Consider the following 54,571-nt stretch of genomic DNA (forward strand, 5'->3'; position numbering starts at 1 on the left):
CGACGGCCGTCTGCTGGTGGTCTCCGGCCAGGAAGGCCTGCTGCTGCGCCAAGAGCCGTCCGGCGAACTCACCGTGCACGCGGACCTCTCGTCGTACGGCGGTCTGAACGAGCTCGTGGTCGACGGCCGCGGCAACGTCTATGTGAACGGCGGCTGCTCGTTCACCCCAGCCGAGGGCGAGCGCCCCGGGTTCATCCTGCTGATCACCCCGGACGGCACCGTACGTCGGGTCGCCGACGAACTCGCGTTCCCCAACGGCATGGTCATCACGCCCGACAACGGAACACTGGTGATCGCCGAGTCGTTCGCCCGCACCTTGACGGCGTACGACGTCCTTCCCGACGGCGGGCTGATCAACCGGCGCGTCTGGGCGGCGCACTCCGGCGACGGCATGTGCATGGACGCCGACGGCGCCATCTGGACGCCGGGATTCACCGAAGCCGGTCCCAGCTGCCTCCGAATCGCCGAGGGCGGCGAAGTCCTCGAAACCGTCCCCCTCGAACACTTCGGCTTCGCCTGCGCCCTAGGCTCCCGGACCCTCTACATCCTCACGGCCGACTGGCACCTCGACGAATCCTTCGAAGCCAACCTCGCCCGCCTCCTCGCCACCCCCACCGGCCGCATCCTCACGCACCAAGCCCCGGCCACGTCGGCCGGTTACCCGTTCAGTAGTGCCAGTAGTAGCGGTCGTCGGCGTTCCAGTTGACGGGGAAGGTGGTGCGGTTGGTGAAGGCCATGCCTTTGCCCTTGGCGAGTTCCAGGGTGCGGGTGAGTTGGAGGGAGTAGGGATGGTTGTTGTCGTCCCACCACTGCTCGAACTGGGTGATGCAGGTCTGGGCTTTGAAGTACGGGTTGGAGCAGGCGTGCGGAGGTGACCACTTCTGCAGGTGGCGGAAGTTGACGGTGGTGGAGCCGTTCGGGGGTTTGATGGTGCCGGTCGCGTCGAGGCAGTAGCCGGTGGCCGGGATGTTCCACTTCACGTAGTGCTGGCGGCCGCCCGCGGAGGGGATCGGCGTGAGGTTGTTGCAGTCAGCGTCGCCGAGCTGCTCGGACGTCACGCGCTGGACCTGCGTGAGCGGCCGGCCGGGACCGTCGTTATAGCCGTCGACGAGAACCCAGTCGCCGTCACGAATGAAGTGCTCGGCGTACTTCGGCGGCCAAGCCGCAGGGTCGCCCCACGAGATATCGGACTCGGTCGCACTCAACGGCGACCACGCCCACTGCCCGGCCGCGGTCTGACCAGCCCAGTACTGGCCGGCGGCCTTCTCGAACATCAGCGAGTACTCGCCGTAGTTCGGTCCGACGGCATACGCCGTACCGGAGCCGGCCACGGTCAGCGCGACCGCCGCGAACGTCGCAAGAAGTTTTCTCCGCATGGCCTTCGAGGGTAGTCCCGAGGCCGGTTCGTCAAGGGCTCTCACCCTGAGCCGGTACGACGTTGGGCACGGGTCAACCACCTTCGCGGCCGGAAAGTGGTTGAGGGGTGCTCAAGGTGCGGTGGCCGGGGCGACGTTGAGCACGGTTCAACCGTTTCGGTGGGCGCCGGATGGTTGGTGGAGTCTCAAGGTGATTGCTGGCCCGCGTTCTCGGGGTCCCGGGGGTGTCTGGCGCGTTAGTCGGAAGAAATTCGGCGCGGGGACCCGAAAACTTACCGACTAACGCACGACCTCGAGCGTCACGCACCTCAGCCACAGCCCGTCAGCCCCAGGGCGACGTAGAGCCGTGGTCGCCGGGCCTCGCCAACCAGCCCAGCCACCTGCATGGCACACCCTCTGGTTTCTGTCGGCCGTTGGCGGTCGAGTCGGGGTGCAGGCGCGAAAGGACTCGGCCGGGGACGTGCGCTGTGGTTGATCGCGGCTTCCTGCCGACTACAAAGACAGCGTGGCTGGGCGCCGCGGTGGCTAAGGTGGATGGTGCAGCCGGTGACTGCGGCTTCAGGCCGCTTGGGGTTGCCGGGTTGTGGTTGGCGTGCGGGAAAGAGGCCTGCTGGCAGCTGACCCACCGCGCACCTCACCAAAGCCGAGCAACGCGACCTCTGCGGCTAATGTCCGATGATGCGGAGACCACGCTTGCGGGTTCTTCGGACGTTGTGGCAGCGGGGGCTCCGGATGTCGCGGAGGAGAGCCTTGGCTAGCCGGCATGGGGGGTAGTCCCGCAAAGGCTGAAGGTGAGAGGCTCGGCTCATGACGGAACCGGTCACGAGCACGATCAACATCCCTCACGTCACCCTCACGTACGACGTTCGTGGAAGTCTTACCGATCGCGACCAGCCGGTGTTGCTGCTGATTGGTTGCCCGATGGGCGCGAGCGGCTTCCCGAGCCTGGCGTCGCATTTCACCGACCGGACCGTGGTCACCTACGATCCGCGGGGCGTCGAGCGCAGCGTGCGCACGGACAGCGGCGAGCTGAACCCGATGATCCATGCCGGCGACCTCGCCGTACTGATCGAGACGTTGGACGTCGGACCGGTCGACATCTTCGCCAGCAGCGGTGGCGCGGTGAACGCGCTCGCGCTCCTGACCAACCGCCCTGACCTCGTCCGCACGGTGGTCGCGCACGAGCCGCCGCTGGTCAAGCTGGTCCCGGACACCGAGGCCGCGCAGGCCGCCAACGCCGATGTCTACGAGACCTACCAGCGGGACGGGCATGGCGCTGGGATGGCGAAGTTCATCGCGCTGGTCAGCTTCGAGGGTGAGTTCCCGGCCGACTACACCGACCGGCCCGCGCCGGATCCCGCGATGTTCGGCCTGTCCGCCGAGGACGACGGCAGCCGTGACGACATCCTGATGGGCCAGAACATCCGCGGCACCACGTCGTACGAGCCCGACTTCGACCGCCTCGCGAAGGTCAAGGACCAGCTCATCATCGGCAGCGGCGAGGAGTCCGCGAACCAGCTCGCCGCGCGTGGCGGCCAGGCGCTCGCCGAGCGTCTTGGTCTCACCCCGGTCGTCTTCCCGAGCAACCACGGCGGTTTCCTCGGCGACGAGTACGGGATGCCCGGCAAACCGACCGAGTTCGCCGCCAAACTCCGCGAGGTCCTCGCCGCCCGCTGACATGCCGGTCCCCAGTACGGCGTTCGCGGCCGGCCAGCCCGCGCTCGACAACCTCCGGCCGTGGCGCGATACCGACGTACCGGCGGTGATCGAGGCGTTCACCAACGCCGAGATCGAGCGCTGGCACGTCCTGCGCATCGAGACCGCACCGGCGGCCGAGGCCTGGCTGGCTCAGTGGCGCGAGCGCTGGTCAGCGGCCGAGGCTGCCTCGTGGGCCATCACCACCGGCGACGCGGTGGTCGGCCAGATCGGGCTGCGGGAGATCAACCTGGAGATGGCGACCGTCAGCCTGTCGTACTGGATGCTCCCAGCGGCCCGCGGTCAAGGACTGGCCGCGCAGGCGATCGCGACGCTCGAGCGTTGGTGCTTCGACCTCGGCTTCCAGCGCATCGCTCTGCAGCACTCGACCCGCAACCACCAGTCCTGCCGAGTCGCGGAGAAGGCCGGCTACCTCCTGGAAGGAACCCTCCGCAGCGCCTGGCAGCTGGACGACGGCCGCCACGACGCTCACCTGCACGCCCGCGTCAATCCCTAAGGCAGCTTGGCGTAAGCGCGGACGGGGAAGGTCCCGAGCCCTTCGATGCGCGGAGCGGTCGCAGTGAAGAGTGCACCAGTCGGCGGTACGGCGCTCAGGTTGGTCATGTGCTCGACAATCGCGACTCCCGCGCCAAGCAGCAGGGTGTGCGCGGGACGGGTCCCGTCGGTCATGTCGTCGATGTTGGCGGCATCGATCCCGACCAGCACCGCTCCGCGATCGATCAGCCACTCAGCGCCGTCCCGCGTGAGGAAATGCGGCTCCTCGACGTACTCCGGCGTACCGAACCGTGCGTCGTCACCGGTGTGCAGCAGGACCGCCTTGCCCTGTACGTCGTACGTCGCCAACGCGGCCGCGTCGATCCCGAGCCGCCCACTGTCCTCCACCCGGACGACAACCGTCGGCAGGTCGACCGTCCGCTCGAGGCTGAACCCGGTCAGGTCGTGCCCGTCCGGGTAGCGGTGATACGGGCTGTCCATGTAGGTCCCCGTATTCGTCACCATCGTCAGCAACCCGATCTCGAACTCGGTGCCCGGCGCGTAGATCTCCCGCGACGCCTCCCGCGTCAACTGCTGGCTGAAGCTCGGCCCCGGCAGGTTCGGCAGCGTCACCATCCCGTCACGGATGACGTGACTGAGCTCGACGTACGCCGCCCCCTCGCCGCGCGACACCCCGTCGGCGGCGGGCCCACCGCGAGTGCCTTTGTGCGCAGCCTCAACGACCTCCACGTTGCTGAGCTGCACCTCGCCCGCCATCAACAACCCCAGCGAGTCGAGGAAGAGCTCACCGATCTCACCCGACGTGACGTCGGCTGACGGAACGTCGACCAGGAACCCCTGCACCTGCAGCCCGCCTCCGTTCGTGAACGCAACAGTGGCATCGAAACGCGCGCGATAGGTCGGCATACCGTCATTCTGCCCCTCGGTCGGGGGTGGTCCGGGCGTCTGGTTATCGTGGTGGCATGACTGACAAGCCAGAGATCGACTTTCCCGACGGGCCGCCGCCGGCGGATCTCGAGATCACCGAAATCACCGTGGGTGACGGCGCCGAGGCCGTGGCCGGCTCGCGGGTGAACGTGCACTACGTGGGCGTCGCGCACTCGACCGGCGAGGAGTTCGACGCGTCGTACAACCGGGGCGCGCCGCTGGGCTTCCAGCTCGGCGTCGGCCAGGTCATCCAGGGCTGGGACACCGGCGTCCAGGGCATGAAGGTGGGCGGCCGCCGCAAGCTGGTCATCCCGCCGCACCTGGGCTACGGCGACCGCGGCGCGGGCAACGCGATCAAGCCCGGCGAGACCCTGATCTTCGTCGTCGACCTGCTGAGCGTCGGCTGACAGCTACTCCCTAGGACCCTCGCGATCCGTCACAATGACGGTCATCGCGGGGGTTCTTCGCGTAGATGTACTCATCCGCCTCGCCCAGCGGTCGGTTTGACTGAGAGGCATGACGACGATGGTTGCCACTACGACAGCCCCGGCCAGGCACAGCAACCGGGTCCGGTACGCCGCCCTGATCGCGAAGGTGCTGCTGTTCGCATTGTTGCTGACGGCCCTCATCTGGCCGGATCTGAGCGGGATCAAGGGCAAAGCCTCCACCGCCCGCCTGATCGTCTACCCGATCGGCGCGATGGTGCTTCCGCTCTGGTGGTGGGCCTACGGCCGCACCCGCAGCAAACTGCACCGGACCTTCCCTTGGCCCGCTGACCTGTTGCTGACACTGCCCTGGCTGATCGATCTGATCGGCAACCGCCTCAACCTGTTCGACAGCGTCACCTGGTGGGACGACGCCATGCACTTCGTGCTCTGGGGCTTCCTCACCGCCGGCGCCCTGCTCGCCTTTGCCCCGCGCAACCTCTCCCGCGCCGTCACTGCCTTTGTGGCCTTGGGTTTCGGCGCCACCGCGGCCGTCATCTGGGAGCTCGGCGAGTACGTCGCCTTCGTCCGCAAGTCCCCCGAACTCCAAACCGCCTACACCGACACCCTCGGCGACCTAGCCCTAGGCACCCTGGGCGCCCTCCTAGCCGGCCTCCTCCTCCACCATCTAACCTCCCGCCCCCACCGCTAACCGCTAGCCGCTAACCCCCGCCCCCGCACCACGCGCCCCCGCACCAGGCGCAAATGGGTCCAGTGGGTCAGCGGTCGGTGGGGCGGCAGACGCCGTTGGCGGCGGCGGAGGCGGCCAGGGCGGCGGCTGCCGGGTTACCGGTGGTGGTGGCGGGGGTGCGGGCGGCTGGCGGGTCTGCGGGTACGTCGGTGGGCGGGTCTGCGGGTACGTCGGTGGGGCGGTCGGTGCGGGTGGTGTGACGGCCTAGCGGGACGACCATCGGCGTACCGGCGACCGGGTCGGGGATGATCTTGACGTGCAGCCCGAAGACGTCGTGCACGACCTCCTCGGTGATCACCTCACCGGGGCTGCCCTTGGCAACGATCGCGCCGTCCTTCATCGCAATCAGGTGATCCCCGAAACGGCAGGCCTGGTTCAGGTCGTGCAAAACCAACACGATGGTGCGGGCGTCGCGCTTGTTCAGGTCGACGAGCAGGTCGAGGACCTCGAACTGATGGGTGAGGTCGAGGAACGTCGTCGGCTCGTCGAGGAGCAGGATGTCGGTCTCCTGGGCGAGCGCCATCGCGATCCAGACCCGCTGCCGCTGACCGCCGGACAGTTCGTCGATCGGCCGGTCCGCGATCTCCAGTACGTCGGTCGACGTCATCGCCTGAGCGACCGCCTCGTCGTCGGTCTTGGTCCACTGGCGGATCCAGCGGGTCCGCGGGTAGCGGCCGCGGCCGACCAGGTCGGCGACCGTGATGCCTTCCGGAGCGGTCGGTGATTGCGGCAGCAGGCCGAGTTTGGTGGCGACCTCGCGGGTCGGGATCGACTGGATGCTCTTGCCGTCCAGCAGCACCGTGCCCTTCGACGGCTTGAGCAGTCGGGCCAGGGTCTTCAGCAGCGTGGACTTGCCGCAGGCGTTGGCACCGACGATGACGGTGATCTTGCCGGTGGGGATCTCGACCGACAGGTCGTCGATGATCTGCCGCTGATCGTAGCCAACGGCGAGTCCCTCGGCTGCCAGACTGTGCTTCTCCACGGGGTTCTCCATCTCAGCCACCACTCCCCACCCGGTTCGTCCGGGCCAGCAGATACATCAGGTACGGCGCACCCACCACGCCGGTCACGACACCGACCGGCAACTGGGTCTCGCCGAACGCGTGCTGGGCAATCAAGTCGGACAAGGCCACCACCAACGCGCCGATCAAGGCGGACGAGATCATCGCCGGTCCCGGCGACCGGGTGAGCCGGCGCGCGATCGGCGGACCGACGAACGCAACGAACCCGATCGGCCCGGCCGCCGCCGTCGCCACCGCAGCCAGGAAGACGCCGATCACGATCAGCCCGAGCCGCGAGCTCTCCACCCGCAACCCCAGCCCGTACGCCGTCTCGTCGCCGAGCTGGAGAATCCGCAGCCGGTGCACGAGCCAGACGGACAGCGGCGCGGCGATCACCAGCGTGGCCGTCATCGCCTGCACGTTCGACCAGTCCCGCCCGTTCAGCGAACCGGTCAGCCAGATCAGCGCCTGCTGGGCAATCTCGACGCGGGCCTTGGTCAGCAGGTACGACGTGATGCTGGTGGCGATCGCGCCGATGCCAATCCCGATCAGGATCAGCCGGTAGCTCGACACCCCGTGCCGCCAGGCCAGCACGTACATGATGAACGCGGTCAGGATCGCGCCGACGATCGCGAACCCGGACACCGCCAGCCCGGTCATCCCGAGGGTGACGATCGCGAACACGGCGAACGCACTCGCGCCGTACGTGACACCGATGATGTCGGGGCTGGCCAGGGGGTTGCGGGCGATGCTCTGGAAGATCGCGCCCGACATACCGAGCGCGGCCCCGACCATCAGGCCGGTGAGGGCACGCGGCAGCCGCAACCGGTTCACGATGAACTCAGTGGCCCGATCGCCGCCACCGAACAGCGTCTTCACCACGTCAATCACCGGGATCTTGAAGTCACCCAGTGACAACGAGACACAGAACGTGGCGAAGACGAGAACAGCCAGTACGGCGACCACTGCGACCGTGCGGGCCTGTCGTACCGCTCGGGCCCGGCTGACGATGTGGATGGCTTCTTCGGCTGTGGTCACAGGTCTGCCAGCTTCCGCCGGCGAACCAGCATGATGAAGAACGGGGCGCCGATGACCGCGGTCACGATGCCGACCTGCAGCTCACCGGGCAGTGCGACGACCCGGCCGATCACGTCGGAACCGAGCAGCAGGATCGGCGACAGCACCATCGAGTACGGCAGGATCCACCGGTAGTCGGGCCCGGTGATCAGCCGCGCGATGTGCGGGATGGTCAGCCCGACGAACCCGATCGGCCCCGCGGCTGCGGTGGCGGCACCACAGAGCAGGACGACGACGACCGCGACGAACAACCGGGCCAGCCCAACGCGCTGACCGAGCGACTTCGCGACCTCGTCGCCGAGGGACATCGCGTTCAACACCCGGCCGCAGACGAGCGACAGCGCGATCCCGATCAGGATGAACGGCGCGACCTGGCCGGCGATGTCCGACCCACGGCCGGCCAACGAACCGACCGACCAGAACCGGAACTGATCGAAAGTATCGACATCACTGATCAGCAAGGCAGTCGTCAGCGATCCGAGCATCGCGGTCAGGGCCGCACCGGCGAGCGCGAGCTTGACCGGCGTCGCGCCTTCGCGGCCGAGAGATCCGAGGAAGTAGACCGCCACCGAGGCCGCGGCCGCACCGGCGAAGGCGAGCCAGACGTACGCCGTCAGACTCGCCAGCCCGAACCAATAGATGCCACCGACAACAAACAGTGCGGCGCCGCCGTTCACTCCGAGAATGCCGGGGTCGGCGAGCGGGTTTCGGGTGACGCCCTGCATCAACGCACCGGACAATCCCAGCGCCGCACCGACCAAAAGACCGATGAGCGTTCTGGGCACACGCAGTGAGTGAATGATCACGTGATCGGTGTTCGCCTCGTCGTAATGCCGCAAGGCGTCGATCACCGTGGACAACGGAATCTGCTTCGAGCCGACCGCGATACTCAGCAGCACCACCAGCGCGAGCAGGGCGATGGAGCCGATCAGCCCGAGGACAAGCGTGGTACGCCGGGTCCGACGCGGGCGTGCCGACACAGCAGTGGTCGCACCGGCGGAGTCGACAACCGTACTAGGCGGTGGCATCAGGCTTTCGGAATCCTCTTAGGTAAGGCTAACCTCTAGGTGCCTCAGAATAACCCGAGCCCTCCCGCCTGTGCATCCGAGGCTGACTTGGAGAACCCGATGACCGCAGTCGCCACCCGGCCCATCGTCTTCGATTCGCTGTTCGTGACCGTCCGGTCCGTCGAGGATCTGAGCCCGCACCTGCGCCGCGTGACGTTCACCGCACCGCGGATCGCCGACGCGGTCGTCGCCGGTCCTGACCAGCGGATCAAGGTCCTGCTGCCGCCTCCGAACGGCGGCGCCCTCAAGCTCCTGAGCGGCGAGGACTGGTATGCCGATTGGTGCGCCCAGCCGGAGGACGAGCGCGTCATCATGCGCACGTACACGATCCGCGAACTCCGGGCCGACCAGTCCGAGCTCGACATCGAGTTCGTGCTCCACGGTGTCAACGGACCCGCCTCGGCGTGGGCGACGAACGTCGTACCGGGTGCGGAGATCGCGTTGTTCCTCCCGTTCGCGGTCGACACCACCAGCGCCAAGGGGATGCTGAACTCCGGTGTCGACTACGTCCCGCCGAGCACGAGCGTGCATCGCGTCCTGATCGCCGACGAGACCGCGCTGCCTGCTTTGACCGGCATTCTCGAGCAGCTGGAACCTGGTGTGCACGCGACGGTCTTCGCCCAGGTCCCGGACGACCGCGACATCCGCCCGCTGCCGACACCTGGTACGGCGGACGTCACCTGGATCACCGCGACACCGGAATCGGATGCCGAGATTCCGTTGCTCGAGGCCCTCAAATCCGCTGATCTTCCGGCGAGCGTCGACTTCGCCTGGGTCGCAGGCGAGTCGGCGATGATCAAGGCGGTACGACGCCATCTGGTCAACGTCGTCGGACTGCCGAAGCCCGCGATCTCCTTCCAGGGTTACTGGAAACGCGGCGAGGCGATCGGCTGAGACGGCAATCCGGAAGCGCCGGGTCCAGGCGCTTCCGGATCACCTCGGAAGCCTGAGTCTGCTACCTCAGGCGGGGTTCTCCGCGTGGGTCAAGGTCTCCCACGCCAGGAACAGAGCGTTCGTACCGGCCGGGCGGTTGGCCTCGGTGAGCGCCTGGGTGTTCGCCATCGCGATCCCGAGCCGGGTGTGCAGGGCGTTGTAGCCGACCTCGGTGATCGGACCGAGACCGCGCTGCACGCTCCCGCCACACAGCCAGGACGGGACCGGTTCGGCCTGCCGCTCGTACTTGGCCTGGAAGCCGAGGGCCTGCCGCAGCCGCTCGCCGTACTGCGGATACATGTCGATGCCCTGGATCCGGGCCGTCTCGAGGACGTGCGAGATCGCGGAGATGCCGTAGCCGGTGTGGACGAAGTCGCGACAGGTCTCCTGAGTCAGACCGGTAACGAACGTGCCCTGTCCCTGCCAGTAGCCGACGATCTTGTCGCGGGTGTTCAGGTTCTGACTCGGCACCGTCTTCGGCAGCGAGCCGTCGGACGCCAGGTACACGTACGCCGGGGCCCGGTAGCTGAACAGCGAGATCGCCTTGTCATAGATCGCCTTGTCCTCGAGGAACACCCCGATGCCCTGGAGGGCCTCGATGATGGTCAGCTCCCAGTTGCCGTTGGAGTTCGAGCCGTTGATGATCTCGGGGACGTAGACGTTGCGCAGCATGGTCGCGAACCGGCCGGAGTTCGGCCAGTTTCCGTAGGCATGCTTGATGATCTCGGCCGCCTTCGGCCACGACGACGCGGCCCAGCCGGTCTGCAGCGGTGCGTTGCTGTTGGTGTGATCGCGGATCGTCGCCGACCAGGCGTCCATCAGCTGGATGGACTTCTGCGCGTACCGCACGTCACCGGTGATGTACCAGATCAAGGCATCCGTGTACGCCGCGATCGCGTCCTGCCGCTCATCGGTACAACCGTTGTTCGGCTGCGAGTACGGACCGCACTCGACGACAGCACGCGGTTTCGCCGTCCGCGACAACGAGCCGTACGCACTGTTCTTCGCCTGGTTGAACGCGTTGGTCCACGGCTGCGCACCGGCCGCGACCTTCGCCTTCACGAAGTCCAGTTGGGCCCGGCTGACGCCGACCCCGGGGTGCGCGAAGACAGCCGGTGCCTCGGCCGGCGCGGGAGTTGCGGGTTGTGCTGCGGTTGCTGGGCTGCTCAGCGCGCCGGCCACCAGACCGGCGGCTGCTGCAGCCACGAGAAATGCCTTCACTCTCATGGGCGGATTTCCTTGCTGCTTCGGGGGCGGAAAGGCTCTGCGGCTCCCCCCAGAATCCGCAGAGTCTTTTCGGAAGTTTGACGACGGACGGTAAGGGCGTCAACATCTCAGCAGGCATTACTTCACGCTGGAACCAATACCGGTTTCTTCCCAGCTCAGTGGAACAAAGTGAGGATTTGTCCCATGAAAAGACGCCAGTTCCTGACCGTCGGAACCGCAGTCATGGCCGCCCCGGCACTACCCTCTGTAACCGCCACTACCGCCCAGGCGGCACCACCGGCGAGCAGCCTGCCGCGGCGGGCCGACATCATCGCCGTGGTCCGCCGCGTCGCCGACCAGTGGATCGCCACGCACAGCAACTCCGGCGACAACGGCTGGGCCCGCGCGACGTTCTTCAGCGGCCTGATGGCCGCCCACAAGCTGACCGGTGAGGTGCGCTACCTGAACTACGCGCGCGCCTGGGCCGAGCGGCACAACTACGGCATCCCGGGCGGCGTCACCACCCGGCACGCCGACAACCACAACTGCATCCAGACCTACCTCGACCTCTACGACCTGGAGCCGAGCGCCGACAAGCTGACCGCGGCGACCGACACCCTGAGCCGGATGGTGAACAGCACCAAGATCGACGACTGGTGGTGGTGCGACGCACTGCACATGGCGATGCCGCCGTTCGCGCGAATCGGCCGGCTGCGCGCAGATCCGGCGTACTGGACGAAGGTCTATCAGCTCTACAACCACACCAAGCGGACACGGAAGCTGTGGATCCCGTCGAACGGACTCTGGTACCGCGACGAGCGGTTCCTGCCGACCGGAATCCTTTCTCCCAATGGGAAACCGGTGGTCTGGTCACGAGGTGACGGCTGGGTTGCGGCCGGTCACGTCAAAACATTGAAGGCACTTCCGGCCGACCAGGCGAACGTCGCGGAGTACAAGACCGGCCTGACGCAGCTGGTGGGTTCGTTGCGGTCGATCCAGCGCTCGGACGGCTTCTGGAACGTCAACCTGGCTGACCCGCAGCACCTGCCCGGCCCGGAGACCAGCGGTACGGCGTTCTTCGCGTACTCGGCCGCGTACGCCGTCCGGACCGGATTGTTGCCTTCGGTCACCTATCTGCCGATGGCGGCACGCGCTTGGAACGGGATGGTTCAGACTGCCGTGCACCCGGACGGCTTCCTCGGTTACGTGCAGAAGGTCGGCGACCGGCCGGAGTCGAGCCAGCCGGTCAACTACCAGTCGACCGCCGACTTCGGCGTCGGCGCCTTCCTGCTGGCCGGTGCTGAGCTCGCTCTGCTGACGAACTGATCGCAGGCACCCCTGACGACAATGACCTTTTCTTGGGGGGGTCGTCAGGGGTGACCGAGCTGGCTGGTGATGCGCTCGACGACGACGCTCGCGGCGAACCGCGGCGTACCGGGTGGTTCCACATCGGACCACTCGCCGACGTACTTGCGGGCGATCGCCTGCTCGAGATCGGACTCGGGATCGGGAACGAGCTCGTCGATCCGGCCACGCAGCTCGAGATAGTACGTCGGCTGTGCCGGGTCGACGATCATCACCGAGATCGCCGGGTTCCGGCGGAGGTTGCGCAGCTTCTGCCGGCCCTCCACCAGACTGATCCGGACCTGCTCACCGTCCCAGAGGAACCACTGCGGGGTGACCTGCGGCTCGCCCTTCTTGCCGATCGTGCCCACGATCGCGATCGCCGTCGACGACAGCAGATCCTTGAACTCGGCGGGAATCTCCATCCTCGGACAGTAACCCGCGATCAGTTCAGCTGACCGGCCAGTTCCGGAGCGTGGATACCGGCCGCATCGAGCAGCGCGCCGGCGGTCAGCACGCCGATGCCGCCGAGCTCCTGGGCGCGGACGACGGCGCGCGCGGCGCCGCCGTCGTAGATCAGCGTCAACTGGATCGCGAGGGTGCCGGGATCCTCGGCACCGGCCTTCGCCAGCTCGCGATGGAAGTAGTCGGTCAGCTGCTGCTTGAAGTGCCGGGCGACCACCGACCCCGGGTGCTCCGGATCCTTCAGCTCGACCGCCGTCGCGACGTACGGGCAGCCCAGAAAATTGCCTTCGGCAACGATATCGTCCTGGCGCTCGAAGACCGCGAGGATCCGGTCCCGCGGCGGCCGCTCGTCGTCGGGCCCCGGCCGCAGCAGCAACTCGTACTGCGGGCCGCGGTTGGCCAGGCTCTCCGCGATCAGCTCGTCCTTGGAACGGAACAGCTGGTACATCGACTTCTTCGACACCCCGGCGGCCTTGCAGAGCGCATCGACTCCGATGTTGACGCCGTCGCTGTAGAAGAGATCGCCCGCGGCCTCGAGGAGACGTTCGCGGGGTGTTGCGGAGGTGCTCATGCAACGAGGGTACCGGCTCGATTTGAATTCGGAAACTGATCGGTTTACTGTTCTGGAAACAGATCAGTTTCCTACTGCTTGGAGCATTTCATGACCTCACTCGACGGTGCTGTCGTCCTCGTCACCGGCGGCCAGCGTGGTATCGGCAAGGCCCTCGTCGACGACCTGCTCACCCGCGGCGCCGCCAAGGTCTACGCGACCGCGCGGACACCGAAGCCGAGCTCCGACCCCCGCGTCGTACCGCTGCCGCTGGAGGTCACCGACCCGGCCTCGATCGCGGCCCTGGCCGCCGCGGCGCCTGATGTGACCGTGCTGATCAACAACGCCGGCGCGGGTTCGCCCGACAACTATCTGAACGCGCCGACCGACGAGCTGCGCGCGGTCTTCGAGGCGAACTTCTTCGGCCCGCTCGAGGTCACCAAGGCTTTCGTCCCGATCATCGAGCGCAACGGCGGCGGGCACATCCTGAACGCGCACTCGGCGCTGTCCTGGATCGCCCGGCACGGCGCCTACTCCGCGACCAAGGCGGCGTTCTGGCACCAGTCCAACTCGTTGCGGATCGAGCTCCTCGACCGTGGCATCGATGTCACCGGACTGCACATGGGGTACGTCGACACGGACATGACGAGCGGAGTCCCCGGCCCGAAGACGCAGCCGGCGGACGTGGCCAAGCAGGCCCTCGACGGGATCGAGTCCGGCGCTTACGAGGTGCTCGCCGATGACACCGCGCGGTGGGCCAAGAAGGTCGTGGCCGACGAGCTCGAAGCGGCGTACCCGGTGCTGCGGAAGAGCTGACAACGTAGTCCATTGGGCGCAGGGTTCGGACCGCTGGCCGCACGACGGCGGTCCGGCCGAAGCCGCCGGGGCGGGTTGTCGCTACCAAGGTGAGTGACAGTCCGCCGCCGCCCCGGAGGTCCGCCCATGCCTCGCCGTCTTCTTGCCGTGTCCGTTGTCGCCACTCTGCTCGGCTCAGCCGTCACCGTGCCGGCCAATGCCATCCTTCCGGCAGTCCGAGATCCTGGAGTCGGCTGTGCTGCCGCAACTGTCGGATTCACACCGGTGCTGCAGCTGACGCTGCCGGAGCGCGCCGGCTGGCTCGACAAAGAGCTCCCGTACACACTGGACCGCCGTACCGAGGTCGGGTCGAATTTCGACCGCGTCGGGTACTGCCTTGAGCTGAACGGACCTGACGGTCCGCAGCGCGTGTGGACTGCGATGGAGCCGTTCTCCAAGGACGCCCGCAACATCGGACTGCCCACCAAGGCCGGACAGGTCACCCGGCAACGCGTGGACGACCTGGAGGTCGCCTCCAACGTGCCGAACGTGACCACTGGCCTCGGACAGACCGGCTACCTGGAGATGTGGCCGAACACCTACGCCGAGCAGACCAGTACTCAGGTCGCGAACACCTCTCCGATCACGTACGACGTGGACGACAGCCCGACCAACGGTGCGTACGGGTCGTTCCAGGTCTCGCAGGTCGGCGCCACCCGTCCATCTGGCGCGGCTGCCAAGACGGTGCTCGCGATCAACTCGTTCACCCAGCCCGCCGACGTACCGCTGTCGATCGGGATCGGGACTTCGCCGTCCGGACAGCCGGACTGGACGTTCGCCGGCAACGCCCCGCGGCTCACCCAGCGGAAGCTGACTGCGTACGTACGGACCTCCCTGGTGAGTCTGTCCGAGGCGCCGCAGGATCGGCAGCTGATTCCACGCGATGCGGCGAACGGCGCCAACGTGCCGGTGGCTGGGCGGATCACTTCTTCGAACGTGTCCGAGGTGCGGTTGCGGGTCACCAGTAACGGACACACCGACACCTATAGCTCACAATCGCGCGACTTCCGGTTCACTCCGCGGATCAACGCGGCGCTGCAGGAGTACACGTTCGAACTGCGTGCTGTCGCAGGCGGAACTGAGCGCGTGGTGGCTCGACGTACCGGTGTGGTCTCGGGTGATGTGTATGTCATCCAGGGGCAGTCCAACGCGGAGGCGGCGAAGTTCAATGGCGCTGCGAATGCGGAGGAGTCACCCTGGCTGCGCAGCTACGGCACGCCGACTTCGGATGGTCAGATCTCCGGGGCGGACCGCGTCTGGCACTACGCGACTGGTGACGTGACGGTGCAGTCCGGTTCAGTTGGGCAGTGGGCGATCCGGATGGGTCGTCGGATCGTGGACACCTACAGGGTGCCGGTGGCGATCGTCCAGGGCGCGCACGGCGGTCAGCCGATCAGCTTCTTCCAGCGGAACGACGAGAACCCGGACGACCTCACCACCAACTACGGACGGCTGCGCACGCGACTCAAGGCTGCTGGTCTGATCAGTCAGGTGCGCGGGGTGCTCTGGTACCAAGGCGAGAGCGACAACGACAACGCAGCTGTGCACGTGGCCGGCTTCCGCGCTCTGCTGGCGGACTGGCGCGCCGACTTCGGCAGTGCGACCCGGTACTACGTCAACCAGGTCCGCACGTCGCCCTGCAACAACACCACCAACATCAACCTGCGTGAGGCGCAGCGTGCGCTCGGCGACACGGATGGCGTCGTACTGCTCTCCACTAACGGGCTGCCAGGCCACGACGGTTGTCACTACGCCTACCTGGGCGGCTACCGCGACCTGGGCGACCAGAACTTCGCTGTGATCGCACGCGACCTGTACGGCGGCCCGTCGGCCGGTGTGTCTGCGCCGAACCCGGCCAGTCTCACCGCATCCGGTTCACAGCTCGTGGTGAAGCTCCGGACGGCTGATCCGCTCACTGTGGCCGCCGGCTCGGCTGCGGACTTCCGGGTGACGGGTTCGACGGTGACTGTGTCGTCTGTTGCGTACCAGGCCAGCGGGAGTCTGGTGCTCACACTGTCCGGGCCGGCAACCGGAGTGACCGCTTTGATCTACCAGAGCCACAACGGCTCCGGACCGGCGATCACGAACGCAACCGGTACCGGACTACTCGCGTTCAGGATGCCTGTGAGCTAGTCACGAGGACATCGCGGGCTCGGTCGTACTCCATCCAGCCCGCGATGTCGTTCGCGACATCCACGCCGTACTCGCGTTCGACGACGTACAAGGCCAGGTCGATGCCGGACGTGATGCCGCCGGAGGTGATCACGTCACCGTCATCGACCACGCGGTTGCGCTGGACGTCGACGTCGAACGCTTCGAGTTCTTGGAGAGCGCTGCGGTGGGTGGTGGCAGGACGGCCCTTCAGTAGGCCGGCTTCGGCGAGCAGCATCGTGCCGGTGCAGACCGAGCCGATCCAGCGCAACTGAGGTGCCAACTCCGCAACGCGCGCGGTCAGCACCCCGCGTCGAGCCTCCGCCCACGAGCCGTTCTCGGCACGGCTCCCCCAGCCACCGCCGGGGACGACCAACGCATCCGGAGTCCCCAGTCCGTCCGGTGCCCGGAACTGCAGCCCGCTCATCCCGGTCACCTCCGCCGGGCCATCCAGCCCGACCAGCGCAAGCTCGAGGTCCGTTCGTTGCGAGGCATGGCTCCACACCTCGAACGGGCCCATCACGTCCATCTCGTCCACACCGTCGAAGACCAGAATCTCGATTCGCATGCTTCCAGCCAACCGGTTGGTTACTTAGCCGACCAGCGGCCAGATGGCCGATATACCTCAGGATCTGGCCAGTACGTCGGTGGCCCGGTGAGTGCGGTCGACACCCTCCAGCAGCATCGTCACGCCGTCGGAGTTGTTGGTGCGGAGCGGCAGGATCGCCTGGTACGCCGGTGATTCGTACCAGCCCCGCGCACTCGCCTGGTCGGGGAACTCGATCACGATCAGAGTCCCGGCCCACTCGCCTTCCACGTACTCCGGCTGATGGCCGTGCACGATGAAATGACCGTCGTACGGCGCGAGTGTCGCGTCGATGCGCTCCAGGTACTCGACGATGTCCGGGCCGACGTTCACGTTCTGCAGGTTGGCGATCGCGTAGTGCGTCACAGGTGCCTCCTCGCGCGGCTGATGGTGGTATCAGCCTCGGGCGTGGAGGTCGTTCTGACGATTACCTCGGACGTCATCGTGGATGGTTGATCTGATGCCGACGTACCGTAGATGCCATGTCAGTCACAGGGGGAACGCCTTCCACGTCGGCCGGGGAGGTGGAGGAGCACGTCGGCCCGTACCGGTTGATCCGGCGCCTCGGCCAAGGCGGCATGGGCGTTGTCTACCTGGCTGAGGGACCAGACCTGCAAGAGGTAGCTCTCAAGGTGCTGCGACCGCACGTGGCCCACGACGAGACCGCACGCGCGCGGTTGCAGCGTGAAGCCACCACACTGCAGAAGGTGAGCCACCCTGGTGTGGCCGGCATCCTCGACCACGACCTGGAAGCCGACCGCCCGTACCTGGTGACGCGCTTCGTCCCCGGGCGTCCGCTGGACGAGCAGGTAGACGACCGTGGTCCGCTGACCCCGCGCAAGTGGCTCCCCCTGGCCGGCTGCCTCGCCGAGTCGCTCCAGGCGATCCACCTCGCCGGAGTGATCCACCGCGACCTCAAACCCGGCAACGTGATGATGCTCAACGGCAAGCCGGTGATGATCGACTTCGGCATCGCCCAAGCCGCCGACGACCTCCGCCTCACCCAGACCGGCCTGGTGATCGGTACGCCGGGCTACCTGGCACCCGAGCTCATCGAAGGCGAGATGGTGTCCGAGTCCGCCGACTGGTGGGGCTGGGCCGCAACCGTAACCTTCGCCGCCACCGGCCGCCGCCCCTTCGGCAAGGGCCCCTTCGAAGCCGTCCTGCACCGAGTCCACACCGGCCAAGCAGACCTAGAGGGCCTGGACCCCCGCCTCAAAACCCTGCTCTCCGCAGCCCTGGCCCCGAAGAAGCAGGACCGCCCCACCCAGGCCGAAATCATGACCGGCCTAACCCGCTACGCCGAAGGCCGCGACGCCCTCCCCCCACGCGAGACCCCCGCCGCTGACACCGCCCCACTGCACCCACCCACCCGCCAACTGACCCAAGTCATGCCCGCGGACACCACCGCAGAGCCGCAGGCGACAGACCCGTCCCCCACCGAGGTAGCCAACCTCGTCCCCCACGTCATCCCCTCCCTCTCCGACTTCTCCCCCCTGGCCAACAAAGTCCGAGACGCCGCCGCCACCCGCAAAGCCACCCGAGCCGCCGCCGCAGGAGCCGCAGGTGCCGGTGCTGCCGGTGCTCCTGTTGCTGGACCGTTCGGTACGCCGCCGATGACTCATCCAGCGACGTACAGTCCCGCACCCGTCGCAGCCGCACCTGGCGCGATGCCGTACTACCAGGGCTCACCCCAGCCAGTCGCGCCATACCAGGGCACCCTGCAACCAGTTGCGCCGTACCAACCGCAGTCGCGGGAGGTGTCGCCGTACAAGGCGCCGTCGAAGGACATGTCGCCGTACCAGCAGCCAGGGCAGCAGGTGGAACCACACCGCGCACCGGCGACAGGACGACGTACGGCGGTAGTTGTCGGCCTGATGGTCGGGTTGACCGGACTCATCGCGCTCTACCCGTTGCTGGGCGCGGTAGCCGCCACCATCCTCTTCGTCATCGCCAGAACCGTCGACCGCGGCAGTACGGCGTTGATGCGCCGCCGCCAGGTGCGCGGCCGCGCAGGTCGTTCGGACGGTGTCGTTGCCGTCGCCTCGTCCCCGATCCAGCTAGTGACCGCAGGACTCATCACTGTGCTGTGCCTGATCCTCCCGCTGGTAATGGGTGCAGTAGTCGGCGGCATCGCCACCGGCGTCACCGCCACAGCCAAGAGCCTGACCTGGCAGCCCTTGTCAGCAGTAGGTTTCGGAGCAGCGGGCCTCACCGCACTCTTCACCGCCTGGTGGGGCCCCGGCGGCAACTCCCTACGCCGCGGCGCCCACATCACCGCCCGCAACCTCTTCCGCCCCCGCTGGCTAGCCACCACAGCAGCCGTCATCTTCCTAGCCATCGGCGGCTACACCTTCTACGAAGCCACCCAAGGCGCCGGCTCCGACTGGGCCCGCAACCCCACCCAAGGCGCCAAAGTCGAACGCCCCACCCTCAACGACCTCCGCCAAGCCCCCTTCATCCGAGACATCCCCCTCATCGGCGTCAACTGACCTTGGTCGGCTGCCCGGGTGGGCAGCCGACGAAGGCGGTCAGAGCTGGACGATTTGGGTGCGTTCGGGGCCTACGCCGATGGCGGAGATGCGGGCGCCGCTGAGGGACTCGACGGCGCGGACGTAGGACTGGGCTTCCTTGGGGAGGTCTTCGAAGGTCCGGCAGCCGGTGATGTCTTCGGTCCAGCCGTCGAACTCTTCGTAGATGGGGGTGGCGTGGTGGAAGTCGGTCTGGGTCATCGGCATCTCGTCGTGGCGGACGCCGTTGACGTCGTAGGCCACACAAACCGGGATGGTCGAGCGGCCGGTCAGTGTGTCCAGCTTGGTGAGGACGAAGTCGGAGACGCCGTTCACGCGGGCTGCGTAGCGGGCGATCACCGTGTCGTACCAACCGCAGCGGCGCGGGCGACCGGTCGTCGTACCGAACTCGAAGCCCTGCTGGCGGAGCCACTCACCGTCGGCGTCCAGGAGCTCGGTCGGGAACGGGCCTTCGCCGACTCGGGTCGTGTAGGCCTTGACGACTGCCATCACGCGGTCGATGCGGGTCGGCGGGATGCCGGTACCCGTGCACGCACCGGCGGAGATCGCGTTCGACGAGGTGACGAACGGATACGTGCCGTGGTCGACGTCCAGGAGAGTCGCCTGGCCGGCCTCCATCAGCACGGTCTTGCCGTCGTCCAGTGCCTTGTTCAGCAGGAGGCTGGTGTCGGCGACCATCGGGCGCAGGCGGTCGGCGTACTCGAGCAGTTCGTCCAGGACCTCGCGGATCTCGACGGCGCGGCGGTTGTAGATCTTCACCAGCAGCTGGTTCTTCTGCTCCAGCGCCCCGGCGACCTTCTGCTCCAGGATCTTCTCGTCGTACAGGTCCTGGACGCGGATACCGATCCGGTTCATCTTGTCGGCGTACGTCGGCCCGATCCCGCGGCCCGTGGTCCCGATCTTGCGGCTGCCGAGGAAGCGCTCGGCCACCTTGTCCAGCGTGCGGTTGTACGGCGGGATCAGGTGCGCGCTCGCGCTGATCACCAGCCGGGACGTGTCGACGCCACGGGCTTGCAGCGCGTCCAGCTCCTCGAACAGTACTGCCAGGTCGACGACCACCCCGTTGCCGATCACCGGCGTCACGCCAGGGGTCAGGATCCCGCTCGGCAGCAGGTGCAGCGCGTACTTCTCGCTGCCGATCACGACCGTGTGGCCGGCGTTGTTCCCGCCGTTGAACTTGACCACGTAGTCGATGACCTCGCCCGTGTTGCCGAGCAGATCGGTCGCCTTACCCTTGCCCTCATCGCCCCACTGGGCGCCGACGAGCACGATTGCGGGCATCTCAGCCCTCCTCTTCACGCGCCGGCCGCGGCCCTCACGACGCGCGGCAGCCGGACGCTGGAAACGGTGAAGCCCGGAGACGTTCACCGGCAATTCACGCGGCAACGCACCCAGGCTCTTACGACCGAAGCTTACCGGAACCAGGTCCACTCCCTGAGTTCATCGTTGAAACCCAACCAACGACCACTTCAAGTAAGTGTTTCATCACGCAACGGGTTGCCAATCTCCGTGATCACGTGCACACTCTTAGTCAGCGGCCCGCCGAAACTGCCGCAGGGGACGGTTCCGGCGGGCCGCTTCCTTATGTCCCCTGCAGGTTCTACTTCACCGCCGTGTAGATCACGTACGGCGGCGATGTCCGCTCGACCGGCATCCGGTCCAGCCCCGGCCCGTCGTACTCGGCCGGCAGCGTCGGCTCGACCACCCCGACTTCGCGGAAACCCGCCGTACGCAACCGACCGAGGTGCACGTCCTTCGGCCAGTGGTAGTCGACCAGACTGACCGACTCCCCGCCCGGCCGCGCCAGCCGCATCTCGATCGCCTCACCAGCCTCGTATTTCCGGCCAGGCTCGCCGTACCGGCCGATGTCGAACGGCACGCCGACCGAGTCCGGGTTCACGTCGAGCATCGCGTAGGTCGCGCCCGGACGCAGTACCCGATAGACCTCGGAAACGATGGTCTGAACGACCTCGGTGTCCGGAATGCAGACGAAGACGAACGTCGAGATCGCGGCATCGATCTCGCCGTCGGGCAACTCGAGCCGTTGATCGGCACCGATCAGCTGATAAGTGATCCGGGGGTCCTGCCGCTTGCGCTGCGCGACCTTCAGCATGCTCGGTGACCGATCGGCCGCGATCACCGAAACGTCATGGCTGCGCAGGATCTCCTCGGCCACCCGACCGGTCCCGGCCCCGTAGTCGAGAACAGTGCGGCTTCGAGCCAGGCCGGCCTGCTCGAACAGGACCGGCCAGCCGAAGGCGCGCTCGCGGACCGGCTCGTAGTCCTCGTAGCTCTCGGCAACCTCGATGAGATTCCAGTCGGTACTCATGGTCCTTACGACACTACGCAGCATTCCGGCGGCAGCGCGGCGATCTGCCCGATCGTGCAGTCAGGCAAGCGCATCCGGGTTCGAGTCCAGCCATTCCTGGACCCGCCGGTCGGCCTCTTCGCGGGAGACGTCCTCGACCTTCGTCAGGATCGCCCAGCGATGACCGAACGGATCGATCACCGTCCCGTAGCGATCACCGGTCATGAAGGTCTGCACCTCTTCCACCGGCTTCGCGCCGGCCGCAACAGCCTTCGCGTACGTCGCGTCCACGTCCGGCACGTAGTGGACCAGCGACGAGTGCACCCACTCGCCGTTCGGCGCCTGCAACCCAATCTGCGGCATCTGGTCGCTGAGCTGCAGCATCGAGTTCCCGAACAGCAGCTCCGCCTGGCCGACCCGCCCGTCCGGCATGTCCTGCCGGCTGATCACCTCGGCCCCGAAAACCTCCTGGTAGAACGCGATCGCCTTCGGACCGTCCGGAACCGCCAGGTACGGCGTGAGTGAGTGGTAACCGTCGGGGATGGGCTTTACTACGCTGTTTTTGTCGGTGTCCGTCGTCATGCTCTTAGTCAACCCACCGGCGACCGGACCGGTCTTGTAAGAAAGCGACAGCCATTGAGCATCCCGTCGGAGAGCGAGAAGGGCATCCTGCATCCGCGGGAGCAGGCCCGGCATCGCACGTTGAACCGGCTCGCGCCCGGCCCCGACGCCGCACGCTTCGTGGAGTGGTACTGGATCGTCGAGTGGGATCTCGACGAGCCCTACACCGCCGAGGTGCTTCCGTTCCCCAGCGTCAACGTCACCTTCGAGCAGCCCGGCGGCGCCTTCGTGAACGGCGTCTACACGCGCAAGTTCGAGCGCCAGCTCATCGGCCGCGGCCGCGTGTTCGGCGTGAAGTTCTGGGCCGGTGGATTCGGTGCGGTGACCGGGCTGGACGTCGGTTCGTTCAGCGACCAGGTGCTGCCGCTGACCGCGGTCTTCCCGGACGGCGATCGGCTGGCGGATCTCGTGTTCACCGAAGACTCCGACGTACGGCGTCGTGCCGTGTTCGAGGCGTTCTTGCGGGACCACCTCGCGCCGCCGGACCCGTCGTACGAGTTGGTGCGCGAGATCGTCACCGCGATGGCCGCCGACCGCACTCTGGCCCGGGTCGACGAGGTCACCGAGCGGTTCGACGTACCGATCCGGACTCTGCAACGGCTCTTCCGCCGGTACGTCGGCGTCGGGCCGAAATGGGTGTTGCGCCGCTACCGGCTGCACGACGGCGCCGAGTTGCTGGCGCGCGGCGAGGTCACCGAGCTGGCCGCACTGTCGGCGGCGCTCGGCTATTTCGACCAGGCGCACTTCTCCAAGGAGTTCAAACAGCAGATCGGCCTGACCCCGGCCGAGTACGCGGCCCGGGCCGCCGCCAGTGAATCCTTTCAAATGAAGTCTTGACACCCGCTCCACGGCGTCCGTAGCGTGCGCGGCGTGAGAAGTTAACACTTCTTCTCGGTGAATTCACGTCATTCGACGATATCTCCCGAGCTCAGGAGGATCCGTGGCATCCGTATTCGAGCGTCCCCTGCCTCGCCGGCGCATGCTGCAGCTGATGGGTGGTGCGGCCGCCGCCGGCACGCTCGCGGCCTGCGGGAGCAGTTCGTCCGGCAGTGGCAACGGCAACGGCAGGCTGAAGGTGATCGGGGCAGGCAGTCAGGAGGCCGGTCTCCGCAAGGCACTGGAGCAGTACAAGGCGAAGAACGCCGATTTCGACTTCAACCTGTCCTTCTCGCCCGCGGACCAGTTGCAGACGGCGTTGCGCGCGCAGCTGGCGGCCGGCAACGCGCCGGACCTGCACGCGGTCTATCCGGGGAACGGCAGCGCGATGTCGATGGTCCAGCTGAGCAAGGCGAAGCTGCTGGCCGACCTCAGCGACCAGTCCTGGACCCAGAAGATCCCCACTGGCTTCAAGGGCGCTTATCAGCAGGATGGCAAGACCTACATCTTCTCGCCGGGCACCAGCGTGCTCGGCGCCATCTACAACAAGAAGGCCTTCGCCACCGCCGGGGTCGAGCCGCCGACGACCTGGAGCGAACTGCTCACGGTCTGCGAAACCCTTAAAAAGAAGGGGATTGTGCCGCTCGCGCTCGGCGCGCAGACCCCCTGGGTGACGCAGCTGATCAACTACGCGCTGGTGCCGGGCACGGTTTACGCCAAGCAGCCCGACTTCGACGACAAGATGGCGGCCGGCTCGGCGACATTCGCCGGTTCGGGCTGGGCCGACGCGATGAACAAGTACCTGGAACTGCAGAAGCGCGGCTATTTCAACGAGAACCCGAACGGTACGACGTACGAGCAGGCAACCTCGATGGTGGGCACCGGCAAGGCGGCGATGGCCGTCCAGGTCTCCGCCGTTCTGCAGGCGTACCGGGCGGCCGCACCGACGCCGGACGACCTCGGGATGTTCCCGTTGCCGGCCACCGACACGGTCGCGGACAACTGGATCCCGGGCGGGATCGTGGTCGGCCTCGCCGTCAGCGCGAAGAGCAAGAAGGCCGACCAGGCGCGTAAGTTCATCGAGTTCTGCGGGCAGCCGGAGGTCGTCAGCGCCTGGGCCGAGGCCGTCGCCTGCGTCCCCTTGTACTCCGACGGTGCGGCGAAGGTCGATCCGGTGCTGAAGCCGTTCCTCCCTTACCTGGCGGACAACAAGGCGGTCCCGTTCATGGACCAGCGCTGGCCGAACGCGGAAGTTCAGCCGACCCACTTCGCCGTCGTACAAGAGCTTCTCGGCGGCCGGACCACGGTCGACGGCGCCCTGAAGAAGATGGACGAGGCCTACCGGAAGACCACATGACGACGGTACGACGAAGGGGTGGGCTCGCGCCGCCCTGGTACTTCGCGGCTCCGGCACTGCTCGTTTACGCGTTGGTCATGCTCTACCCGAGCATCGTCGGAGCCGGATCGGCGTTCACGAACTGGTCCGGTGTCGGCGAGGAGCGGTCGTTCGTCGGAGTAGCGAACTTCCAGGAACTGCTCCACGACGACCAGGCTCTTGGTGCACTGCGGAACACGCTGCTGCTCACGGTCGCGATCGTGGTCGTGCAGAACGGGCTGGGGTTGCTGCTGGCACTCGGTGTGCACACCACCATCAAGAGCCGGATGGTGTTGCGGGTGATCTTCTTCGCGCCGGTCGTGGTCAGTCCGGTGATGGTGTCGTTCCTGTGGAAGTACGTCTACAACCCCGCACCCGATGCGGGGCTGAACGCCGCCCTCGGGGCGGTCGGTCTCGGCGCGCTGCGCCAGGACTGGCTGGGGAATCCGTCGCTGGCGATCTGGTCGGTCGCCTTCACGGTGATCTGGCAGTGCGCCGGCTACTCGATGGTGATCTTCCTGGCCGGTCTGGAAGGCGTGCCGCCGGAGCTGCACGAGTCGGCGATGGTGGACGGCGCCGGGACGGTCGCGCGGTTCCGGCACATCACCTGGCCGCTCCTGGCACCGGCCGTGACGATCAACGTGATGCTGTCCACCGTTGGTGGGCTGACGTTGTTCACCCAGATCATCGCGATGACCAACGGCGGTCCCGGCTATGCCACCGACACCCTGTCGACGGTGCTCTACAAACAGGCGTTCGTGTTCGGGAAGTTCGGCTACAGCACCGCAGTCGCGCTGGTGCTGGCGATCTTCGTCGCCGCGGTGTCCTTCATTCAGATCGGCTACCTGCGTTCCAGAGAGACGGTCGCATGAGGTACCGGCCACGTACTTTCGTTCTGGAGCTGGTGATGGTGGCCGTCGCGGTCGCCTTCCTGTTCCCTGTCTATGCCCTTGTCACGCTGGCGTTCAAGGATCCCGGGCAGATCGCGAACGCGCCGTTGTCGCCGCCGAACCCACCGTCGATGGACAGCTTCGGCGAGGCCTGGCAGTCGGCATCCCTCGGCTCGGCACTGCTCAACAGCACGCTGATCACGGTGACCAGCGTGCTCGCACTGATCGTGCTCGGCGCACTGGCGGCGTACTTCCTCGCCCGCCGCGCCTCGCGGTTGAGCTACAGCCTCTACATCCTGTTCCTGGTCGGGATCATCCTGCCGTTCCAGCTCGGCATGATTCCGCTGTATCAACTCGTCAGCGATCTCGGCCTGCTCGGGACCTACCAGGGCATGATCCTCTTCTACACCGGGATCCAGCTGCCCTTCACGGTCTTCCTCTACACCGGCTTCATCCGCTCCCTGCCCGCCGACTACACCAACGCGGCGCTGATCGACGGAGCCTCACACCTGCAGGCCTTCCGGCACGTGATCTTCCCGCTGCTGCGGCCGATCACCGGCACCGTGCTGATCCTCAACGCCGTCCACATCTGGAACGACTTCTTCACCCCGCTGCTCTACCTCGGCGGCTCCGGCCGCGAGACCGTCCCGGTCCGGATCTTCGCCTTCGTCAACGAATACACCTCCGACTACGGGTTGGTCGCAGCCGGTCTGGTGCTGGCGGCCCTGCCGATCCTGCTCGTCTTCCTGGTTTTGCAGCGCTACGTCATCCGCGGTTTCTCCAGCGGCCTGAAGGGATAACGGGTGAGCGCGGCAGGTCGATCAGCGAATGGTCTGGTTGTAGCCGGGGCTGGTGTTGGCGTTGACGGTCAGGCCGTTCACGACGACCGTGGGCGCGACGACGCGGAGGCGGATGGTGCCGAGCTCGAAGTCGGGTTCACTGCGGTAGAAGTAGGAACCCTTGGTGAGCTGGATCTTGCCGTCGCTGTACCAGGTGTTGGTGTCCCAGTTCCAGTACTGCCAGGTGCCCCTGGCGGTCACGGCGGGCAGGATCTTCAGCGAGAACGTCCAGCGGGAACCGCGCCGGCTGACCGCCGGGTTGAAGCCGCCGCTGACGATCTTGACCAGGGTCTTGGACGACTTGGCGCCCGTCGAGGCCGCTGGGGTCAGCACGATGACGTTGCCGGCGACAACCTTCCGGGCCGGAACCCAGAGCCGGTACTGACGGTTGCCCAGGGAAGCGATTCCGGTGTCGAAGGTGGCCGTGGTGGTCCCGGAGTAGCGGCCGTAGGTCTTCCAGGCGTCGGTGGACTTGGCGCGCGCCTGCAGCTCGACGGGGATGCCGCTCGCGCGCTCCTCGCGGCCCGGGCTGGTGTACAGCTCCAGCATGGACTTGATCGCCAGCCGGTTCGAGTACAGCGCCGACGCGGGAACCGTCGTGTAGACGCCGAGGAAGCCCAGCTTGACGGTCTTGGCAGCGTTGGCCTTGCCCCACGGGCTGAACGAGCTCAAGATCAGCGTGGTCGGCCGCGACGACTGAGGCGGAACCGTGACCGACGTCGTACCGGCGGCCCAGCGCCCCAAGCTGTCAACGACGCCGTTATAACGCAGGGCCGAAATGTCGATACCCTCGTACGCCGGATTGTCCAGCGGGTCATTCGGCGTTCCGTCCGTTGTGGCAGCCTGCGTCCAGCTCAGCGCGGTCGACAGGCTCGCCGAGAGGTTCGCGTCCTGCAGCACCGGCGCGACCGGGACGAGGGTGTCGAACTCGGGTGACGCCGTCGGCGCGCTCTCGCCCTCCGGGTTGACTGACCTGACGATCAGCTTCACGTGGTCCTGGGACGCAGCGAGAGCGCGCGTCGGGACCAGGAACTCGTTCGCATGCGTGGACGAGAGGTCCACATACTTCACCTCGTCGCCGCCCGGCAGTTGCCGGTAGATCGCGTTGGCCAAGCCGTCGTCGGTCCAGGTCAGCTTGATGTTGTCGCTGTCGGCCCAGGCGATGGTGACGTCGGTCGGTGCGTCTGGAGCCGCGGCGAAGGCGGGTGTCTGCAGACCGACGGAAAGCGCAGCGACAGCCGTCGCTGCGAGGGCAAGTTTGCGCATGGAGACCCCAGGTGAGAACGCCTGACGATCACCCCTGCCGCCAGTCCGTGGCCCAGACCGTAGCAGTTCTACGGCCAGGGCCGGAACAATTTGCAGCAACGTGCAACGTGATCCAGGTTTCGGAACGCAGTCACCGCGGCTAGCGCCGCACCAGCATGGCCATCAAGGTCGCGAGTACGGCGGCCGCCAGCGCGATGCCGAAGCCGTGGTGGGCGGTGTGGGCGTCCACCACTCGTCCTGCGAACGCGGCGCCTAGTGCGATGCCTGCTGCGGCTCCGGAGTTCGTCCAGGTGAAGGCCTGGGTCAGAACTGTGGGTTGCACGGAGGACTCGATCAGAACTGCCGACATGGTTTGGAAGGGGGCGATGGCGAGGCCTGGCAGTGCCAGGGCGATACCGACGGCCCAGGGCGCATCGACGATCAGTAGTGGGATCGTGGTGATCGTCAGCAGCGCCAGCGCGAGGACGTACTGGTTCGGGAGCGCCATCCGCCAGCGTTTGGCTCCGTAGACCAGTCCGGCGAACAGGCTGACCAGACTGGTGATGCTGTAGAGCGGTCCGGCCAGTGACGGCGTACCGCGGTCGACGGCGTACGCCGTGACTGAGACCTGCATGCTGCCGAAGAACAGTCCGATCCCCGCGGTGGCGGCGACCAGTGCGAGGAATCGCTTGTGCAGCAAGTGACTTGAGCTCACCTGCTGGCCGCGCTCGACCGGCGGTGGCGCCGTACTACGCTGTGCGGCCAGCGCGAAGCCGCCGGCCAACATCAGTCCGGTCGCGGCCAAGGAACCGGCCATGGGGCTTCCCAGCGAGGCGATCAGGCCGATCAGTGCGGGACCGACCATGAACGCGACACCGATGCTCAACGCCTCCAGTGCGAAGGCTGACGAGAGAAGCGGCGATCCACGCAATGCGTATGACCAGCGAGCGGAGGTCTGTGCGCCCACTTGCGGTAGTGATGAGCCGGCGAGTACACCTGCGAGGACCAGTTGCCACAGTGGTGCGTGCGAGACCGTCAGACCGATCAGGAGGGCGATCGTCGCCGCGTGGGTCAGGAGCATGATCGGCAACATGCGCGTCTGACCGAAGCGGTCGATGAGACGGGCGACCTGCGGGCCCGCCACCGCTTCGGCGACCGCGAAACCGCCGGTCACGGTGCCGGCGACGGCGTACGAGTCAGTGGATCCGTGGACCAGCCAGACGATGCCGAGGCTCGTCATGGCGATGCCGATGCGGGCTGGTGCAGCTGCGAGGTAGAACTTCCACGCCCCGGGAGTACGGAGTACTTGGGCGTAGCTGAGCCGTCCGGTGAGTGCCGGCACGGTAGAGCCTTCCGCTGCCCGTCGGGGCGGGGACCGACCGTGGGCGTCCTGCTTCACCGGTCTGCCGAATCCGCCTACAACCGTCCATGTTCGGCAGGAAGCGGGGACGCGCGCCGCCTACCGGCTCTGTCAACGGGCAGAAATCATCGTTTCAGATTGATGCGCTCAGCTTACCGTCTTTCAGCAGTGGCACGGAGTGACTCTGGTCTACCTCCGCCGCGATCCGGACATCGTCGGGATACCCGTACTGCGTGAGCTCGCGTCCGCCGGCGCAGTCGTGCAGGAGACTTGGCAGCTCGTCGGCCACTGCGTCGTACGCCGCCACTGCTGCTCTAGCCTCCGGTGACAGCCCGTCGGTCTCGAGAGCGCTCAAGAAGCCTCCGGCACCCCAGAGGTCTTCGACTGCCGGCCTGAGCGAGCCGTCCGGCCAGCGCTCCCCGGCTGCGATCGCGACGACCTTCAGGCTCGGGTCCTCGACCAGACGCTGGTTGGCCCACTGTGCGGCGGCCAGCCGGTTACGGAGTGAGACTGCGATGACGGTGGCGCCGCTGTCGCTCAGTTGCTGCGCGATGGTCGAGCCGTTGGGTGATGGAAGCACGAGCCTGGTGACTCCAGTCGCCTGACGGATGGTGACCGGGGACAGGCTCACGTCACCAGGGCCGGCTTCGGAACGGCCGACGGCGAGGTGGGCGTCGTACTGGCTCGCGTAGGCGACCGCTGTCTCGTCACGCCAGCGGTACGGGTAGACGTCGATGCCGAGGTCGGCAGCGACGGTGACTGCCGTGGTGAAGGACAGCACGTCGACAACGGCAACCAACTGGCCGGCGACCACGGCGGCACCGACCGGACCCCAGTCGAAGCCGACGCGGTAACCATGCTGGGCATACGGACTGGTCATCCGACGCATCCTGCCGTCGGGTGACCAGCCCGGCAACCCGGTTTCAGGCCAGTACGTCGGCTGCGGTGGGTGACGAGTCGCGCAGGAAGGTGGCGCAGCGCTCGGCCTCCTCCTTCTCGTCGATCGCCCCGGCGGCCTTGGCCAGCACAGCCAGGCAGCGCAGGAAGCCGCGGTTCGGCTCGTGTTCCCACGGAACCGGGCCGTGGCCCTTCCAGCCATTGCGCCGGAGCAGGTCCAGTCCGCGGTGGTAGCCGGTGCGTGCGTACGCGTAAGCCTCGATGGTGTTCCCCTCGGCGAGGGCCGCCTCGGCCAGCGTCCCCCAGGCCAGTGACGAGGCCGGGAAGCTGGCCGCGACCTCCACCGCGGGGGTCCCGGCGGCGAGTTCCGCCGCGGCCGGGTCCACTGGGAGTAGTGTCTCGGGTGGGCCAGAGAGCAGATTGTTCAATTCCATAGGCACATCTTCGCCGATCACGCAGCCAACCCGGCACGTGACCGTCTGGCGAAATCCGTTGACCGTTCACCGACCGGCCACGGATGCTTGAGACCCTGCGTCAAGACCGCCGTGGTTCCCAGCTACGGCCGGAAGGAGGCACCGGATGAGCGTCATCGTCCTGAACGCGTCATATGAGCCGCTGCACACCGTGTCGATCCAGCACGCCATCCGGATGCTGGTTCGCGAGGTCGCAGTGGTCGAAGAGGCGCACGGCGAACGAACCATCGGCCCCTTCCCGGTCCCCCGCGTCCTCCGCCTGGTCCGCTACGTGGTCACGCACTGGCGCTACGCCGCCGGCCGGATGAAGTACTCCAAACACGGAGTCCTCCGCCGCGACAAGTTCCGCTGCGCCTACTGCGGTCTCGAGAACGCCGACACCATGGACCACGTCCAACCCAGGTCCCGAGGCGGCCGCACCGAGTGGCTCAACGCGGTCGCCGCCCACGCCTCGTGCAACGAGCGCAAGGGCAACAGGACCCCGGTAGAGGCCAACATGCCCCTCCTCTGGCAACCCTGGGTCCCAACCAGAGCCGAGCTCGTCATCATCACATGACGAGCATTTTTTATGCCCGGATCCGGCCTGCGTAGAAGTTCTCCACAGGTTGGAAGTCGGTGGCAGAAACCGGGGCTGATTGCTGCAACTTCTTGGGTATGAATCCTCAGCTAGCAGTGATGGCCTGCCTTCGGGGCGGGGTTTTTCGCCGGGGCGACGCCCGGGCTTGTGGTTATGACGACGCGGACATCGACTATCTGCTGGCGACCGGCGGGTGGCGACGGATCCGGCGCGGGACGTATGCGGAGCAGCGGGCGTTCGAGGTCGTGACGGAGAAGGCGTTGTACCTCCGGCGCGTGCATCGAGCGCTCCGCGCGGCCGGGGGCCTGGCGTTCGCCAGCCACCAGTCGGCCGCCGCCCTGCACGCCCTACCGGTCTGGGGGCTGGACCTGTCGACCGTGCACCTGACGACAACCGCGGGCCGCAGCGGTCGGGTCGGCGGTGTGTACCGGCACATCCGAGATCCGGTCGGTCCCGGCGTACTGATCTGGAACAGGTTGCCGATGGTGTCCGCAGCTCGATCGGTCGCCGAGGTCGCGGCGACCTCCCCGACGATCCCAGCCATCGCCCTGGCCGACGCCGCCCTGTACGCCGGTCTCGCCACCAAACGCACCCTGCGCCGAGCCGCCGGCCTCCTCGAGTACGGCGGTGATCGCGCCCTCGGCGTCTTCGCCCACTGCCGAGGCTCGGCGTCGGTCGCCGAGTCGCGCCTGCGGTTCATCCTGCGCGCCGCCGGCCTCCCCGACCCAGCTTCAGCACTTCCCCCGGACCTCGAAGTCCCGGAGCTGGAGGACGCTCTCTGGTTCCCCGAACAACGCACCCTCCTCGAGTTCGAACCCCGCTACCCCTACTGGCGCGAAGAGCTCGAAGAAGACGTCGACCAACCGCCCCCGTCCCCCACCGCCGACGGCCCACCCCCGGTCGAAACCTGCTGGATCCCCTGGACCGACCTCGACCACCCCAAAACCGTGCTCGACCGCATCACGAGCACGTTCGCCCGAGCCGCCCGCCGGACCGATATCCGGCACGTCGACTTCGCCCGGATGTGACCGAGGGGCCCACCGCGTCAGCGATGAGCCCCTCGAAACACCAGACCTACCAGGAGAAACCAGATGTCACGCGTTCAGCGACGTACCGGTCGAGCGGAGGCTTTCGCAGGCTTCCTTGACGCGGTCGGCCATGCCGGCTTCGGCGGCCTTGCCCCAGGCGCGGGGGTCGTAGGCCTTCTTGTTGCCGACCTCGCCGTCGACCTTCAGGACGCCGTCGTAGTTGCCGAACATGTGCGCGGCGACCGGGCGGGTGAAGGCGTACTGGGTGTCGGTGTCGACGTTCATCTTGATGACGCCGTGGTCGACGGCGGCGCGGATCTCTTCCAGGGTCGAGCCGGAGCCGCCGTGGAAGACCAGGTCGAACGGGCGCTCCTTGCCGATCTTGGCGCCGACCGCGTCCTGGATGTCCTTCAGGATCTCCGGGCGCAGCTTGACCGAGCCCGGCTTGTAGACGCCGTGCACGTTGCCGAAGGTGAGCGCGGTCAGGTAGCGGCCGTGCTCGCCGGCGCCGAGCGCCTCGACCGTGGCCAGGCCGTCCTCGACAGTGGTGTAGAGCTTGTCGTTGATCTCGTTGGCGACGCCGTCCTCCTCACCGCCGACGACACCCACCTCGATCTCCAGCACGATCTTGGCCGCCGCGGCCTGCGCGAGCAAGTCCTTGGCGATCTCGAGGTTCTCGTCCAGCGGCACGGCCGAGCCGTCCCACATGTGCGACTGGAACAGCGGGTTCTCGCCGCGCGCGACGCGCTCGGCCGAGATCGCCAGCAGCGGCCGGACGAAGCCGTCCAGCTTGTCCTTCGGGCAGTGGTCGGTGTGCAGCGCGATGTTCACGTCGAAGTTCTTGGCGACCTCGTGCGCGTACGCCGCCAGCGCGACCGAACCGGTGACCATGTTCTTCACGGTCGACCCGGACAGGTACTCGGCGCCGCCGGTGGAGACCTGGACGATGCCGTCCGAGCCCGCCTCGGCGAAACCGCGGATCGCGGCGATCAGCGTCTGCGAGGAGCTGACATTGATGGCCGGGTAGGCGAAGCGGTTCTGCTTGGCCTTGTCCAGCATCTCGGCGTAGACCTCAGGGGTGGCAATAGGCATGTCTCGCGGTACTCCTCACAACAAAGTTCGTGTGTGTTGAGCTCCAGTATTGCCGCTGGGCACTTCGTCGTACCCGGCGGCCCGTCTGCTGAGCGGTCAGGTGACCGTGGAGCGAACAGCAGAAGAACAGACCAGTTGATGACAGGATCGGTCCAGTACGTATCAGGCCGATCCGGATCGCGGGCCCCGCGGGGTGAGGGCCATGTGCAGCCGGTACCGGTCGGCCCGGTAGGCCGACCAGGACAGCTCGACGACCTTGCGGCCGGCGAAGGTGGTGCGCTCGAGGACCAGCAGGGGTGCCCGCCTGGCCACGCCGAGAACCCGGGCGACATGACCGTCGGCGTTGTCCGCCCGGACGGTCTGCTCACCGGAGGTGACGACGACGTCGTACTCGCTGGCGAAGACGTCGTACAGGGTGCCGAGCTCACGGCCGAGCAGGCCGGGGAAGAGCGCGGACGGATAGAAGCCGACCTCGTAGGCCATCGGCGAGGCGTCGGCCGTGCGCAGCCGCTCGACCCGGATCACCTTGGTGCCCTTGGCGACCCGCAAGCCCTTCGCGGTCTCGTCGGAGGCCTCGATCTCGGTGGCCGACAGCACCACCGTGCCGGGCTCCAGACCGCGCGCCCGCATCTCCCGGGAGAACGAGGTCAGGTGCAGCTGCGAGTCGACCTGGGGGCCGGTGACGAAGGTGCCCTTACCGTGCACCCGCTCCAGCGCGCCGGACTCGACCAGGTCGCTGATCGCCTGCCGGACGGTCACCCGGGAGACGTTCAGCTTGTCCACCAGGGCCCGCTCCGAGGGGATCGGATCCCCGGGGTGCAGCTCGACATCGATCAGTCGTTCCAGCACCGATCGGACCTGGGCCCGCTTCGTCGCCACCATCGAATCTCGATCCTCCAGACCTGGGCGGGCCTCGGGGGTGCCCCGGGACGCCGCTCACTGCTATCGTGCGCAGCATACCTGTTAAGACCAGATAGGACCAGTGATCGCAGTGGTGTCTGTCCCCGCCCCGGCAACCCAGATGGCGCGCGAGATCGCCGAACAGCCGGCCGCCCTGGCCGCGACGTTCGAGCACGTTCTCCCGCTGCGGCACGACATCACGCGGCTCGCCGCGGGACGCCGCAACGTCATCTTCGTGGCCCGGGGGTCGTCCGACAACGCCGGTGTCTACGGCCGCTACCTGACCGAGATCCACGCCGGCCGCCAGGCCGCGCTGGCCGCTCCGTCGGTCGCCACGCTGTACGGCGCCAACCTCGACCTGTCGAACTCGCTGGTCGTCGCGGTCAGCCAGTCCGGCGCGACCCAGGAGATCGTCGACACCGCGGAGTGGGCCAAGCGGAACGGCGCAGCCGTCGTCGGCATCACGAACGACGGCGACAGCCCGCTCGCCTCGACCGCCGACGTCGCCCTGATCACCCAGGCCGGCAAGGAGCTCGCGGTCCCGGCGACCAAGACCTACACCACCCAGCTGGCCGCGATCACCGTCGCCGTCGACGCCCTCGCCCAGAAGCCAGGCACGCTGGACGCCGACATCGCCCGCGTTCCGGACGCCGCCGCGAAGATGCTCGAGGGTTCAGTCGAGGAAGCCGCCGCACTGCTCGCCGGCGCCCACGACGTCCTCGCCAGCGGCCGCGGCCTAACCTTCGGCACCACCCTCGAGGTGGCGCTCAAGCTCGAGGAAACCTGCCTCCAGCCGGTCCGCGGCCTCTCGTACGCCGACCTGAAGCACGGCCCGATCGCGGTCGTCGACGCCGACCTGGTCACCATCCTGGTCGCAGCCGGCGAAGGCCCGGCCCTCCCCGGCATGACCGAGCTGGCCGGCCTGGTCCGCGAAAAGGGCAGCAAGATCCTAGGCATCGGCGGCGACCCCACCTTCGCCTCCCGCTGCGACGTGAACCTCCCCGGCCCCGACCTCCCCGAGACCCTGTCCCCGCTGGCCCTGGTCATCCCCGCCCAACGCGCAATCGAGGCCCTGGCCCGCAAACTAGGCCTAGACCCCGACGCCCCCCGCGGCCTCCGCAAGGTCACCCAAACCGACTGAACCCCTCAGACGGGCGTGCTGCGTCGACCTCGGGCACGCCCACACCGAGAATGCGAACCGGCGCTCAGCTGTCGCGTTCGGCGCTGACGATCAGGAAGTTCGGCAGTGCGACGTAGGACTCGATCGCCTCGATTCCGCTGTCTCGTGCGACCTGTGGATCAAGTCTCGGTTCGCACAGTTCAGTCACGCGGCACCCGAGGCCGATGACCTCGTTGAGGTAGGCCGACAGCGGGCGGTGGAAGTCGGGTGCGTGGCCCTCTGAGGTCTCGTACTCGTCCAGGTATCGATCAAGTCGGTAGTGACCGTGATCCCGCCACGTCGGGTAGAGATTCTCGAACGCCGGATGGGTGATCGAGAACACGAACCGGCCACCCGGCTTCAGTGCGCGGACGCACGCCGCCATCGCCGACTGCCAGGCGGGGATGGCGAGCAGCACCATGCTGCAGACCACCGCATCGAACGGCTGACCAACCTCCGGCAACGTCGAGAGATCAGCCTGCACGAACCTGATCCCCTGACGCCGCTTCTGCTCGATTTTCTGAGCGCGCGCCAGCAGTCCGGCAGCCGGCTCCACGCCAACCACCTCAGCTCCGCCTTCGGCCAACAACCGGCTCAAGTAGCCTTCGCCGCTGCCTGCATCGAGGACTTTCCGACCATCGACGGGCCCCAGCATCCGGAGCAGGTTCCCATTCATCAGGTGGCGCTTGGGGAAGTCGCCCTGATCGTCGTACGCCTCAATCGCGTCGGTCGGCATCGCAGACCACGCTGCGATCGCCTCTGAGTTACTGATTGTGGACATGCGGTCCCCTAGGGTGGGTCGGCCTGCGTGGAGGCTCGGACGAGGCCGGATTCGTAGGCGGCGATTACCAGTTGGGCTCGGTCGCGGGCGTCTAGCTTGGTTAGTAGGCGGCTTACGTAGGTCTTTGCGGTCAGGGGGCTGAGGACTAGTTGTTCGGCGAGTTCGGCGTTGCTCAGGCCGCGGCCGATCAGGGTTAGGACCTCGCGTTCCCGCTTGGTCAGCGCGGCTAGGGCGCCGGGCGGCGGGCCGGCTGGGTCAGGTTGCCTTAGGACTCTTTCGATCAGGGCCTGGGTTGCGCCGGGCGACAGCAGGGCCTCGCCGGCGGCGACGGTGCGGATGGCGGCCAGTAGGTGGGCGGGTTTGGTGTCCTTGACCAGGAATCCGCTCGCTCCCGCACGCAGCGCGGCCACCACGTTGTGGTCGCTTTCGAACGTGGTCAGGATCAGCACCCGTACGCCGCTCAGATCCTCGTCGGCCGCGATCGTGCCGGTGGCGGTGATCCCGTCCGTGCCGGGCATCCGGATGTCCATCACGACGACGTCGGCGCGGGTCGACCGGACCAGCGCGACCGCCTCGTCGCCGTCGGCGGCTTCGCCGACTACCTCCATGTCGGGTGCGGAGCGGACGAGCATGGCGAAGGCGCTCCGGACCAGCTCCTGGTCGTCGGCCAGCACTACCCTGATCATCGCGCTCCCGGAACAGGTACGGTCGCCGCGACCCGGAAGCCGCCGTACCGGCCGTCGCCGGTGACGAGCTGACCGCCGACGGATTGCGCCCGCTCGTTCATCCCGGCGATGCCATAGCCGGCTGTGCTCCCGGTGTCGGACCTGCCGCGGCCGTCATCGGTGACCTCGAGCCGAACCTCGTCGACGTCGTACTCGAGCTGTACCAGTGCCTGTCGAGCATGCGCGTGTTTCACCACGTTGGTCAGGGCCTCCTGCGCGATCCGGTAGAGGGTGATCTCGACGGCCGCCGGCAGCGGCCGGCTGGTGCCGCTTACTCGCAACGAGACCTGTACGCCGACTGCCGTGGTGACCGCTACGAGCCGGGCCAGGCCGGCGAGGTCTGGCGTCGGGTGCCGATCCACGTCGACCTCGTTGCCGCGGAGGACGTCGAGGGTGGTTCTCAGCTCGGCCAGTACGCCGCTGCTCGCGTCCGCCACCGTGTGCAGCGACTGCGAGATCGGTGCGAGGGTCGGATCGTCGGTGCGCTCGTCGAGCAGATGCGCGGCCACACCGGCATGCGAGTTGATCACGACGATGTGGTGGGCCAGGACGTCGTGCAGGTCCCGCGCGATCCGCAGCCGCTCCTCGGCGACCCGGCGCTCGCTAGTCTCCGTGAGCAAGGCGCGGTGCAGCCGCATCGCCTGGCCACCGACCGCGGCGACCGCGAACCACCCAAGCGGGCTGATCACCTCGGCGCCGATCGACTCTTGTTGCGGGATGCTCGCGCTCGCCAGAACTGCGGCGATGCTGATTCCGACCATCGCCAGCGTCGAGGCGCGGGAGGTGGTCAGGGAGACCGTGTAGATGAGGACTATCGCCACCGGGAGCATGATCTCGTGCGTGTAGTTCAAGGCGTGGTAGACCATCTGGACGGCTATGCAGACGAGCAGCGCCTGGATCGGATAGCGGCGTCTGACGAGAACCGGCAGAGTCGCCAGGACGAGCAGGGCGATCCCGAGGGCGTCGAGTTGCCCGTCGTCGAGCCAGTGCTGCGGCAGGGCGAGGACGGCGGCCAACGGCAGGAGCAGCAGCACCGCGGTCAGCAGCAGGTCGCCCCTGCCGATCCCCCACCGCCTCGCTCCCACCAAGACCACCGTCCCCATCCTTCAGCTCCGTTTCTCGCCGACCAGCACCGGCTCGTCCGGGACTGCTGCCGGTTGCGGGTCGTCCGCGGCACGGCTCGGCCACCAGATCCATCGGCGCAGGCCCACCATCATCGGCGCCAGCAACGCTGGTGCTACCAGCAGAGTCTGCAGCAGAACCCCGACGGCGACCACCACACCCATCTCCACCATCGGCACGAACGGCAACGACGCCAGTACGGCGAAGGTTGCCGCCAGCACCAATCCGGCCGACGCGATCACCGGGGCGGTGGCCCGCACCGCCCGCCGGGTGGCGACCGTCGTACCGAGTTCCTTGCGGTCCTCGGCGATCCGGCTGACCAGGAAGATCGCATAGTCGACGCCGAACGCCACGAGGAACACAAACCCCAGCACCGGCAGTGTCGGCTCCACGCCGCCGAACCCGAGCACGTTCTCGAACAGCAGAGAGCCAAGTCCTAGTGCCGCGAGCCACGAGAGCACAACCACGGCCACGACGAGCAGCGAGGCGACCAAGGATCGGAGCAGCAGGAACAGCACCAGCAACACCACGGCGAGTACGAGGGGAATCACCAGCTTGGTGTCGGCGGCGCTCGCCTCCTGGACGTCGACCCGCTCCGCCCCTTCGCCACCGACCAGCGCCCCGGGCGGCAGATCGGCCCGCAGCCGCTTGATCACGGCCGCTTCAGCATCGCTGTCCGGCTGAGCCGCCGGTACGACGTCGACCAGCGACCAGCCGTTGCCCTCCCGCTCGGTTTCCGCTGACACCACCTTGTCCGTCGCCCGCGCCACCGCGAGCACCCGTGTCACCTGATCGGTGGGAGTCGCAACGGTGAAGGGTCGGCCACCCTCGCCCGGGTAGGCCCGATCAAGCGTCGCGAATCCCGTCACCGACTCCGGAGTGTTGGTGAACGAGTCGGCTTCCCGCAGGTCCGTCGAGAGCCCGAGCACCCCGAGTCCCAGCAAGCCGAGCGCCAGCGCCGAAGCTCCGGCCGACCGCATCGGCCGCGCGAAGACCCACCGCCACCAGTCGCGGCCGGCGGGCGCCGTACTGGCCAGGGCGGGGACACGCGGCCAGAAGACCTTGCGGCCCAGCGCCGTCAGTACTGCGGGGAACAGCGTCAGCATGGTGACCAGAGTCGCCAGGATGCCCAGCGCACCGAACACCCCGATCCCGGAGATGTCGTTCATGTCGGCCACGAACAGACAGCCCAGGCCGAGGGCGACCGTCGATCCCGACGCGAGGATCGCCGGCCCCACGCTCTTCAGCGCGGCGCGCATGGCGGCATGGACGTCGCGGTGGTGGCGCAGTTGCTCGCGGTACCGCGCGACGATCAGCAGCGCGTAGTCGGTCCCGGCGCCGAACACCATCACGATCATGATCGAGGAACTCTGCGTACTCACCGTCAGGTCCAGCGCGCCGGCGACGACCCGGACCAGCGCCATCGACAGGTACGCGGCAGCCCCGACTGTCAGCAGCGGCACCAGCCAGAGGAACGGGCTGCGGTAGGTGATGATCAGCAAGAACGCGACGACGATGACGGTGACGAGCATCAGGGTCGTGTCGATCCCCTCGAACACCGCGTCGACGTCCGCCCCGATCGCGGCCGGGCCGGTCACCTCGGCCCGCAGACCACTCGGCCGGTCGGCAGTGACCGCCCGGACCCGCTCGACGAACTTGGCGACCCCCGCGTCGTTTCCGCTCGCCGGCTGACCGACGGCGTACATGAGAGCCGTGCCGTCCTCGGAGGGGACGGGCGGCATGTCGACCTTGAACTCCTTGGCGAGGGCAGCGTGCTGCCGCGCCACCGCCTGTTTGTCCCCGGCGGCGAGACCGCCGTCCCGGTGATAGACGACGATCAGTTCGTCGTCCTCGGAGCCCGGGACGCGATCCTCGATCTGATGCACGAGCGTCGACTCCGCACCGCCCGGCAGTTGATCGGTGGCGTCGTCGCTCTGCACGTCACCGAGCCCCGCGGCCAGCGGAAACACCGCCAACAGCAACAGCACCCAGACCGCGACCACGCCCCATTTACCTCGCCGTCCAGCCGGCAACGTGAACATGTGAACCTCCCCTGTCTTTGGACCTCAAACACTGGCCCAGCAGGTCAGGGTGATTCGTCCGCCCGCAGTGGACAGTCCGCGCTACTCCCGTGGTTGACAGCTTTTCGAAGTAGCGGACAAAACCTGTCCTCTTCTGCTGCGAGAGTAGAGACATCGAACAGCGAGAAAGGACAGGAACATGCTGCGAGGGCTGGCGACAGTAGGTTTTTACGCCGAGGACGTGAAGGCGGCGCGCGACTGGTACGCCGAGTTCCTGGGAGTCGAGGCGTACTACGGATTCCCCACGCCGGAGGAGCCGGCGTACATCGAGTTCCGGATCGGCGACTTCCAGGCCGAGCTGGGGATCATCGACGCGAAGTATGCGACCCACCAGGTCGGCGGCGCCCCGGCCAGGGCGATCATCCAGTGGCACGTGGATGACTTGGAAGGCACGGTCGAGCGGCTGGTCGAGCTCGGTGCGACCGTGCTCGAGGGCATCGTCGAGCGCGGCAACGGCGAGGGCTTCCGGACCGCGTCGGTGGTCGACCCGTTCGGCAACATCCTCGGCCTGATGAACAACCCGCACTACCTGCAGATCGTCGCGTCGACGCGCCGCTGACCGAGCACCCCGAGGCCCACGCCCGCTGACGAATCGTCAGTCGGTGTGGGCCTCGTCGTACGTCTGCTGGGCGGTGATGATCGAGGGCATGCTCGTGGTCAGGTAACCGATCAGATCGAGCAGCTTCGCAGCCAGTACGGCGCCTGTCGGCGTGAGGCTGTATTCGACCTTCAGCGGGAACGTCGACTGGACGTCGCGGACGACGAGGCCGTCGCGTTCGAGGGCCTGCAGGGACTGAGCCAGCATCTTCTGGCTGACCCCGTCCACGTGACGGCGGAGCTCGTTGAAGCGCAGTGGGCCGTCGGCCAGCGCTCCGAGCGCCAAGGCTCCCCAGCGGCCGGTCACGTCCTCGAGCACCGGGCGCGACGGGCAGGTCGAGGAGAACACGTCGTACTCCAGGTCCTCGCTCACACCTCCAGTCTAGTTCGTCACAGAAACCAGGTACTTGAAGGTTGTAGTATCTGCTGGTAAGCAGTATCTAGCAGAAACTACAGGGGCTCTCGAGAGCCCGGAGGAGACAGATCATGGCGATCGATCGGCGTTCTCTGATCAAGAACAGCGGCGCGGTGGGGTTCGGGGCGCTGGCCCTGGCGGCGGTGAATGACGGCACCGCGCTCGCACATTCCGACTACCCGGCACACCTGTCGCCCGATGAGCGGCGGCATCTGCGGATCTTCGACGAGCTGGACTTCGAGATCTTCACCGGCCAGAAGTGGAACCGGCTGGACGAGAGCCACGCCCGCAACATCAAGGTGCACTGGCCCGACGGACACTCCACCGACGGCATCGACAAGCACATCGCGGACCTGAAGGCGATGTTCGTCTGGGCGCCGGACACGCGGATCCAGCAGCACCCGCTTCGGCTGGCCACCAACGAGCTGACCGCCGTCACCGGGATCATGGAAGGCACCTTCACCCGGCCGATGCCGGACGGCAAGGGCGGTTACATCAAGCCCACCGGCAAGGCCTACAAGATCACCATGGCCACGGTCGGCATCTGGAACCGCCGCCACACCATGGACGAGGAATACCTCTTCTGGGACAACCAGTCCTTCTACGCCCAGATCGGTCTCGGCTGACCTACTCCCCGACGGCGTACTCGCTGCAGCGGTCGCATCTGGTCAGCAGGTCGTGCCGGCAGTCGATGACGTGAGCCAGGAAGCGCTCTGCGTTCTCGAACTGCTCTCGCTGCGCCCGGATCGCACGGAGCCTGCGTTCGATCACGCCGGTTCTGTGCGGTTCGGTTCGGGTGAGGACCAGGCGGATCTCGGTCAGGCTCATCCCTACGCCTTGGCACGCCTGTAGAACTCGCAAGCGGTAGAAGTGATCCTCGGAGTACTCGCGGTGCCCGGCCGACGTGCGGTCTGGTACGACGACACCTGCGTCGTCCCAGTGCCTGAGGACGTGCGCGGCTACTCCGAGTCTGCTGGCCGCCTCGCCGATTCTCATTGGGCCATGGTCGCAGCTTGCCTTCAGGTCGACCTGAAGTTCTAGCTTCGTCAGATGGAACAGACCCAGCTGCCAGAGCCTGTCGACGTCACGATCGACGGGGCGACATCGCGACGTACGTGCTGGGACCGGAGACGGCATCGCGGGGTGATGTCGTGCTGTGTCACGGCACGCCATGGTCCGCCGAGGTGTGGGGCGAAGTGGCTCTGTGGTTGAGCTCCAATCATCGGGTGTTCCTGTGGGACATGCCTGGCTACGGCCGCTCACCGAAGGACGTCGCGGTGCCGATCGACCTGCCCAGTCAGATGGGTCGGTTCGCGGCGTTGCTCTCGCACTGGGGCTTGGATCGGCCGCATGTCGTTGCCCACGACATCGGGGGTGCGGTGGCGCTCGGGGCTCATCTGATCCACGGTGCCGAGTACGCCGATCTGTTCCTCTGGGACGTTGTGACGCTCGACCCCTGGGGATCGCCGTTCTTCCGCTTGGTCGCGGAGCACTCCGGTGTGTTCGCTGAACTCCCCGGTGCGCTTCATACGGCACTGGTGAAGGAGTACATCGCAGGTGCGGCGGGTCACCGGCTGACAACCGCGTGGGTGGACGCGTTGACTCAGCCGTGGTTGGGGGCGACGGGACAACCGGCCTTCTACCGACAGATCGCCGTACTGCGCTCTGAACACACGCGACCGGTCGTAGAACAGTTGGCGAGTGTGCGCTGCCCGGTGCGCATCGGCTGGGGTGCCGACGACCCCTGGCTCCCAGTCAACCAAGCATTCGAGCTACAAGCCGTGCTTCCGGGGACTCCACAGGTGATCACGTTGGACGGCGTAGGACACCTCGCCCCGATCGAAGCCCCGGCGGCGGTATCCCAAGCCCTCACCGACTGGCTCACCCGACCCCCACGAAGCGCCGACGACGCGACCGATCGCCGCTCCCCCACCCCACCTCCCGCCCCATCTGGTGGGTAGACCCATCCGAGGGTGGGTTGGCCAATCGTAGGGAGGTTGGCCAACCCACCATCTGGTTGGCATACCCACCAGATGGGGTGGGGAGGGAGGGCTCGAGGGGTGGCGGGTTAGAGGTGGCCGCGGTGTTTTAGGGCTGTGGTGATTTGGGTGGCGGCGTGTAGGAGGTGGGGGAGGACTTCTTGGGCGAGGGAGTCGGGGGTGGAGCGGGAGGCGTGGGCGGAGACGTTGAGGGCGGCGATGGTGCGGCCGCGGGAGTTGTGGATGGGGGCGGCCAGGGAGCGTAGGCCTAGCTCTAGCTCTTGGTCGACCAGGGCGTAGCCGTCGGTGCGGGCTTGGTCGACTACCTCGCGGAGGGCTGTGGGGTTGGTGACTGTGCGGTCGGTGAGGGGCGCGGCCTGTACGTCGGACAGATACGCATCCAGGTCGGCTGGGGGGAGGCCGGCCAGGAGGACTCGGCCCATGGAGGTGGGGTAGGCGGGGAGGCGGGCGCCTACGCCGAGGGCGACGGTCATGATGCGGCTGGTGGGGACGCGGGCGACGTACACGATGTCCGGCAGGTCGAGGGTGGCGATCGAGCAGGACTCGCGGGTGATCGCGCTCAGCTCTTCCATGAAGGGGCCGGCTAGTTCGCCTAGGTCGAGTGAGGACAGGTAGGCCCAGCCGAGGGCTAGTACGCGCGGAGTCAGCGAGAACTGGCGGCCGTCGGTGCGGACGTAGCCGAGCTCCGACAGCGTCAGCAGGATCCGCCGGGCAGTCGCGGGCGTGATGCCGACCTCGCGGGCGACCTCGCTCAGGGTCAGGGCCGGCGCTTCGGCGGAGAAGGCGCGGATCACGGCGAGTCCACGCTCGAGACCCTGCAGGAAGGTGCCGCTGGACGCCTCACTAGCCATCGGTTACCCTACTTTTCGTTGAAAGAAGAACTTTTCGCTCAGCGAAATCATAGTGGAGCCGCGCATGCCACGTCCAGTTCCCCTCGACGAAGCGATAGCGACTCACGTCCACGACGGTGACACCGTCGCGCTCGAGGGCTTCACGCATCTGATCCCGTTCGCTGCTGCGCACGAGATCGCCCGGCAGGGCCGCCGGCACCTGAAGCTCGTGCGGATGACGCCGGACGTCGTCTACGACCAACTGATCGGCCTCGGCGTCGCGGACGAGCTTGTCTTCTCGTACGGCGGCAATCCGGGCGTCGGCTCGTTGCACCGCCTGCGTGATGCCGTGGAGAAGCACTGGCCGCACAAGCTGGTGGTCCACGAACACAGCCACGCCGGACTCGCCAACGCGTACGTCGCCGGTGCCGCCCGACTGCCTTTCGCCGTACTGCGGGGATATCGCGGTACCGACCTGGAGGAGCAGAGCGACATCATCAGCCGGGTCACCTGTCCGTTCACCGGCGAGGAGTTGGCCGCGGTGAAGGCGGTGAACCCGGATGTGACCGTCATCCACGCTCAGCTCGCCGACCGCGACGGCAACGTGATGCTGTGGGGACTGACCGGCGTACAACGCGAAGCGGTTCTCGCGGCCGACCGGGCGATTGTCACGGTCGAGGAGATCGTCGACGAGTTCCCGGAACGGACCGGTGCCGTGGTGCTGCCGGAGTGGGTGCTGAAGGCGGTGAGCGTCGTACCGGGTGGGGCCTGGCCGTCCTACGCGCTCGGCTATTCGACCAGGGACAACGACTTCTACCAGCAGTGGGATGTGGTGTCGCGGGATCGCAACGCCTTCCTCGCCTGGGCCAAGGAGAACGGACTGGAGGCGGCTGCCGATGTCTGAGAACTGGAACAGCGCGGACATGATGAACGTCGCCGCCGCCCGCGAACTGCATGACGGGGACGTGTGCCTGGTCGGGGTCGGCCCGCCCAACCTCGCGGCGAACCTGGCCCGGCACACGCATGCGCCGGACTGCCGTCTGGTCTACGAATCGGGCGCGATCGATGCGAAGCCGCGTCGGCTGCCGCTGTCGATCGGGGACGACGACCTGGCCGCGACTGCGACCTCGGTGGTGTCGGTGCCGGAGATGTTCAACTACTGGGTCGGTGCCGGGCGCATCGACGTCGGGTTTCTCGGGGCCGCGCAGATCGACCGGTTCGGGAACATCAACACGACGGTGATCGGCGACCACGACAACCCGAAGACGCGGCTGCCGGGTGCGGGCGGGGCACCGGAGATCGCGGCCAACGCGGGTCGGGTGATCGTGATCGTGAAGCAGTCGCTGCGGACGTTTGTCGAGCGGCTCGACTTCGTGACGAGCGTTGGCTACGGGCCGACTGGTCGCGAGCGAGAGGCGCCCGGAGCCGGGCCGACGCTGGTGATCACCGACCATGGCGTCCTCGAGCCGGACCCGGAGACCAACGAGCTGACGATGACCCGGCTGCATCCAGGCGTCACCGTGGAGCAGGCGCGCGCGGTCACCGGCTGGGACCTGAAAGTTGCCGACGGCATCCAAATCGTCCCCGCTCCTACCGAGACCGAGCTGGACGTCCTGCGTCGGTTGCGCGCCCGCGAGGTTATCGATGCCTAAGGCAACTGAGCATCGCGAGTGGGGTGGTTGGGAATGACCGAGTCGTTCGTTCACACCTCGTACGCGAGCCGGGTGATCTTCGGCCCGGGAACGCTCGAGCAGGTGGCCGCCGAGGTCGAGCTGCTAGGCGTACGACGGGCGCTCGTGATCGCGACCGGATCGGCGCAGCAGGCGGCTGACGTGGTCGAGGAAGCGTTGAAGGAACGATTCGCCGGACGCATCGACGGTGTCCGGCAGCACGTACCGACCGAGGTCGCCGAGGCGGCCCGCACCACAGCACGCGAGGTTGAAGCCGACGGGATTGTGGCGATCGGCGGCGGGTCGGCGATCGGTTTGGCCAAGGCGATCGCGCTGACAGGAGACGTGACGATCCTGGCGGTGCCGACCACGTATGCCGGGTCCGAGATGACGCCGGTGTGGGGCGAGACGAGCGGTGGCAGCAAGACCACCGGCACCGACGTGGGGGTGCTGCCGAAGACGGTGGTGTACGACCCGATGCTGACTCTCCAGCTCCCGCTGCACACCACGGCCGCGAGTGTGGCGAATGCGCTCGCGCATTGTGTGGAGGCGGTGTGGACGGAGAAGGCGAACCCGATCACCGAGACAACCGCAGTACAAGCCACGAAGGCGTTGGCGGACGGTTTACGGGAGGTGCTGCGCGCGCCTACAGAGATAGGTGCTCGGGGTGAGCTGCTCTTTGGGGCTTGCCTGGCTGGATCGGCGCTCGCGTCGGCCGGCACCGGCGTGCACCACAAGCTGTGTCATCTGCTCGGCGGCACCTACAACCTGCCGCACGCCGAGACGCACGCGGCCGTGCTCCCCCAGGTCGCCCGGGTGAAAGCCGCCGAAGTACCGAGAGCCAAAGCCCGCCTGGAAGAAGCGCTCCAGACCGACGACCTGGCAACCGGCCTGTTCGACCTGTTCAAAGCAGCGAACATCCCGACGAGCCTCCAAGTGCTCGGGCTGACAAGGGAGCAGGCCGCAGAGGCTGCCGACCGCTTCCCAGGTGACGTGGAAGAGATCCTCACCAGAGCGTGGGCCGGCATCAGACCCGAAGGAGCAGAGCGATGAGATCCGCCTACCTGCTGGACGCCGTTCGCACCCCGGTCGGCAAGCTCGGCGGCGCGTTGTCCGGCGCCCGCCCCGACGACCTCGCCGCCGTCACCCTCCAAGAGCTGGCCAACCGAACCAACCTAGACCCGGCCGACCTCGACGACGTCTTCCTCGGCAACGCGAACGGTGCCGGCGAAGAGAACCGCGATGTCGCAAGGATGGCTGCGCTGCTGGCCGGCTTCCCGACCAGCGTCCCCGGTACGACGGTCAATCGGCTCTGCGGGTCCGGTCTCGAAGCCGCGATCCAGGCCGCCCGCGCAGTCGAAACGGGCGACGCGAGTCTGGTGATCGCCGGTGGCGTGGAATCGATGAGTCGCGCACCCTGGGTGCTCCCGAAGCCCGACCGCGCATTCCCGCACGGCAGTCTCCAAGCCGAGTCGACTTCACTCGGCTGGCGGTTCATCAACCCGCGGATGCCGAAGGAGTGGACAGTCTCACTCGGTGAGGCGACTGAGCAACTCGCCGAGAAGTACAACATCACCCGCGAAGCCCAGGATCTGTTCGCCCTGGAGAGTCACGAGAAGGCCGCCAAGGCCTGGGCCGCCGGTGTCTTCGACGACGAGGTGCTCCCGTGGGACCGCCTCACTGCGATCCTCCCGAAGAACCACACGCCGCTGACCCGCGACGAGTCGATTCGCGACGGCAGTACCCCGGAGCAGCTGGCGAAACTGAAGCCCGCCTTCCGCGACGACGGCACGGTCACCGCCGGCAACGCATCCACGCTGAACGATGGGGCATCCGCCGTACTGATCGGTGACGAAGCAACCGCGGCCAAGCTCGACCTGAACCCCATGGCAAGGATTGTCAGCCGGGCGGTGCATGCCGTGGAGCCGCAGTACTTCGGGATCGGCCCGGTCGAGGCGGCCAACAAGGCGTTGGCCAAGGCGGGCATCGGCTGGAGCGATCTCACCCTGGTTGAGCTCAACGAGGCATACGCCGCGCAGAGCCTGGCGTGCCTCGGTCAGTGGCCCGACCTCGACCGCACCAAGGTCAACGTGAACGGCGGAGCGATCGCCCTCGGACATCCCCTGGGTAGCTCCGGTACGCGCATTCTCACCACCCTCGCGCACGAGTTGAAGCGGCGCGGCGGCGGCTACGGACTGGCCACTCTCTGCATCGGCGTCGGGCAGGGGCTGGCGATGGTGATCGAAGCCTGAAAGGCACAGGAATGGACCTGCAAGGAGAAGACCTGACGGACGCGGTAGTGGCCAGCTTCGACGGAAGCCTGGAGCCGCGGACCAAAGAGGTACTGAGTGCGCTCGTGCGGCATCTGCACGCGTTCGCGCGCGAGGTTCACCTCACCGAGGACGAGTACTTCCTCGCCATCGACTTCCTCACCCGCACCGGCCAGATCTCCACCGGGACCAGACAGGAGTTCGTGCTCCTGGCCGACGTCCTCGGACTGTCCATGCTGACCGTCGGCCTCGGCAATCCGAAGACCAGTGGCGCCACCGAGTCGACGGTGTTCGGTCCGTTCTTCGTCGAAGGCTCGCCCGAGGTGAAGAACGGCGACGACCTCGCGAACGGCGCTCCCGGCGTACCGTGCCTGGTCAGCGGCCGGGTCCTCAACACCAAGGGTGAGCCGATAGCGAACGCCAGAGTCGAGACCTGGCAGGCCGACGAGGACGGCTTCTACGACGTCCAGAAGGAAGGTCTGACGGCACCGCAGAACCGCGGCCACCTGACAACCGATGCCGACGGCAACTATTCGTTCTGGGCGGTGAAACCGGTCGCGTACCCGATCCCGGTCGACGGACCGGTCGGTGAGCTGCTCCGCGCCGGTGGTCGCGGCTGGATGCGGCCAGCGCACATCCACTTCATGGTCACCGCCCCCGGCTACCACCGGCTCATCACGCACGTCTTCGAGAACGGCGACCCGTACCTCAACCAGGACGCCGTCTTCGGTGTCAAGGACTCCCTCGTCACCGACTTCACCGAACACCCCGATGGCCACTACTCCGTCACCTACGACCTGGTACTCGCTGAGGAGTCGCAATGATCACCACCGACGTCCTGATCGTCGGCAGTGGCCCGGCGGGTGGGGCCACCTCGCTGTTCCTGTCGTCCTACGGCATCGACAACATCGTGCTCACCCGCTACGGCTGGACCGCCAACACGCCGCGCGCCCACATCACCAACCAGCGCACGATCGAACTGATGCGCGACATGGGCATCGAGGACCAGATCACCGGCAAGGGCACCGCGCATCACCTGATGGGCCAGACTGCCTTCTGCACCAGCCTTGCCGGTGAGGAGATCGGCCGGATCCGCACGTGGGGCACGCATCCGCGCCGGCTCGCCGACTACACCGAAGCGAGCCCGAGTCTGCCGGTAGATCTTCCGCAGACTCTCTTCGAACCGATCCTCATCAGTACGGCGGCCTCCCGCGGCGCGCGCGTCCGGTTCGACACCGAGTACCTGTCACTCGAGCAGGACGACGACGGCGTCACGGCGACTGTCCGCGACCGGTTGAGCAACGAGACGTACCAGATCAGAGCGAAGTACCTGATCGGCGCGGATGGCGGCCGCAGCAAGGTCGCACAGGACATCGGCCTACCGCTAGCCGGTGCGATGGATATCGAAGGCTCGATGAACATCGTCTTCGAAGCCGACCTGTCCAAGTACGTCGCGCATCGGCCGAGCGTCCTCTACTGGGTACTGCAGCCGGGTGCGCAGATCGGCGGTATCGGCGCCGGCCTGATCCGGATGGTCCGCCCGTGGACCGAATGGCTGATCGTCTGGGGCTACGACATCACCCAGCCGCCGCCCGTGGTGGACGAGGCGATGGCGACCGAGATCGTGCACAACCTGGTGGGTGACGACACGATCGACGTGAAGCTGAAGAGCACCTCGGTGTGGAGCGTGAACCACATGTACGCCGAGAAGGCGTCGTCCGGACGCGTGTTCTGTATGGGGGACGCGATCCACCGGCATCCGCCGAGCAACGGCCTTGGCTCCAACACGTCGATTCAGGACGCGTACAACCTGGCCTGGAAGCTCGCCCTCGTCCTCAAGGGCCAGGCAGCACCGTCTTTGCTCGCCACGTACGACGAAGAGCGGACGCCGATCGCCAAGCAGATCGTGGACCGGGCGAACAAGAGCCGCACCCAGTTCGGTCAGATCTTCAAGGCACTGGGGATGACCCCGGACGCACCGGTCGGCCGAACCATCGAGTCCCGCAAGGACGACACCCCCGAAGGCGCCGCACAGCGCGAAGAACTCCGGACCGCGATCGAGCTCAAGGACTACGAGTTCAACGCACACGGCGTCGAACTGGGTCAGCGGTACCAGTCGGCCGCGGTCGTCACCGACGGTACGCCGGAACCGCCGTACGACCGTGATCCCGAGTTGTACTACCACCCGACCACCTGGCCGGGTGCACGCATTCCGCACTGCTGGCTGACCCGCGGATCCGACACCGTCAGCACCCTCGACGTGGTCGGCAAAGGCCGGTTCACCCTGCTCACCGGGATCGGTGGCGAGGCCTGGGTCAAGGCCGCACTCTCGGTCGCCGAACATCTCGGCGTACCGATCGAGCCCTTCGTGATCGGCCCCGGCCGTGAACTCGAGGACCTGTACGGCGATTGGTCGCGGGTGCGCGAGATCCCGGACAACGGGTGCCTGCTGGTCCGCCCGGACGCACACATCGCCTACCGCGCGTCCGAGCTACCTGCCGATCCCACCGAGACCCTGCAACAGGCCGTGCAGCAACTGCTAGGCCGCTGACGTCTGAGCGGCCTCGCGGAGAATCTGCTCCAGGATCGCCGAGATCTCCGCGGTCTCGGCGTCCAGCAACGTGATCAGCGCAACCCGCGACGACTCCGAGCGCGCCTCCAGAGCGGCCGCGCTCAGAGCGCGCACCGTCCCCAACTCGTGGATCAGTTCGTCCCACAGTGAACTCATCTACATCCCCTGTTTTCCCGTCACAAACCCAGTCGGCGCGCGTGAGGGCGCGCCGCCCCACCCGAGGGGCTGACTTTGGTCGAGAAGCCTCACTTCTGTCAGAGGAACAACGGCGCGGCACCCAGTTGGGTTACGCGTCAGGTATCGATTGGCCGAACGTGTGCCGCCGGATCCAGCCGTGCATGGCGATCGCGGCGGCCGCGCTGGCGTTGATCGAGCGGGTCGATCCGAACTGCGCGATCGACAACACCGCCGTACAGATCTTGTGCGCCTCGTCGGTCAGCCCCGGCCCTTCCTGCCCGAACAGCAGCACGCAACCGGCCGGCAGGTCGTAGGTCTCCAGCGGTACCGAGCCCGGCAGGTTGTCGATACCGATCACCGGCAGCTCACGCTCTGCCGCATACGTCGCGAGGTCCGAGAGCTGCGGGTGGTGTCGGACATGCTGGTAGCGGTCGGTGACCATGGCACCACGCCGGTTCCACTTCCGGTTACCGACAATGTGGACCTCTGCGGCGAGGAAGGCGTTCGCTGTGCGGACGACCGAACCGATATTCAGGTCGTGCTGCCAGTTCTCGATCGCGACGTGGAACGGGTTCCGCTGCCGGTCGAGGTCCTCGACGATCGCCTCCAGCCGCCAGTACCGGTACTTGTCGACCACGTTGCGCCGATCACCACCGGAGAGCAACTCCGGGTCGAGCCGCGGGTCGTCCGGGTGGTCGCCGACCCACGGGCCGACGCCGACCTCAGAAGGGCCGACCACGTCGGTCCCGCGGAGATCCTTCTCATCACGATTGAGCTCCTGCACAGGTTGGGACGCTACCCTGTGCGCGTGCTTGTACAACTCGCGATGCTGATGCCGGACTGGATGGACCCCGAGTGGCTGCTCCGGTGGCTGGGCGATTGGGCCCTCTGGGGCACGCTCCTGGTCATCTTCATCGAGTGCGGGGTGCTGTTCCCGATCCTGCCCGGTGACTCGCTGCTGTTCGCGGTCGGCCTGTTCATCGCGCGCGGCACCATCGACGTCCCGCTCTGGCTGGCCTGCGTGCTGCTGACCGCCGCGGCGTTCCTGGGCAACGTGTCCGGCTACTACATCGGCCGAGTGCTCGGGACCTCGTTGTTCACCAACCCGAACGCGAGGTTCCTGAAGCCGAAGTACATCGTGCAGACGCACGAGTTCTTCGAGCGCTACGGACCGCGGGCGCTGGTGCTGGCCCGGTTCGTGCCGATCGTGCGTACCTTCATCACGATCGTGGCCGGCGCCGGCAAGATGGACCCGAAGAAGTTCTTCCTCTGGACCGGTATCGGCGCGATCATCTGGGCCCCCGGCATCACCCTGCTCGGGCACGCGCTGGGCAACGTGGAGTTCATCCACGCCCACCTCGAGTCAGCGCTGATCCTGCTGGTGCTCGTCTCGCTGATCCCGATGTTCGTCGAGGTCTTCCTGGCCCGCCGCCGCAAGAAGAAGGCGGGCGACGGCGAGGCGAAGCACGTGGCTCCGAAGCACGCCGCCCACCAGGACTGATTACTGCCCGAACGGGAAGACCGGGTCGGACCAGATCCAGTCCGTGCTCACCTCACTGAGCACGGCAGTGGCGACCGGACCGTCGATCAGCGGGCCGACCACCTGACCGGAGCCGAGTGCACAAGCCACTCGGATCCGGTCTGCCGCCTGGTACCAGACCAGCGCCCCCCGTGGCGCCGTCCCTTCGTGCAGAAGGGCGTGGTGGTCGAGCCATTTCACCGCGTCGGCCGCGTCCTGCCAGCCGCTGTCCTGCGCGTATCCGAAAGCCATTCGCTGGAACTTCAACGGCCAGTCCTGCCAGGCCGTCGAGCCCAGTCGTTCCAACTGCCAGTTCAACGCCGCCTCGGTGTCCCGCGGGTTCGTCACCCGGCCGGGAATCCGGCGCTCCACAACAACATCCCCCCAGGCCATAGGCATCCCCCGATCCCCGTGTAACCGCCGGCCCGTGTTGCCGTGGCATGACAAATACTCGCGCGCGCCGATACAGCCGCCGTACATTGCACCGCTGTACGGCGATCAGCCCGCGGCAGCGTCGTTTTCGAACGCGGCCAGCTCGCGGCGGCAGGCGGTGGCGCGGGCGTCGTGTCCGGCCTGCTGCCAGACCCGCGCGGCCCGGTCGAACGTCCGGCGGGCCCAGTCCAGGTTGCCGGTCTGGAGGTAGAGCCGGCCGAGGTGTTGCGCGGCCTGGCCCTCGACACTGCGATCGCCCAACCGGCGACCGATCTCCATCGAGTCCAGCAGCATCTTGCGGGCGGCGGCCAGTTCGCCGCACTTCATCAGCGCATGCCCGAGATCGGCCCGCGCCCAGGCCGCACAGTGGTCGTCGCCCAGGCTGGTGAAGGTGTTCAGCGAGTGCCGCAACTGCCGGACCGCCTGGTAGTGGCGGCCCTGGTGGATCCGCAGCTCCGCGATCCGCCGCCGTACCTTGGCCACGCGGTGCGCGTCAGCCAGCCGCACGCCGAGCAGGAACGACTCGGCCAGGTAGCGCCCAGCCGTGACGGTGTCGTCGCGGGCCAGCCAGATCGACGACGCCGCGGTCCGTGCGACCGCTTCGCCGTTCGCGTTGCCGACCTCCATGAAGGCTTCGATCGCCTTCTCGTACTGCGCGAGGCTTTCGTCGGGCCGGCCGCGTTCGCGCAGCCAGGTACCGAGGCCGACCGCGCTGATGCCGTCACCAAACCGGTCCCCGACCTCGGCGAAGATCGTCGCCGCCTGGTCGAGGTGATGCGCGGCCGTGTCCCAGTCGTCCTGGTAGATCCCCAGCTGACCGAGGTTGCGATGCATGATCGCCTCACCCCAGCGGTCGCCGGACTCGATCGCGCTCTGCAGTCCCTGCCGGTGCGACTCACCCCAGTCGTCGAACCCGGCCCGCATGTCGAGGTACGGGCCCCAGGCCGCCGCGATCCGCCACGCGTACTCGTGCAAACCGTTCTGGGCCGCGGCCCGGATCGCGGGCACGAACGTACTGCGTTCGCTGTCGAACCACGCGATCGCATCGGTCTCGGTGAACGGCGCCGGATCCGGTGACGTCAACGGACCGGTGTGCTCCAGTACGCCGAAGTACTCGACCGCGAGCGCGTTGTTCGCCCGCCGGATCTTGTTCAGGATCGCGTCGACGACCGTCGCCACGTCCTTGACCGCATCGGCCTGCTGGCCCTCGTCGCCGACCCCGATCGCGTGCAGCCGCAACAGGTCGTGCATCCGGTAGCGCGCCGTACCGCGGTGGTCGACTGAACTGATTCGGACCAGATTGACCTCGATCAGCCGGTCCAGGCTGCGGCGCACCGAGGCTGGTGACGCGATCGCCTCCAGGGCTCGCGCGGAGAAGACGCCGACCGCGAAGTGGCCGATCAGCCGGTACAGCCGGGCCTCTTCCGGGCTCAGCGAGTCGTAGCTCAGGTCAGCGCTGGTCCGGACGGCGAGCTCGCCGATACTCAGCTCGTCCAGGCGCGAACTCTCGTCCCGCAGCCGCCGGGCGAGCTCACCCGGGCTCAGGTCGGGGCGCTGGGCCAAGCGGCTGCCGACGATCCGGATCGCGAGCGGCAGGTTTCCACAGGCAGCGAGAATCTCTTCGGCGGCGGAGGTTGTCCGGTCGACTCGTCCTGGACCAGCCACGGACTCCAGCAGCGCGACCGCCTCGCCGTCGTCGAAGGTGTCCAGAGGCAGGCTGTCCGCGCCGGCCAGGTCCGCCAGCCGGTTGCGGCTCGTCACGACCACGGCCGACGCCCCGGTGCCCGGCATCAATGGCGTGACCTGACCGGCGGTGGCAACGTCGTCGAGGATGATCAGTACCCGACGGCTGGCCAGCTCGGACCGCAGCATCGCCGAACGGCGCTCCGGGTCGGTGGGGATCGCGTAGTCGGGCAGGTTGAGGCTGAGCAGCAGATCGGTCAGCGCAGCCGCCGGATCACGCGGCTGCGTCGCGCCATGCATGTCGAGGTAGATCTGTCCGTCCGGGAAGGAGTCCCGGACCATGTGGCCCAGTCGAACCGCCAGCGACGTCTTACCCGTCCCCGGCGCACCCGAGACGACTGCGATCGGCGGCCGGACCGGGTCGCGACCGCAGACCAGGTCGCGGAGCTGGTCCAGGTGGTCCTCGCGACCGCTGAAGTCGGGCAGGTCGAGCGGTAGCTGGCTCGGCGGGCGCAGCGGGTCCGTGAGCTCCGGGGCCGCCATCGGTCCTGGAGGTGTCTCGGCGCGCTCCGGCGTCTTCAAAGCCGCGGGGATGCCTGGG

Annotated in this window: 57 protein-coding genes (2 of these 57 only partly in view); 27 read left to right on the forward strand and 30 right to left on the reverse strand. The window is 67.3% G+C overall.

Annotated features, from left to right (window positions below; translation table 11 throughout):
- Positions 1–706, forward strand: the 3' portion of a protein-coding gene (locus ACFTSF_RS35900; protein ID WP_380159378.1) for an SMP-30/gluconolactonase/LRE family protein. The gene continues 176 nt to the left of window position 1, outside the view; 706 of the gene's 882 nt are visible here — the last part of the coding sequence; its start codon lies beyond the left edge, outside the window; it ends in the stop codon at positions 704–706.
- Here ACFTSF_RS35900 and ACFTSF_RS35905 read toward each other — a convergent pair.
- On the reverse strand, positions 666–1,376 hold the full coding sequence (locus tag ACFTSF_RS35905) for a hypothetical protein (protein WP_380159380.1): 711 nt from the start codon (positions 1,374–1,376) through the stop codon (positions 666–668). The genes ACFTSF_RS35900 and ACFTSF_RS35905 overlap by 41 nt on opposite strands.
- 807 nt (positions 1,377–2,183) lie before the next feature.
- Between ACFTSF_RS35905 and ACFTSF_RS35910 the strand changes: the two genes are divergently transcribed.
- Positions 2,184–3,053, forward strand: a complete 870-nt coding sequence (locus ACFTSF_RS35910) for an alpha/beta fold hydrolase (RefSeq protein ID WP_380159382.1) — start codon at positions 2,184–2,186, stop codon at positions 3,051–3,053.
- 1 nt (position 3,054) lies between these two features.
- Entirely contained in the window at positions 3,055–3,588 is a 534-nt protein-coding gene (locus ACFTSF_RS35915; protein WP_380159384.1) for a GNAT family N-acetyltransferase, read from the forward strand.
- On the opposite strand, the gene ACFTSF_RS35920 is transcribed toward ACFTSF_RS35915, so the two are convergent.
- Entirely contained in the window at positions 3,585–4,493 is a 909-nt protein-coding gene (locus ACFTSF_RS35920; protein WP_380159386.1) for a cyclase family protein, read from the reverse strand. The genes ACFTSF_RS35915 and ACFTSF_RS35920 overlap by 4 nt on opposite strands.
- A gap of 56 nt (positions 4,494–4,549) precedes the next feature.
- Here ACFTSF_RS35920 and ACFTSF_RS35925 point away from each other — a divergent pair, with 56 nt between their 5' ends.
- Together ACFTSF_RS35925 and ACFTSF_RS35930 are read left to right on the forward strand one after the other, a co-directional pair.
- Positions 4,550–4,921 carry an FKBP-type peptidyl-prolyl cis-trans isomerase gene (locus tag ACFTSF_RS35925; RefSeq protein WP_344149462.1) on the forward strand — a complete coding sequence of 124 codons (372 nt, stop codon included), beginning with the start codon at positions 4,550–4,552 and terminating at the stop codon, positions 4,919–4,921.
- Between the two features lie 109 nt (positions 4,922–5,030).
- Positions 5,031–5,651: a hypothetical protein gene (locus ACFTSF_RS35930; protein WP_380159388.1), complete on the forward strand. Its 621-nt coding sequence runs from the start codon at positions 5,031–5,033 to the stop codon at positions 5,649–5,651.
- A gap of 67 nt (positions 5,652–5,718) precedes the next feature.
- Here ACFTSF_RS35930 and ACFTSF_RS35935 read toward each other — a convergent pair whose 3' ends face one another.
- The 3 genes from ACFTSF_RS35935 to ACFTSF_RS35945 are packed head-to-tail and all read right to left on the reverse strand — an operon-like array spanning position 5,719 to position 8,796.
- A complete protein-coding gene (locus ACFTSF_RS35935; protein ID WP_380159389.1) occupies positions 5,719–6,684 on the reverse strand; it encodes an ABC transporter ATP-binding protein in 966 nt (321 codons plus the stop codon).
- Position 6,685: 1 nt separating this feature from the next.
- Positions 6,686–7,729: a FecCD family ABC transporter permease gene (locus tag ACFTSF_RS35940; RefSeq protein WP_380159391.1), complete on the reverse strand. Its 1,044-nt coding sequence runs from the start codon at positions 7,727–7,729 to the stop codon at positions 6,686–6,688.
- Positions 7,726–8,796 (reverse strand): FecCD family ABC transporter permease, encoded by a 1,071-nt coding sequence (locus ACFTSF_RS35945; protein WP_380159393.1) that lies wholly within the window; start codon positions 8,794–8,796, stop codon positions 7,726–7,728. The genes ACFTSF_RS35940 and ACFTSF_RS35945 overlap by 4 nt, the downstream gene beginning before the upstream one ends.
- Before the next feature lie 99 nt (positions 8,797–8,895).
- Here ACFTSF_RS35945 and ACFTSF_RS35950 point away from each other — a divergent pair, with 99 nt between their 5' ends.
- Positions 8,896–9,729: a siderophore-interacting protein gene (locus tag ACFTSF_RS35950; RefSeq protein WP_380159395.1), complete on the forward strand. Its 834-nt coding sequence runs from the start codon at positions 8,896–8,898 to the stop codon at positions 9,727–9,729.
- A gap of 66 nt (positions 9,730–9,795) precedes the next feature.
- Here ACFTSF_RS35950 and ACFTSF_RS35955 read toward each other — a convergent pair whose 3' ends face one another.
- Entirely contained in the window at positions 9,796–10,995 is a 1,200-nt protein-coding gene (locus ACFTSF_RS35955; RefSeq protein ID WP_380159397.1) for an alginate lyase family protein, read from the reverse strand.
- 183 nt (positions 10,996–11,178) lie between these two features.
- Between ACFTSF_RS35955 and ACFTSF_RS35960 the strand changes: the two genes are divergently transcribed.
- Positions 11,179–12,300, forward strand: a complete 1,122-nt coding sequence (locus ACFTSF_RS35960; protein WP_344149448.1) for a glycoside hydrolase family 88 protein — start codon at positions 11,179–11,181, stop codon at positions 12,298–12,300.
- A 44-nt stretch (positions 12,301–12,344) separates the two neighbouring features.
- On the opposite strand, the gene ACFTSF_RS35965 is transcribed toward ACFTSF_RS35960, so the two are convergent.
- The gene (locus tag ACFTSF_RS35965; RefSeq protein WP_380159399.1) at positions 12,345–12,743 is read right to left on the reverse strand and encodes a PPOX class F420-dependent oxidoreductase; all 399 of its coding nucleotides are present in this window, start codon (positions 12,741–12,743) and stop codon (positions 12,345–12,347) included.
- Between the two features lie 20 nt (positions 12,744–12,763).
- Positions 12,764–13,354, reverse strand: coding sequence for a TetR/AcrR family transcriptional regulator (locus tag ACFTSF_RS35970; RefSeq protein ID WP_380159400.1), 591 nt, complete (start codon positions 13,352–13,354; stop codon positions 12,764–12,766).
- Between the two features lie 90 nt (positions 13,355–13,444).
- Between ACFTSF_RS35970 and ACFTSF_RS35975 the strand changes: the two genes are divergently transcribed.
- Positions 13,445–14,149, forward strand: coding sequence for an SDR family oxidoreductase (locus tag ACFTSF_RS35975; protein ID WP_380159402.1), 705 nt, complete (start codon positions 13,445–13,447; stop codon positions 14,147–14,149).
- A 126-nt stretch (positions 14,150–14,275) separates the two neighbouring features.
- Positions 14,276–16,321 carry a sialate O-acetylesterase gene (locus tag ACFTSF_RS35980; RefSeq protein WP_380159404.1) on the forward strand — a complete coding sequence of 682 codons (2,046 nt, stop codon included), beginning with the start codon at positions 14,276–14,278 and terminating at the stop codon, positions 16,319–16,321.
- On the opposite strand, the gene ACFTSF_RS35985 is transcribed toward ACFTSF_RS35980, so the two are convergent.
- Both ACFTSF_RS35985 and ACFTSF_RS35990 read right to left on the reverse strand, forming a co-directional pair.
- Entirely contained in the window at positions 16,302–16,907 is a 606-nt protein-coding gene (locus tag ACFTSF_RS35985) for a DJ-1/PfpI family protein (protein ID WP_380159406.1), read from the reverse strand. The genes ACFTSF_RS35980 and ACFTSF_RS35985 overlap by 20 nt on opposite strands.
- Before the next feature lie 57 nt (positions 16,908–16,964).
- Complete coding sequence (locus tag ACFTSF_RS35990) at positions 16,965–17,291, reverse strand: DUF1330 domain-containing protein (protein ID WP_380159408.1); 327 nt, start codon at positions 17,289–17,291, stop codon at positions 16,965–16,967.
- A gap of 116 nt (positions 17,292–17,407) precedes the next feature.
- Between ACFTSF_RS35990 and ACFTSF_RS35995 the strand changes: the two genes are divergently transcribed.
- The gene (locus ACFTSF_RS35995; protein WP_380159410.1) at positions 17,408–19,417 is read left to right on the forward strand and encodes a protein kinase; all 2,010 of its coding nucleotides are present in this window, start codon (positions 17,408–17,410) and stop codon (positions 19,415–19,417) included.
- A 39-nt stretch (positions 19,418–19,456) separates the two neighbouring features.
- Here the strand turns inward: ACFTSF_RS35995 and ACFTSF_RS36000 are convergent, their stop codons facing one another.
- From ACFTSF_RS36000 to ACFTSF_RS36010, 3 genes are all read right to left on the reverse strand, one after another.
- Positions 19,457–20,737: an adenylosuccinate synthase gene (locus ACFTSF_RS36000; RefSeq protein WP_344149428.1), complete on the reverse strand. Its 1,281-nt coding sequence runs from the start codon at positions 20,735–20,737 to the stop codon at positions 19,457–19,459.
- Between the two features lie 319 nt (positions 20,738–21,056).
- On the reverse strand, positions 21,057–21,785 hold the full coding sequence (locus ACFTSF_RS36005) for a class I SAM-dependent methyltransferase (RefSeq protein ID WP_380159412.1): 729 nt from the start codon (positions 21,783–21,785) through the stop codon (positions 21,057–21,059).
- Between the two features lie 60 nt (positions 21,786–21,845).
- Positions 21,846–22,346, reverse strand: a complete 501-nt coding sequence (locus ACFTSF_RS36010) for a VOC family protein (RefSeq protein ID WP_380159413.1) — start codon at positions 22,344–22,346, stop codon at positions 21,846–21,848.
- Between the two features lie 54 nt (positions 22,347–22,400).
- On the opposite strand from ACFTSF_RS36010, the gene ACFTSF_RS36015 reads away from it, so the two are divergent.
- From ACFTSF_RS36015 to ACFTSF_RS36030, 4 genes are all read left to right on the forward strand, one after another.
- On the forward strand, positions 22,401–23,222 hold the full coding sequence (locus tag ACFTSF_RS36015; protein WP_380159415.1) for a DUF6597 domain-containing transcriptional factor: 822 nt from the start codon (positions 22,401–22,403) through the stop codon (positions 23,220–23,222).
- A 103-nt stretch (positions 23,223–23,325) separates the two neighbouring features.
- On the forward strand, positions 23,326–24,618 hold the full coding sequence (locus ACFTSF_RS36020; protein WP_380159417.1) for an ABC transporter substrate-binding protein: 1,293 nt from the start codon (positions 23,326–23,328) through the stop codon (positions 24,616–24,618).
- Positions 24,615–25,508 (forward strand): carbohydrate ABC transporter permease, encoded by an 894-nt coding sequence (locus tag ACFTSF_RS36025; RefSeq protein WP_380159419.1) that lies wholly within the window; start codon positions 24,615–24,617, stop codon positions 25,506–25,508. The genes ACFTSF_RS36020 and ACFTSF_RS36025 overlap by 4 nt, the downstream gene beginning before the upstream one ends.
- Complete coding sequence (locus ACFTSF_RS36030; protein ID WP_380159421.1) at positions 25,505–26,326, forward strand: carbohydrate ABC transporter permease; 822 nt, start codon at positions 25,505–25,507, stop codon at positions 26,324–26,326. Before ACFTSF_RS36025 ends, ACFTSF_RS36030 begins: the two co-directional genes overlap by 4 nt.
- A 21-nt stretch (positions 26,327–26,347) precedes the next feature.
- Here ACFTSF_RS36030 and ACFTSF_RS36035 read toward each other — a convergent pair whose 3' ends face one another.
- From ACFTSF_RS36035 to ACFTSF_RS36050, 4 genes are all read right to left on the reverse strand, one after another.
- Positions 26,348–27,631, reverse strand: coding sequence for a hypothetical protein (locus ACFTSF_RS36035; protein ID WP_380159423.1), 1,284 nt, complete (start codon positions 27,629–27,631; stop codon positions 26,348–26,350).
- Positions 27,632–27,770: 139 nt separating this feature from the next.
- Complete coding sequence (locus ACFTSF_RS36040; RefSeq protein WP_380159425.1) at positions 27,771–28,952, reverse strand: MFS transporter; 1,182 nt, start codon at positions 28,950–28,952, stop codon at positions 27,771–27,773.
- A 151-nt stretch (positions 28,953–29,103) separates the two neighbouring features.
- Positions 29,104–29,850 (reverse strand): 2-phosphosulfolactate phosphatase, encoded by a 747-nt coding sequence (locus ACFTSF_RS36045; RefSeq protein ID WP_380159427.1) that lies wholly within the window; start codon positions 29,848–29,850, stop codon positions 29,104–29,106.
- Positions 29,851–29,893: 43 nt separating this feature from the next.
- Entirely contained in the window at positions 29,894–30,301 is a 408-nt protein-coding gene (locus ACFTSF_RS36050) for a DUF3151 domain-containing protein (RefSeq protein WP_344149410.1), read from the reverse strand.
- Positions 30,302–30,446: 145 nt separating this feature from the next.
- Here ACFTSF_RS36050 and ACFTSF_RS36055 point away from each other — a divergent pair, with 145 nt between their 5' ends.
- Together ACFTSF_RS36055 and ACFTSF_RS36060 are read left to right on the forward strand one after the other, a co-directional pair.
- A complete protein-coding gene (locus tag ACFTSF_RS36055; RefSeq protein WP_344149408.1) occupies positions 30,447–30,896 on the forward strand; it encodes an HNH endonuclease in 450 nt (149 codons plus the stop codon).
- Positions 30,897–30,994: 98 nt separating this feature from the next.
- Entirely contained in the window at positions 30,995–31,945 is a 951-nt protein-coding gene (locus ACFTSF_RS36060; protein WP_380159430.1) for a type IV toxin-antitoxin system AbiEi family antitoxin domain-containing protein, read from the forward strand.
- 66 nt (positions 31,946–32,011) lie between these two features.
- On the opposite strand, the gene fbaA is transcribed toward ACFTSF_RS36060, so the two are convergent.
- A complete protein-coding gene (gene fbaA, locus ACFTSF_RS36065) occupies positions 32,012–33,037 on the reverse strand; it encodes a class II fructose-bisphosphate aldolase (RefSeq protein WP_344149404.1) in 1,026 nt (341 codons plus the stop codon).
- 162 nt (positions 33,038–33,199) lie between these two features.
- Positions 33,200–33,919 carry a GntR family transcriptional regulator gene (locus ACFTSF_RS36070; protein ID WP_132407309.1) on the reverse strand — a complete coding sequence of 240 codons (720 nt, stop codon included), beginning with the start codon at positions 33,917–33,919 and terminating at the stop codon, positions 33,200–33,202.
- Positions 33,920–34,031: 112 nt separating this feature from the next.
- On the opposite strand from ACFTSF_RS36070, the gene ACFTSF_RS36075 reads away from it, so the two are divergent.
- A complete protein-coding gene (locus tag ACFTSF_RS36075) occupies positions 34,032–35,078 on the forward strand; it encodes an SIS domain-containing protein (RefSeq protein WP_380159433.1) in 1,047 nt (348 codons plus the stop codon).
- Between the two features lie 64 nt (positions 35,079–35,142).
- Here ACFTSF_RS36075 and ACFTSF_RS36080 read toward each other — a convergent pair whose 3' ends face one another.
- From ACFTSF_RS36080 to ACFTSF_RS36095, 4 genes are read right to left on the reverse strand one after another with little or no spacing between them, the layout of a single operon-like run.
- A complete protein-coding gene (locus tag ACFTSF_RS36080) occupies positions 35,143–35,877 on the reverse strand; it encodes a class I SAM-dependent methyltransferase (protein WP_380159435.1) in 735 nt (244 codons plus the stop codon).
- Between the two features lie 8 nt (positions 35,878–35,885).
- Complete coding sequence (locus ACFTSF_RS36085; RefSeq protein WP_380159437.1) at positions 35,886–36,563, reverse strand: response regulator; 678 nt, start codon at positions 36,561–36,563, stop codon at positions 35,886–35,888.
- Entirely contained in the window at positions 36,560–37,705 is a 1,146-nt protein-coding gene (locus ACFTSF_RS36090; RefSeq protein ID WP_380159438.1) for a sensor histidine kinase, read from the reverse strand. The genes ACFTSF_RS36085 and ACFTSF_RS36090 overlap by 4 nt, the downstream gene beginning before the upstream one ends.
- Positions 37,706–37,708: 3 nt before the next feature.
- Positions 37,709–39,766, reverse strand: a complete 2,058-nt coding sequence (locus ACFTSF_RS36095) for an MMPL family transporter (RefSeq protein WP_380159440.1) — start codon at positions 39,764–39,766, stop codon at positions 37,709–37,711.
- A 178-nt stretch (positions 39,767–39,944) separates the two neighbouring features.
- On the opposite strand from ACFTSF_RS36095, the gene ACFTSF_RS36100 reads away from it, so the two are divergent.
- The gene (locus ACFTSF_RS36100; protein WP_380159442.1) at positions 39,945–40,364 is read left to right on the forward strand and encodes a VOC family protein; all 420 of its coding nucleotides are present in this window, start codon (positions 39,945–39,947) and stop codon (positions 40,362–40,364) included.
- Positions 40,365–40,400: 36 nt separating this feature from the next.
- Here the strand turns inward: ACFTSF_RS36100 and ACFTSF_RS36105 are convergent, their stop codons facing one another.
- Positions 40,401–40,775: a winged helix-turn-helix transcriptional regulator gene (locus tag ACFTSF_RS36105; RefSeq protein ID WP_380159444.1), complete on the reverse strand. Its 375-nt coding sequence runs from the start codon at positions 40,773–40,775 to the stop codon at positions 40,401–40,403.
- A gap of 113 nt (positions 40,776–40,888) precedes the next feature.
- Between ACFTSF_RS36105 and ACFTSF_RS36110 the strand changes: the two genes are divergently transcribed.
- Positions 40,889–41,443 carry an ester cyclase gene (locus ACFTSF_RS36110; RefSeq protein ID WP_380159446.1) on the forward strand — a complete coding sequence of 185 codons (555 nt, stop codon included), beginning with the start codon at positions 40,889–40,891 and terminating at the stop codon, positions 41,441–41,443.
- 1 nt (position 41,444) lies between these two features.
- Here ACFTSF_RS36110 and ACFTSF_RS36115 read toward each other — a convergent pair whose 3' ends face one another.
- Positions 41,445–41,813 carry a MerR family transcriptional regulator gene (locus ACFTSF_RS36115; protein WP_380159448.1) on the reverse strand — a complete coding sequence of 123 codons (369 nt, stop codon included), beginning with the start codon at positions 41,811–41,813 and terminating at the stop codon, positions 41,445–41,447.
- Between the two features lie 155 nt (positions 41,814–41,968).
- On the opposite strand from ACFTSF_RS36115, the gene ACFTSF_RS36120 reads away from it, so the two are divergent.
- Positions 41,969–42,778 (forward strand): alpha/beta fold hydrolase, encoded by an 810-nt coding sequence (locus tag ACFTSF_RS36120; RefSeq protein ID WP_380159551.1) that lies wholly within the window; start codon positions 41,969–41,971, stop codon positions 42,776–42,778.
- Positions 42,779–42,885: 107 nt separating this feature from the next.
- Here the strand turns inward: ACFTSF_RS36120 and ACFTSF_RS36125 are convergent, their stop codons facing one another.
- The gene (locus ACFTSF_RS36125; protein WP_380159450.1) at positions 42,886–43,668 is read right to left on the reverse strand and encodes an IclR family transcriptional regulator C-terminal domain-containing protein; all 783 of its coding nucleotides are present in this window, start codon (positions 43,666–43,668) and stop codon (positions 42,886–42,888) included.
- 64 nt (positions 43,669–43,732) lie between these two features.
- Here ACFTSF_RS36125 and ACFTSF_RS36130 point away from each other — a divergent pair, with 64 nt between their 5' ends.
- From ACFTSF_RS36130 to ACFTSF_RS36155, 6 genes are read left to right on the forward strand one after another with little or no spacing between them, the layout of a single operon-like run.
- Positions 43,733–44,551: a CoA transferase subunit A gene (locus ACFTSF_RS36130; RefSeq protein ID WP_380159452.1), complete on the forward strand. Its 819-nt coding sequence runs from the start codon at positions 43,733–43,735 to the stop codon at positions 44,549–44,551.
- The gene (locus ACFTSF_RS36135) at positions 44,544–45,299 is read left to right on the forward strand and encodes a CoA-transferase subunit beta (protein ID WP_380159454.1); all 756 of its coding nucleotides are present in this window, start codon (positions 44,544–44,546) and stop codon (positions 45,297–45,299) included. The genes ACFTSF_RS36130 and ACFTSF_RS36135 overlap by 8 nt, the downstream gene beginning before the upstream one ends.
- Before the next feature lie 33 nt (positions 45,300–45,332).
- A complete protein-coding gene (locus ACFTSF_RS36140; RefSeq protein WP_380159456.1) occupies positions 45,333–46,370 on the forward strand; it encodes a maleylacetate reductase in 1,038 nt (345 codons plus the stop codon).
- The gene (locus tag ACFTSF_RS36145; protein WP_380159457.1) at positions 46,367–47,569 is read left to right on the forward strand and encodes a thiolase family protein; all 1,203 of its coding nucleotides are present in this window, start codon (positions 46,367–46,369) and stop codon (positions 47,567–47,569) included. Before ACFTSF_RS36140 ends, ACFTSF_RS36145 begins: the two co-directional genes overlap by 4 nt.
- Positions 47,570–47,580: 11 nt before the next feature.
- A complete protein-coding gene (locus ACFTSF_RS36150; RefSeq protein ID WP_380159459.1) occupies positions 47,581–48,411 on the forward strand; it encodes an intradiol ring-cleavage dioxygenase in 831 nt (276 codons plus the stop codon).
- Positions 48,408–50,138 (forward strand): FAD-dependent monooxygenase, encoded by a 1,731-nt coding sequence (locus ACFTSF_RS36155; RefSeq protein ID WP_380159461.1) that lies wholly within the window; start codon positions 48,408–48,410, stop codon positions 50,136–50,138. Before ACFTSF_RS36150 ends, ACFTSF_RS36155 begins: the two co-directional genes overlap by 4 nt.
- Here the strand turns inward: ACFTSF_RS36155 and ACFTSF_RS36160 are convergent.
- The gene (locus ACFTSF_RS36160) at positions 50,127–50,315 is read right to left on the reverse strand and encodes a hypothetical protein (RefSeq protein ID WP_344149354.1); all 189 of its coding nucleotides are present in this window, start codon (positions 50,313–50,315) and stop codon (positions 50,127–50,129) included. The two genes, ACFTSF_RS36155 and ACFTSF_RS36160, sit on opposite strands and share 12 nt — an antisense overlap.
- A 130-nt stretch (positions 50,316–50,445) precedes the next feature.
- The gene (locus tag ACFTSF_RS36165; RefSeq protein ID WP_380159463.1) at positions 50,446–51,120 is read right to left on the reverse strand and encodes a TrmH family RNA methyltransferase; all 675 of its coding nucleotides are present in this window, start codon (positions 51,118–51,120) and stop codon (positions 50,446–50,448) included.
- A 24-nt stretch (positions 51,121–51,144) separates the two neighbouring features.
- On the opposite strand from ACFTSF_RS36165, the gene ACFTSF_RS36170 reads away from it, so the two are divergent.
- The gene (locus ACFTSF_RS36170) at positions 51,145–51,837 is read left to right on the forward strand and encodes a DedA family protein (RefSeq protein WP_380159465.1); all 693 of its coding nucleotides are present in this window, start codon (positions 51,145–51,147) and stop codon (positions 51,835–51,837) included.
- Here the strand turns inward: ACFTSF_RS36170 and ACFTSF_RS36175 are convergent, their stop codons facing one another.
- A complete protein-coding gene (locus ACFTSF_RS36175) occupies positions 51,838–52,254 on the reverse strand; it encodes a hypothetical protein (protein WP_380159467.1) in 417 nt (138 codons plus the stop codon).
- A 99-nt stretch (positions 52,255–52,353) separates the two neighbouring features.
- A protein-coding gene (locus ACFTSF_RS36180) for a BTAD domain-containing putative transcriptional regulator (RefSeq protein ID WP_380159469.1) crosses the window boundary here: on the reverse strand, positions 52,354–54,571 show its 3' portion. The gene runs 761 nt beyond the window's last position; the window shows 2,218 of its 2,979 coding nt (coding positions 762–2,979); its start codon lies beyond the right edge, outside the window — the gene reads right to left on this strand; its stop codon occupies positions 52,354–52,356.

This window comes from Kribbella sp. NPDC056951, from assembly GCF_042674205.1.
In the GTDB taxonomy this organism is placed as follows: Bacteria; Actinomycetota; Actinomycetes; order Propionibacteriales; family Kribbellaceae; genus Kribbella; species Kribbella yunnanensis.

Coding starts and splice junctions, on each gene's coding strand:
- ACFTSF_RS36055 (WP_344149408.1), top strand. CDS start 30,447: ATGAGCGTCATCGTCCTGAACGCGTCATATGAGCCGCTGCACACCGTG.
- ACFTSF_RS36025 (WP_380159419.1), top strand. CDS start 24,615: ATGACGACGGTACGACGAAGGGGTGGGCTCGCGCCGCCCTGGTACTTC.
- ACFTSF_RS35975 (WP_380159402.1), top strand. CDS start 13,445: ATGACCTCACTCGACGGTGCTGTCGTCCTCGTCACCGGCGGCCAGCGT.
- ACFTSF_RS36030 (WP_380159421.1), top strand. CDS start 25,505: ATGAGGTACCGGCCACGTACTTTCGTTCTGGAGCTGGTGATGGTGGCC.
- ACFTSF_RS36060 (WP_380159430.1), top strand. CDS start 30,995: ATGAATCCTCAGCTAGCAGTGATGGCCTGCCTTCGGGGCGGGGTTTTT.
- ACFTSF_RS35965 (WP_380159399.1), bottom strand. CDS start 12,743: ATGGAGATTCCCGCCGAGTTCAAGGATCTGCTGTCGTCGACGGCGATC.
- ACFTSF_RS36150 (WP_380159459.1), top strand. CDS start 47,581: ATGGACCTGCAAGGAGAAGACCTGACGGACGCGGTAGTGGCCAGCTTC.
- ACFTSF_RS36140 (WP_380159456.1), top strand. CDS start 45,333: ATGACCGAGTCGTTCGTTCACACCTCGTACGCGAGCCGGGTGATCTTC.
- ACFTSF_RS36000 (WP_344149428.1), bottom strand. CDS start 20,737: ATGCCCGCAATCGTGCTCGTCGGCGCCCAGTGGGGCGATGAGGGCAAG.
- ACFTSF_RS36125 (WP_380159450.1), bottom strand. CDS start 43,668: ATGGCTAGTGAGGCGTCCAGCGGCACCTTCCTGCAGGGTCTCGAGCGT.
- ACFTSF_RS36090 (WP_380159438.1), bottom strand. CDS start 37,705: ATGGGGACGGTGGTCTTGGTGGGAGCGAGGCGGTGGGGGATCGGCAGG.
- fbaA (WP_344149404.1), bottom strand. CDS start 33,037: ATGCCTATTGCCACCCCTGAGGTCTACGCCGAGATGCTGGACAAGGCC.
- ACFTSF_RS36050 (WP_344149410.1), bottom strand. CDS start 30,301: ATGGAATTGAACAATCTGCTCTCTGGCCCACCCGAGACACTACTCCCA.
- ACFTSF_RS35935 (WP_380159389.1), bottom strand. CDS start 6,684: ATGGAGAACCCCGTGGAGAAGCACAGTCTGGCAGCCGAGGGACTCGCC.
- ACFTSF_RS35945 (WP_380159393.1), bottom strand. CDS start 8,796: ATGCCACCGCCTAGTACGGTTGTCGACTCCGCCGGTGCGACCACTGCT.
- ACFTSF_RS36085 (WP_380159437.1), bottom strand. CDS start 36,563: ATGATCAGGGTAGTGCTGGCCGACGACCAGGAGCTGGTCCGGAGCGCC.
- ACFTSF_RS36100 (WP_380159442.1), top strand. CDS start 39,945: ATGCTGCGAGGGCTGGCGACAGTAGGTTTTTACGCCGAGGACGTGAAG.
- ACFTSF_RS36160 (WP_344149354.1), bottom strand. CDS start 50,315: ATGAGTTCACTGTGGGACGAACTGATCCACGAGTTGGGGACGGTGCGC.
- ACFTSF_RS35915 (WP_380159384.1), top strand. CDS start 3,055: ATGCCGGTCCCCAGTACGGCGTTCGCGGCCGGCCAGCCCGCGCTCGAC.
- ACFTSF_RS35920 (WP_380159386.1), bottom strand. CDS start 4,493: ATGCCGACCTATCGCGCGCGTTTCGATGCCACTGTTGCGTTCACGAAC.
- ACFTSF_RS36175 (WP_380159467.1), bottom strand. CDS start 52,254: ATGCCTATGGCCTGGGGGGATGTTGTTGTGGAGCGCCGGATTCCCGGC.
- ACFTSF_RS36130 (WP_380159452.1), top strand. CDS start 43,733: ATGCCACGTCCAGTTCCCCTCGACGAAGCGATAGCGACTCACGTCCAC.
- ACFTSF_RS35910 (WP_380159382.1), top strand. CDS start 2,184: ATGACGGAACCGGTCACGAGCACGATCAACATCCCTCACGTCACCCTC.
- ACFTSF_RS35960 (WP_344149448.1), top strand. CDS start 11,179: ATGAAAAGACGCCAGTTCCTGACCGTCGGAACCGCAGTCATGGCCGCC.
- ACFTSF_RS35980 (WP_380159404.1), top strand. CDS start 14,276: ATGCCTCGCCGTCTTCTTGCCGTGTCCGTTGTCGCCACTCTGCTCGGC.
- ACFTSF_RS35995 (WP_380159410.1), top strand. CDS start 17,408: ATGTCAGTCACAGGGGGAACGCCTTCCACGTCGGCCGGGGAGGTGGAG.
- ACFTSF_RS36005 (WP_380159412.1), bottom strand. CDS start 21,785: ATGAGTACCGACTGGAATCTCATCGAGGTTGCCGAGAGCTACGAGGAC.
- ACFTSF_RS36080 (WP_380159435.1), bottom strand. CDS start 35,877: ATGTCCACAATCAGTAACTCAGAGGCGATCGCAGCGTGGTCTGCGATG.
- ACFTSF_RS36145 (WP_380159457.1), top strand. CDS start 46,367: ATGAGATCCGCCTACCTGCTGGACGCCGTTCGCACCCCGGTCGGCAAG.
- ACFTSF_RS35970 (WP_380159400.1), bottom strand. CDS start 13,354: ATGAGCACCTCCGCAACACCCCGCGAACGTCTCCTCGAGGCCGCGGGC.
- ACFTSF_RS36035 (WP_380159423.1), bottom strand. CDS start 27,631: ATGCGCAAACTTGCCCTCGCAGCGACGGCTGTCGCTGCGCTTTCCGTC.
- ACFTSF_RS35985 (WP_380159406.1), bottom strand. CDS start 16,907: ATGCGAATCGAGATTCTGGTCTTCGACGGTGTGGACGAGATGGACGTG.
- ACFTSF_RS36070 (WP_132407309.1), bottom strand. CDS start 33,919: ATGGTGGCGACGAAGCGGGCCCAGGTCCGATCGGTGCTGGAACGACTG.
- ACFTSF_RS36010 (WP_380159413.1), bottom strand. CDS start 22,346: ATGACGACGGACACCGACAAAAACAGCGTAGTAAAGCCCATCCCCGAC.
- ACFTSF_RS35930 (WP_380159388.1), top strand. CDS start 5,031: ATGACGACGATGGTTGCCACTACGACAGCCCCGGCCAGGCACAGCAAC.
- ACFTSF_RS36115 (WP_380159448.1), bottom strand. CDS start 41,813: ATGAGAATCGGCGAGGCGGCCAGCAGACTCGGAGTAGCCGCGCACGTC.
- ACFTSF_RS35905 (WP_380159380.1), bottom strand. CDS start 1,376: ATGCGGAGAAAACTTCTTGCGACGTTCGCGGCGGTCGCGCTGACCGTG.
- ACFTSF_RS36045 (WP_380159427.1), bottom strand. CDS start 29,850: ATGACCAGTCCGTATGCCCAGCATGGTTACCGCGTCGGCTTCGACTGG.
- ACFTSF_RS35955 (WP_380159397.1), bottom strand. CDS start 10,995: ATGAGAGTGAAGGCATTTCTCGTGGCTGCAGCAGCCGCCGGTCTGGTG.
- ACFTSF_RS36135 (WP_380159454.1), top strand. CDS start 44,544: ATGTCTGAGAACTGGAACAGCGCGGACATGATGAACGTCGCCGCCGCC.
- ACFTSF_RS35950 (WP_380159395.1), top strand. CDS start 8,896: ATGACCGCAGTCGCCACCCGGCCCATCGTCTTCGATTCGCTGTTCGTG.
- ACFTSF_RS36155 (WP_380159461.1), top strand. CDS start 48,408: ATGATCACCACCGACGTCCTGATCGTCGGCAGTGGCCCGGCGGGTGGG.
- ACFTSF_RS35925 (WP_344149462.1), top strand. CDS start 4,550: ATGACTGACAAGCCAGAGATCGACTTTCCCGACGGGCCGCCGCCGGCG.
- ACFTSF_RS36095 (WP_380159440.1), bottom strand. CDS start 39,766: ATGTTCACGTTGCCGGCTGGACGGCGAGGTAAATGGGGCGTGGTCGCG.
- ACFTSF_RS36110 (WP_380159446.1), top strand. CDS start 40,889: ATGGCGATCGATCGGCGTTCTCTGATCAAGAACAGCGGCGCGGTGGGG.